The sequence below is a fragment of the Clostridium sp. JNZ X4-2 genome, from assembly GCF_054889485.1.
On sequence record NZ_CM142685.1, the window covers coordinates 3,343,585 to 3,401,255 of the forward strand.

The following is a 57,671-nucleotide window of genomic DNA, read 5'->3' on the forward strand; positions in this document are numbered from 1 at the left end:
ACCATGCAAATAAGTGCCACATTCTTTACAATACCTTATATGAAAGTTTATTCCTATATAACTTATATTGGTATTGTCATAAGCATAATTGACTATATTTCTAACAACTTCTTCCGATGGATAATCATCTATTTCAACATAACTTATGTGCCCTCCATTGCATAATTTATGATAAGGAGCTTCAATATCAATTTTATCCTTTATAGATATTGGGAAACCTACCGGGATATGATAGGAGTTAGTATAATACTCCTTATCTGTTACACCAGGTATTTCTCCAAATATTCTTTTATCCTGAGCTATGAACTTTCCACTTAGTCCTTCTGCAGGAGTTGCATAACAGCTCCAATTCAAATGAGTTTCTTCCGTAAGCTTATCCGCATAATTTCTAATATGAGCAATTACCTTTATCCCCAGTTTTCTTGAATTCTCATCTTGGCCATGATGTCTTCCGGTTAATGCAACCAGTGTTTCTGCAAGTCCAATAAACCCTATTGCCCATGTACCTTGTTTTAATATTGGCTCTATGGAGTCATCCTCCTCTAAATTTTCAGCTCCTTTCATAAGTTTTTGTCCAGCCACAAAAGGCAAGTCTTTAACCTTTAATCTTTTTAAAATATCATATCTGTGCATAAGGGACTGTCTTGAAAGTTCAAGCCTTTTATCAAGCAGTTCAAAAAATCTATCTGTACTCCCCTTGGAAATAATACCAACTCGAGGTAAATTAATAGTTACAGGTGCTATATTTCCCCTGCCCTTTACACCTGCCTCCCCATTTATGTTAGAGCAGACATAAGTCCGGCACCCCATGGTTGCAGGCATTATGCCTTTGTCATAATACTCCTTGTTAAAATCCGCATCCAAATTCATGAATGTGGGGTTCATCCTCTTTGAAGCCACCTGGCAGGCTATCTTAAATAGATAATAGTATGGATCCTCTTCATCTTTATTTACACCCTTTTTAACTCTGAATATTATATTGGGGAATATTGGCTGTTCACCTTTACCAAGACCTTTTTCATACTCCAGTAAAAATATTTCACATATCAAAGCTGCATCCGCTGATCTTGGCACACCTATATTTATGGAACTGAAAGGTACCTGTGATCCTGCCCTGGAATGCATGGTATTTAAATTGTAGATCATGCCCTGCATGGCTTGCTCTATACTTCTTCTCAATTTTTTATCTGAAATTTTCTCTATTTTATGTTCTTCCACTCCCACTGCTTTTAAATCACGGATTATTTCCTTTCTTGTAGGTTCAACAAAAACAGCCATGTCATTATCAAAATCCGGATGAGACTGCCCCCCAAACATATCATTTTGTGAGGACTGCAGAAGTATGCAGGAAAGTTCTGCAGCGGATTCTATTCTTCTAGGACTTCTTATATTCCCATACCCAGTATTAAATCCACCTAGAAGCATTTCTTTAGTTGGTATGTGAAGACAATTTATAGTTAGATTATAGGAATCTAAATCATGATAATATATATCTCCATTTTCGTGTGCCTTAGCCAAGTACTTCGGCATGGTGGCCAAATTATGCCACTTATTGGATTCGCTTGCTATCCGCAACAGCTTTGCGCTAAAATTATTACCAACATTGGATGACGATAGGTAAGTTGTTGATATTATCTCTGGCTTTTCCCCCGTCTCACACCGTACGTGCAACTTTCACTGCATACGGCGTTCCGGCGATATTAGCCTATATAGTTATTATAATTAGTTTAAATAGCAAAATTTTTATTAAGCGATTATTGGTTCTCTATTTTTAAGTAGTTTTCTTAACTCATTTATCTTTTCAAGCATTTTGAATGTTGGTTTAATGATGTCTACATATTTTTGTATAGTTTCTTCTTTTCTTGCATGTATAAGTTTGTGTACTTCTCTTGTTATCAAAATAAGATTTTGGTAATTATCTTTTCCACCTTGACTTCTTTGTATTTTATGGTGTACTTCAATGTTACCTATTTCTAATTTGTTTCCTGTTATAGCACATAAACCTTTTTGTCCACTATACAAAGATAATCTATTATCGTTGTATTCAACACTCAAACTTCTTACTGGGTTTTCCATTAGGTAGTGCAAAATATCTGCATCGACATGTTCTAATTTCTTATGAATTTCTTTTCTTCCTTCTATTGTATAATCACATATTTCCTGTTTAAAGGCATATGGAATTTTGAATTTTACTCCTAATATCGGGAATAAAGCACAACCATCAACATAATATGTTTTAAAGTTGTAATCTTCATAATACTTTTGAAACAATTTACTTTTTGTACCCTTAGTAGTAATGTTGTCTTTGAGTTTTGATTTAATATATCTACTTAAGTTGAAGGCTATGTCATGAAAATCTATATTAACTAATGTGGCTATTTTGTAATAGTTTTGAATTCCTAAGACGGTTGAGTTATATTTATTGACCTCATTCGCATTCGGATTCTTTAATACATAATTCACCTTTTCTTTTAGTTTCTTAATGATATTTATTCTTGCTTTGTTGCTTATTCTTGTTTGCACCATTAACTTTTTATGTTTCTGATGTACCTTCATTTTGAAACCTAAGAATTCTGTGTAGTTTTTCTTCAAGTTGGTTACTTTGGATTTTTCTGTGCTTATCTCTAAGTTTAGTCTTTCCTTTAGCCAACTCTTAGTAGCCACAAATACTTTTTGTGCTGTTTTTGCATCTTTGCACATTATTTTAAAGTCATCTGCATATCTGACTATGAACATAGGTTTAAGTTCAGTTTTCTTTAATGCACTATATCTTCCACCTCTTGATGTTAGAATTTCAGATGTCCTAACTGACCTCATTGTAAAATTGGTTTCCCATTGGTTGCTAATCCACCAATCAAGTTCATTTAGAACTATATTTGCGAGTAGTGGTGATAACATTCCTCCTTGTGGAGTACCTTTAGTTGGGATTCCTTCACCCTTAATTTCAGCTTTTAGCATTTTACTTATTATTGATATTAAATTTTTGTCTCTTATTCCCAAAGTCCAAATTTGCTTTAATAGTTTTGCATGGTTTACATTATCAAAGAAACCTTTAATGTCAACATCAACTGCATAATGAAAACCAGAATTATTAACTAATGAGTCCAACCTTTTTACAGCATGATGTGTATTTCTATTCGGTCTAAATCCATAACTATGTGGATGGAACTTAGCCTCGCAAATTGGTTCAAGAACTTGAAGTATGCTTTGCTGAATGATTCTATCGGATATAGATGGTATACCCAATGGTCTCATTTTTCCGTTTGCTTTCGGTATTAGCTTTCGTCTAACTGGCATAGGTTTGAAATTTGCTAACCTTCTTTTTATATCTGTTGTAAGTTTTTCAATGTCTTTCTCACCTAAGTCTATTATGTTAGCCGGGTCAGCTCCGGGTGTTTTACTACCTTTGTTCTTTTTAATATTTCTATATGCCAGTATGATATTCTTTTCAGAACATATGATTGGCATTAGATTGCTGAATACTTTACCTTCTTTACTTTTACTGTATAATTCATCAAATGTTTCTTGTAGGTTGTAGTATTCATTATTTCTTAGTTTAGCCTTCTTAATGTTTGTTTCTTTCTTTGCTATCATTAGTCAGTCTATCACTCCATTTATCATTTTGTGAATAGCCTTCTTTTAGTCTTAACAGAACCTAATTTTACTAATTATTTAACTTCTTAATACTAATAACGCTTAATGGCTATCCCTCCACTCCTTATTATCAGAGTTTCTTAGGTACTATGCCATCGCTCTCACTCACATTGAAAGAAAGTTATAATACTTACGTATTTTTCCCTTCTACCACTTCACAGAATTGTAGTTCTCCATGTTAGTGAGTTTTCCAAGTTCCACTTGCGTATATCTTTTATCATATATCCTTAGGTGCTTCCTCTGAGCCTGTCAACTGGATACTGCCTCTAACAGTATAAGGTATTTCATAACAACGATTCTTACTTTACCTCATTGACCACAAACTTAGTTGTGCCATACATTTCTGTATGTTCCGAGTATAGACTCGTACATTCGGAAGTTCGTCAGTTTGCTCTGTATCGCAAACAATTCTCACCATAGACATTTTATAGAAACCATAAGTATCGCAGACACATTCCACCTCTGGAACGGTTTCGAGTATAGACATAATTATCGTCTTAGTACAACATATAGTGTATATTTTTATAATTATTGTTTATATTTAATATTTGACATGCATATATCTATCTTTCGGTCTGCTGTCCTCAACTCTTCACCCTGCTACTAACCCCAATCTTGCTACAACAAGACCAGTGCATGAGGGAGTATTAGTTGTGCGTTTCAAGGCGTTACCCCATCATTCCACATCTCTACACAAGTAGTTCAACCTTTTTACAGGTTGGCTGTTATTTCGGTTCTAACAGCAACTTGTCGCACCATTGTCCCTGTCTGTCTGAACTCCTATTTTGTCGATGGCCTTCATAAGATCAGATTTTATCTCTCTTATGTTATTTCTCTCTTTTCTATAATTTGAATAAGATAATCCTATTTTCAAATATCCTCTTTTTATAAGTATCTCTTCAACTATATTTTGTATATCCTCCACATTTATTTCTTCCAAATCCAACTTTTCTATATGCTGGGCGACTTTCTGAGTCAAGTCAATAAATTCACTTTCCTTTAATTCACAGCCTATTTCGTCAGAAGCTCCTTTTATGGCATTAGTAATTTTAATAGAATCAAAATCAACTTTTCTTCCATCCCTTTTTACAACATGTAGCATACGTCATTCCTCCCACCTACTATATCTTGTATATCCACGTTGATTATTATACTATGCCGCATATAGAAAATCAATCTTAAAATTAAATTTTAAGAATAATAATCTAAATAATGATAAAGCTAATAAAAATTTAAACTTTAGGAGGAAATTTTTATGATTGGCAAAATAATAGATTTAAATATTACAGAGGCTCTTATAAGTTTTCAGGATGGCTCTACTGTTGATGTAGGTACTTCTCATTTGCCTTCCAACATTAAAATAGGGGATGCCATAAACATAGACCCTCACCCCACATATATGCTAAATGATAAATTTAAAAATATTTCTCCCCTGAATATATTATAATTTTATTTTCAAGCAATGATTTTTATCGTAATACTCTTATATTTAAAACCTATGTTCTTTCTTCAATTAGCTTTTTCTATAATATTTTTTAAGGTTCAGAATAAATCTCTATTTATTCTGAACCTTAAAAGTCTGTTTATCCTAAAGCTGCCATTGAGTTAATAACCAAGCTCTTCTAAGGTTTGGATAGGAAGAGTATTCCTTATTAGCAAGCTTAACCCGAACCTAAAAATCACTTGATATACTTCCTTATTCTACAGTAATGGCAGAAACCGGACAGCCTTCCTCTGCTTCCTTTGCTGAGTCCTCTAATTCTTCCGGCACCTTGCCCGTAATTGCAACTGCTTTCCCGTCATCATCCATGCTAAAAACATCAGGACATGTACTTGGACATAATCCACAACTTACACAAACATCTTTATCAACTACTGCTTTCATATTATTCTCCTGTTAAAATAACAGGAACTTCACCCCTTTCATTGTAATTTAATAATATAAATAAAATTATCTTTGATTTATATTATTGCCTAAAGACTGGATTATTATATGCAAATTGAAATTATTTCAATTTTATTATAAAATTATCCAATAAATTATTGTACTGAGAAGAATTAGCTATATAACCCTCTGCTTTTCCATCTTCCATGCTTTCTGTCAGTTCAGAATTTACAGGCATTTCCTCCAATAGCTTCAATCCCAGATATTGAGCTTGTTCCTTCGCAGACTTTTTACTAAATAGCCTTATTTTTTCTCCACAGCTATTACATTTAACATAAGACATATTTTCCACTACACCTATAATATTTATGTTCATTTTTTCTGCCATTATAACCACCTTTTTTACTATCATGGATACCATGTCCTGTGGTGTAGAAACTATAACCACTCCTTGCAGTGGAAATTCCTGCATTATAGTAAGAGCTATATCCCCTGTTCCCGGAGGCATATCTATAAGAAGATAATCCAATTCCCCCCAGTCCGTATCAGAATACATTTGTTTTAACACCCCTGCTATCATAGGTCCTCTCCAAATAACCGGCTGCTCTTCTTCCTCTGTTAAAAGATTTAAAGATATTACCTTTATGCCCAAAGAGGTTTCTACAGGTAAAAATTTTATTTCCTGGTTCTTATCAACTTGAATTATATCTGCTCTTTTATTGTTTATTCCAAAAAATCTAGGCATAGATGGACCTGTTATATCTCCATCAAGTACTCCTACTTTATAACCTTCAGACTTCAATTTTACCGCCAATATTCCCGTAACCGTTGATTTCCCCACTCCGCCCTTTCCGCTCATAATACCTATTATATGCTTTATATTGCCGTATTTGGGGAATACAAAATCACACCTATTTCCACTTCTGCCATTGCATTTAGATTTACTTGAACAATTATCACAACTACCCATATTTCTCCTCCTTCTACAAATCCAATTTATTCACTGGCTGTCTTATCTCAAAATATTACTCTAAAAATCCTTTGGCTGATTCTGGAATACGTTTATATCCCATCCACCACCACTATAGGTATCATATATATAATAAATTTTTTCACTTTCATTTTTCTTATCCCAAAATGTGATAGTTGCCTTATATAACGTAGATTTATACCCTTCAGTTTTTACTGTAACCCATATATCATATTTGTCCTTATCATTGTTACCTATACCAGCATTTTTAAACTTGTCATTGAGATCTGACTTGAACTCTTCTACTTCAGTGGATAATATAAATCTTTCGCCCTCTATATCATCTTTAAAATTTATTCCTATTTTTTTATTTCTGTCTTTATCTTTAAAGTACTCATTTAAAGTATTCATTATTGAACCATAATAAACTTGTTTAAAATTATTTGGAGGCATTCTTATATTCCAAAAATTATTGATTATATCACTATCTATTCTTTTTGATATAATATATGTCTGATCCTTACTGTAAAGGTTTCCCATGTCTTTTTTATCAAGACCTGCTATATAACTAAACTTATGAATTTTATTATTGCCTTCATCTATCTCAAATATATAATCCGGCTGTAAGGATGATTTTTTTGATACTTTTTTACCTGAAGACAGTATATCATACAAATCTTTAATTGCATTTTGATCAGTAACTACAAATTTAAATCCCTGATCTCTTATATTTTGAATAACTATTTTATCAACCTTTCCCTGTCTTATGTACTCAAAATCTGAATTTTTTAATCCAGCTTTAACTTTCAATTCATCTATCTTATTGCAGCCACATAATAAAATAGCTGCTATAAGTGTACTTAATATTAAAAATATGCTTAATCTTCCTTTAGTAAATTTCCTCAATTTTCTCACCTGCTGATAAAATATTGTCAATTTTTCAACACACAAATTCCTATCTGCGCTTCATTTGCAGTATGGAATTCAATTCCCCTCTATGCTAAAAAATCTATGAATATTATAACATACTTATAACAAAAAAATCCCCTTCCATGGTAATTAAACCTGAAAGGGATAAAATATAATATTTTACTATTTATACTCTAAAGTTTTTATAATAGTTTCAAATATAGTAGGCATGTTCTCTTTGAAATCCTTGTTCTTTACAAAAAAAGAAAATCTGCAAAATTGCTTTCCCTTTTCTAGAAAATATTCTATACCTCTGTAACTGTCTCCAATCTCTTTTGTAATGGTATACTCAACCAAATACCCATCACTGCCATTTATATTAATTTTTCTTATATTATAATCCTTATATAAGTTCTGCTTTTCAGATATACTTTTGCTGTTTTGCAGAAATACCTTTAAATCTCCATTTAAATTCCAAACCTGGACAAAACCATTTATTTTGCTGTCTGCACTTTTAAAATCACTATGGTATATTATTTCATCTCCAAATATATCCTGATTTCTACAAATCCAATTAGAGGGCAATTTATATTTTACTCTATTTTTTAATCCACTGTACTGAGTTAAAGATTTTATATCATTTTGCATTAAAGCTGTAAACTTTAATTTCATATCAAAGTTTTTTTCAAGTCCAAATAAAATTATCATAAGCCCTATTATAATTATTGTAACTCCAAGCTTTCTTCTATTTATCAATATCACTTTCATAAAAGACGCCATAGTATTATTTTCTTACAGGTATTATTACTGTGTTTGTTTTAAAATCATAAAACATCAGCCAATATCCTGTCTTATTTTTATCTTTTAAAGATATCCATGTAACAAACCCAGATTTACCACCATAAGGCTGATCTCTTTTATCCTTAGTGCCCAAAATCCCATATATTAAATATTTTACTTTACCCCTTTTATCACACTTATATCCCGTTAAATATTGGCAATGCTTTTTTATATATGGATAATACCCTATCATAGGATAATATATTAAGGCATATTTATTATAGTCGTTCATATTATACATGTCTTCCATGGAGTTTACAGGCACATTATACCACTTGCATCTTTTTAACTCTTTACTTATGTTTTTAGTTTCCTTAAATCCATTCATAAGATTGTTGAAAAAGTCTCCTTCAGGTCCCTTAGGGTAATCTGCCAACTCACTTATGTCTTTTTTATTTTTATATTTATGTCTATTTAATTCCGCCTTTTCATATGCCTCAGTAATGGAATCATCTACATATATAGAACTGGAATTATCCTCCTTTGGTATTTCATATTCCTCTGCATCTTCCATTTCAAGATCCTTTTTAATTTTTGATTCAAAAATATCCTCAATAACTTCCGTATTATCCTTCTCTGCTTTATTTTTCTCTGCTTTATCTTTCTCTTTATCATCCCTAGAAGTTTCTTTATCCATATCTTTTTCATCATCTGATTTTTCCAATACTTTCTTCTCTCCTGAATCTTCAACCTGTACTACATTACCTGACTTTTCTTCCTTTCCATCTAAATGTACTTCTTTTGTATCCTTTTCATCTTCTTTTACATTTTCCCTACTGGCCTTAACTCTTTCTATGCTTTCCTCATATTTATCAAATATACTCTTGTCCTCAACCTTTTCTGGTTTAACAGTCTTTATTTCTTCAGCATTCTTATTTTCCTTTTCTTTTAAGCTTTTACTTCTGTCCTCTAATATCCTGAAAGTTTTCCATTCAGGTATTTCTGTACTTGCAAATCCGCTCATTACAGACAGTATGTTATTATCCATCATTCTGACTATAGCAGCTCCTGATACCTTATCCATGGATATACCGCTGCCAGCCACATCATTCATAGGATATTCATAGCATACATCCGCTCTTCCATAATCATCTATGTTCATTTCACCTATTTTAATTATATTTTTTATATCCTTCTTATTACATATAAGTATCATATAATACGGTGTTTTTTCCTTTTTTAAATTTTGTACATAATATGATATTTTGCACTTTTCATTTTTCATCTCCAATTTTGCATATCCTGAAGCAATCTTATCAGAAGCTAAAGAGTATCCTTTTTCGTCTTCTTGTAATATTATAAAGTATCTACTATAACTCTTTTTTTGTGCCAACTTCCTATACCTCCATATATTATATTCATTATAATATATGAAGTAACTTCCAAAAAGTGAACAAATAGTTTTAACTTCTATATAAAAATCATGCTGCACTGTTTATAAATTAGCGGATATTTCATGTATGGAATCAGATAATTTACCAAACTCCTCCACAGACAATGTCTCTCCCCTTCTTTTAGGATCAATTCCAGCCATATTAAAGACTTCCTCCATATGTTCTTTAGGAATCTTTAATACCTTTAAGGCATTCCACAAAGTCTTTCTCCTCATATTAAAAGCACATCTTACAATTTTAAAAAACAGCTTTTCATCTTTAACTCCAACTCTTGGTTTACTCAATTTACTCAATTTTATAACTATGGAATCCACCTTAGGTCTTGGTATAAATGAAGAAGCTCCTACTTTTCTTATCAATTCAACATTACAATAATATTGAACAAGTATAGATAGTGCACCATATTCCTTACAATCAGGTCTGGCTGCAATTCTTTCCCCCACTTCTTTTTGTATCATTATGGTTAAGGTTTTAAAATTATAATGCTCATTTAATAGTTTTGCAATAATAGGTGTGGTTACATAATAGGGTAAATTTGCTACAATCTTTACACTGCTCTCATTATTTATTATTTCGGAAAAGTCCACCTTTAGTACATCTTTATGTATTAACTGAAGATTGGGAAACTCTTTTAGCTCCTCTTTTAAAATGGGAATTAAATTCATGTCAACTTCAATGGCATATACCATTTTTGCGGCCTTCAAAAGTTCCCTTGTTAAGTTTCCCACTCCCGGGCCTATTTCTACAACCAAATCCTCTTTACCTATTTCTGCACTATTTACTATATCCTCTAATACTGAATTATCCATTAAAAAATTTTGTCCCAGCCCTTTTGAAAACCTGAATCCATATTTTTTCACTATATCTTCCGTAGACAGATTACTCATATTATTTCACCCTGTTCATCCTTTTATTTATTTTATTAACAGCTATTTTAAATTCCTCTTTTGTTATTCCATAATTATTCAGCCTGAATAAAAATTGGGAGGTATTACAATACCCTATACCAAGCTCTTTTCCTAAAATATCTCTTTTGTCCCTAGAATTTGATTTTCCTGTAAGTCCAAAAAATATCATATCATTTATGTCAAATTCATATCTTTTTTCTTTCAACTGGCATTTTGCACTATTTAAAGCATTTATTATGGTTTCCGGAAGAGCATTTTCCACCCCTATATCTCCATTTTTTATTCCATCCTTTTGAGATATATATGCATGTTTTATTCCTTCAACTCGCTTTGATATAATTTTTCTTATTTTATCTCCTGCAAAATCCGGATCAGTCAACACTATAACTCCCTGCCTTTTCTGAGCTTCCCTTATTCTATCTATAACCTTTTTATTTATTCCAAATCCGCCTACAGCTATAAGCTCTGCGTCTACAGCTCTTTTAACAGCTGTTATATCATCTCGTCCTTCCACTACTATTACTTCTTTTATCATAAAGTTCCTCCTCGTAATAAATTGATCTAGTGAACATATATCAATAGATCTAAATCACTTATTTAAAGAAAAAATAGGAGCACATGCTCCTACCCAATTACGTAGACATTAACCCATTTTACGCCCCAATTAACAGCTTCTGATCCTGAATTGAAAAATAGATCTACCCTATTGCCCTTAATAGCTCCGCCTGTATCTTCAGCTATAGCATAGCCATAGCCTTCTACATAAAGTTTTGTACCAAGGGGTATTACTCTGGGATCAACTGCTATAGAGCTGTAATTTCCGCTGCTTCTCTTTGCAACGGTTCCTGAAGCAGTTATGCCAAATCCTGAATCCCCAGGCCTTTTACCTGTACTTTGATAATCTGCAGTATACGCAGTTGCTTTCATTTTAATGGATTGGGCATAATTAAGGCTTCCACCTCTAGAAGGAGTACTATGAGCTAACGTCCCCACAGCTACAACCTTTTGTACAGGTTCCCTCCTTACAATTTCACTTATTATTTTTCTGGAAACCTCTTTACCATCTTCATATATTATTCTGGTTATAGTCTCCTTTTCACCATTTTGTCCTTCTTGTAAAAGCTTTCTAGTACCATCTGCAATCTTTGAATCACTTTTTAAAACTGTTCCATATTCTATAGGTCTACTTTCCTTCATGTTTTTAACTTGAACCCTAGTCACTATTATCTTCATTCCTTTTTCAACAGAATGGTTTCTAGATGGATACACTTTATCCAAACTTGAAGTCTTAATATTTTCTTTTTTTAAGAAATCTCCAACATTATCTTCTACTGACTTTATATTTAATTTTTTACCATCAACTGTTACTTCAACTTCTACTGCTCTTTTAACTATTAATCTACCTTTATCTTCCACTCTCTTGTCCAGGCTAGGGGTTACTTTGTCCCTTGGTCCTATTTTAATTCCATTGCTTGTCAGAACCTTCCCATAAGTACTGTTGAATGTAACGACCTTTCTCTCTCTGCCATCTACTGAAATTATTACCGTTTTTTTTATACTAAACATTATTAAAGTCAAAATTACCAGACTTATAGATACAATAAACTCTATCTTAGGACCATTGGGAAAATATTTCTTTAAGCAAGTTTCAAACCTCTCCACCATAAAAATACCTCCTCCGGGCAAAAGTGACATATCCCATTATAAATGGGATCTAAATTTATGTCAAACATCGCCCTGTATAAAACTGTTCCTCAAAATATCAATGCATCCCTATGCATAAAACTTATAAATAAGATAATTATTTATGATTGCGGTATTATAAAAATAATTCAAATTTCAAAACAAGTCATTCAGTTTTTTATTTGGAATACAGTTTTTATTATTTTTAGGTGGCTTTAATATAAATTATGTTGCAAATATAAATTTGATTACTAAAATAAGCAAGTCAAAACAAGTACGTTGACATCCTCTTCCTATTTTACACTATTATTACAATTTCAGCAAGCGATTTATATTGGAAATTGTTATTTTGCTTATTGTACCTATATCCACTTCCTTTATTTCTGCTATTTTACTCATAATAGATTGAATATACTCAGATCTGTTTCTCTTGCCTCTAAAGGGAACTGGTGCCATATAAGGGCAGTCAGTTTCAACTAAAATCCTGTCAGCAGGCACTTCTCTTACTACATTTATCAGTCTTTTTACATTTTTAAAAGTCACTACTCCTGTAAATCCTATATAATATCCTAATTTCAAACATTCTCTTGCAAATTCAACACTTCCTGAAAAGCAATGAATCTCACCAATAACACCTTTAAATTGCTTTATTATATTTAAAGTATCCTCATGAGCTGATCTATCATGTATAATCACAGGCAAATTAAGCTCTTCCGCCAATTCCATCTGTTTTATAAATACAGCTTTTTGTATATCTCTAGAAGGATTTTCCTCATAATAATAATCAAGTCCTATTTCTCCTATGGCTCTCACTTTCTTATTTTGTGCCAGATTTCTCAATTCATTTAATGTATTGTTGTCAAATTTATCTGAATACTCAGGATGTATTCCCACGGCTGCATAGAATATATCATGCTTTTCCGCCAACTTGACGGAAGTTCTGGATCCTTCTATGGAAGAACCACAATTTAGTACTCCTACTACATTGTTTTTTTTCAAATCTTCTATTACTTCTTCTCTATCTTTATCAAACTGTTCATCATCATAATGTGCATGTGCATCAAAAATACTTATATTCATATTTATCATTCCCTCCCTTATGGTCTATAAATACATATTAATTACAGCAAAATACTACCAAAATTCAACTTTTGATAGCATTTTACCCTCTTAATTTTAATATATAATTGTATTTTAACTTATTGTACTGCCTGTAGGAAGCTCTCCTGATACTGATACTGTAAATAGCTTTCTATTGTCCTCTGAAGCTGCAGACAATATCATCCCCTGTGAAATTTCACCTTTTAATTTTATAGGCTTCAAATTCGCCACTATTACCACATATTTGCCAACAAGCTCTTCTGGCTTGTAGTATTTAGCTATCCCTGAAATTACCTGCCTTTTTTCCTTTCCTACATCCAGCTGAAACTTAAGTAATTTCTTTGAACCCTCTATAGGTTCACATTGCAATACTTTTGCCACTCTTAAATCCAGTTTTTCAAAATCATCTATGGCTATTTCCTCCTTGGAGGGTTTTGCTTTAGATCCCTTTGATGCCTTTTGCTGCTCCTTTAATTTATTTAATTCTTCTATTTTTTTATCTACATCTATTCTAGGAAACAAAACTTCTCCCTTATTTATTTTAGTTCCTGCTTTAGTTCCATCGAAGGAAGCTATACTATCCCAGGAGGTAAGGTCCGCATTAAGCTGTTTATACATCTTTTCACTGGTTTCAGGAAGATATGACGAAATACATACTGCTATTATTCTTAAAGATTCCGAAAGATTATAAAGCACCGTTCCCAGTCTTTTCTTTTTATTTGTATCCTTGGCTAATATCCAAGGTGTGGTTTTATCTATATACTTATTTGACTTATCTATAAGCTCCCATATATTATCCAATGCTTCTGGTATCCTCAACTCATTCATATTCTTCTCCACCTTTTTAGGCGTTTCCATAGCTGTATTTATAAATTCATTATCTAAATCTTCTCTTTCTGATGGTGCTGGCATTATTCCATCAAAATATTTTTCAATCATAGTACAGGTTCTTGATAATAAATTTCCCAGATCATTAGCTAAATCAGAATTTATTTTTTTTATAAATATTTCATTGTTAAATAACCCATCAGCACCAAATGGAATTTCCCTTAACAGATAATACCTGACAGCATCTGCGCCAAAATTATTTACCAAAACTACAGGATCCACAACATTTCCTTTGGACTTAGACATTTTCCCGCCATTTACCAAAAGCCATCCATGTCCAAATACCTTTTTAGGAATAGGTTCTCCCAAAGCCATAAGCATTATAGGCCAATAAATAGTATGGAACCTCAATATATCCTTGCCTACTAAATGTACGTCTGCCGGCCAATATTTCTTATATAATTCCTGATTTTCACTGCCATAACCCAATGCAGTTATATAATTTGCCAGTGCATCTATCCAAACATATATTACATGTTTTTTGTCAAAGGTTACAGGTATTCCCCAATCAAAAGATGTTCTTGAAACACAGAGATCTTGAAGACCTGGTCTTAAAAAATTATTCAGCATTTCATTTTTTCTGGATTCAGGCTGTATAAAATCCGGATGAGTTTCAATATAATCTATAAGTTTAGGTGCATATTTTGACATTTTAAAAAAATAAGCTTCTTCACTTGCCTTTTCTACAGGTCTTCCACAATCAGGGCACTTTCCATCCACCAATTGAGTTTCAGTCCAAAAAGATTCACAGGGAGTACAGTACCATCCTTCATAATTTCCCTTGTATATGTCTCCCTGATCATACAATTTTTTAAATATTTTTTGAACCGCCCTTACATGATAATCCTCTGTAGTTCTTATAAACTTATCATAACTTATATTCATGATTTTCCACAGTTCTTTAATTCCAGCCACTATTTCATCCACATACTCTTTAGGACTAACTCCTTTGGCTTCCGCCAATCTTTGAATCTTCTGTCCGTGTTCATCAGTGCCTGTTAAAAGCATGACATCGTATCCGGTAAGTCTTTTAAATCTGGCAAGGGTATCTGCTGCTACAGTAGTATAGGTGTTTCCTATATGAAGATTCGCAGATGGATAATAAATAGGTGTAGTAATATAATAAGTTTTTTTAGTCATAATTTTCTCTCCCTTTTCTCTTAATTTTATATAAATACAAAATATTATATAGTGAAATAAAATGTATTTGGGTCAGATATGCAGTTAAAAAAAGCCTCTATATGAAGAAAATATCTCCATATAGAGGCGAAATTTACGCTTTGCCACTCTATTTTATCTTTATTTCACAATAAAAACATCACTAGGTAACTCAATTTATATATCTGAAATTATTCATCACCTTGCAATATAACGGCTGCTGCCGTGTCATTCTATTATTATTTCAAATGACCTGCTCTGGAGCCATATTCATAAGTTGTTTCATCTTCGACTTTCACCAAATTCCTGTCCACTCTCTTTGCACAAATCAACTTACTACTCTTTCCTTCACGGCATTTAACAATATAATATGCCATATACTTTTAACTGTCAACATTTTTTGTTTCAAAATTCCTCATACTTTTTCTTTATGTCTTTTAAGTCTTCCCAAAACATAGGGTTTTTATTCTCGTCTCTAAGCACTGCAGAAGGATGAAAAGTAGCAGTCATATAAAATCCTTTCCTCTCAACCCATTTTCCCCTATCTCTTGTAATTCTCCAATCTTTTCCCAATATACAGTTCATTGCAGTAGCTCCAAGGCAGACTATTATTTTAGGTCTTACCAATGCCACTTGATTTCTCAAATAAGGAAGACAGGCTTCTTCCTCATGTTCATGAGGAGTTCTATTATTTTCTGGTCTGCACTTACAAATATTACATATGTAATAATCCTTTTCCCTATGCAGTTCCAGAGATTCAAGAACTCTTGTCAAAAGTTTACCGGCCCTTCCTACAAAAGGCAGCCCTGTTCTATCCTCGTCCGCCCCAGGCGCTTCTCCTATAAACATGATCTTTCCTTTAGGATTGCCATCTCCAAAAACCATATTTGTTCTATTATCACCTAAAGCACATTTATGACAATTTATACATTCTTCATATAGTTCTTTCCACTTCAGCAACTTAATTCTCACTCCAAACTATACCTAGTAATTATATTATATATTATACAACTAATATGATCTCATAGAAATACTTCATTAAAACATAATTCTAGTTATTACAACTGCTGCAATAATGGCTGCTATATCTGCCATTATTGCAGCCCAAAGGGTATGTCTTATTTTTTTTATGCCCACGGCTCCAAAATAAACTGTAAGAGTATAAAATATGGTTTCTGTAGAGCCCATAATTATAGAAGATACCCTGCCTATATAATTGTCAGGTCCAAATTTATTTAAGGTTTCAGCAAATATACCAAGAGCTCCGCTTCCTGAAAGTGGTTTTATAAGAACCAGGGGTACTACTTCCGGAGGAAGTCCTATAGTCTTAACTATGGGCTTTATAAGGGATATGAAATAATCTAAAGCTTTAGATTCCCTGAATACTCCCACTGCTATTATCATAGCCAGCAAATACGGAAATATCCTAATACATATGCCAATACCCTCTTTAGCCCCTTCTACAAAACATTCATAAACTTTAACTTTTTTGAATACTCCATATGTAATTATTGTAAATATAATTATAGGTATTATGGCTTTTATTATGTAATCCAAGTCATTCTCTCCCTTCTTTTTCTAAAACCTCAGTTAAAAATACTTTTCCATTATTTTGCAGCATATTACTCCAACTACTGCTGCCACAGTAGTTGCTATTATACCGGGTATTATTGTTTCCGCCGGATTCTTTGAGCCCACAGCTGCCCTTATAGAAATAACCGTAGTAGGTATAAACTGTATACAGGCTGCATTTAGCACTAAAAATAGAGCCATATCATCACTGGCCTCACCTTTTTTTTCGTTCAGTCTATCAAGTTCTTCCATGGCTTTTATACCAAATGGTGTAGCCGCATTAGATAAGCCCATCATATTAGCAGTTATATTCATGACTATTGCACCCATGGCCTTTTCATCTTTGGCTGCCTTTTTAAACAATATCTTTAAAATGGGCTTCATAATTTTAGCTATTTTATCTGTAAGTCCGCTTTTTTCTGCTATTTTCATAACCCCGCACCAAAGACACATTATTCCCACCAAGCTTATGGCAAGTTTTACTGTTGAATCAGAAGATGCAATAATAGACTTAGATACTTCTTCTCCTCTTCCTCCAAGTATTCCAAAACATATTCCAAAGGCTAAAATAAAAAACCATATAATATTAATCACAATAATTCACCCCTAATTTACAAATCAATACCATATTTTAATACTTTCTATACAATTAATATATGATATATACCCTGCATATAAGCCTATTTATTAGTACAAGTTTGTGACCCTGTATCTGGCATTTAAAAGTCTTTTGCTGCTATTGAAAATACCTCTTAGGAGTGTTACCATTTATACTATGATAATTTTTTTATTGGAGGTTAATAATGACCATTAAAGATATGATGAAATATATAGAAAGTGAATACTCAGTTATAAATGATACTCCCTGTGAAATATGTGGTGGAGACTACCTAGCTAAAGATTCAGATATAGCTGTAGTTAATGGAATTCCCTATGACATATGTGACTGCATTTGCTCGGAATGCGGCCATGAAAAGACATTTCAGTTTTGTGCTCCTTTCATAGAGGATGAGGATATAGCAGACACAGCAAATATAAAAAACATATTAAATTAATTCAGAATATCTTACTTAAATTTCCTTGTATCTGACTTATAAATCCAGGTTATTTTCTAGAAATAAAAGAACAGTATCGAAATAAATTTTTTTATTTCAACACTGTTCCACTTATTTTATATCCCAATACTATTCTTTAAACCTAGGTATTTCAAACTCCAAATTCAAGCTATTGTCTGATGCCATATTTTGAATTCCTTTAATTATATCTGATATTTGTTTAAAAGCCCAGGATACATCCGTGGCATACTGATGTTGTCCAGGTTCTTCAGGATTCCATCTCATGTTGTAAAGAGTATCTTGTCCAGCTTCAACACCATTTATATAATTACCTGATATCCACTTTGCTCCTCCTGAAATAGCAGCTTCTGGAGTTGTCCATCCGTTTTCATAAGCTGCTCTGGTACCACTTAAAACAGAACTATTATCCACTGCATTTATTCCAAAAAAATTATATACCGGAACATCATATAAATAAGTTCCATCATCATTTTTAGCTCCGCCATTTGCCAAAACCGAAGTCCCGTTTGCAGTCTCCAGCATAGCATGTGAAACAAGATAATATACATTTATATTATTAGCTTTGGCTGCATCCAGAAATGCTTGTCCTTTATCTTCCAGAATTCCTTTGCCAAGTAAAAGATTATTTAAACTATCTGCTGTGGCATCATCTGAGTATGTAAGTTTTAAAAATTGATATTTACCATAGCCGTCAAGAAAATTATTAGGGTTTGAATAGTATTTTATCAGATTTTTTGAAGCTGCATTGTTCATAACATCGGTTTCTACGAATACAGCTTTATCAGAAATATTCAATTGTGTATTAACCATATCATTCAATGACACATTATAGTTTATGTATTCATCATTTTCATTATCCACACTGTCCACACATCTGAAATAATCCACAGTATAATTGTCATAATCAGTGTTCACATCACTATGAGCTCCTTTAATTCCTGTTCTTTTTATATAGATTACAACTTTATATTTTTGTCCATTAGTACTTCCACTTAAGGTTTTGAGAGAGGATATTTTACCATTATTGTCAGGGCTGGTATATCCATCCGTCAGCTCTGTATAATCATCGGCTTTATCATACTGCCCATTTACAAAAATTCTGTATTGTACATCCGATGTACTGTCACTTTTCATATAAAACCCCTGTTTTTCAGATGACAAAAGAGGAGTAAATTCAAAATCATCAGAAACTATATTTGGAAGCTCTGAATAGCTTGTACCATCTGAATAACTGTTAGTTGTAGTAAATTCCATCTTTAAAGGATTTGATAATCTTTTCCCTGACATTGATTCAACATTTTGTCCTATTGTCACATAATATTTTTCACCAGGAGCATACCCAGATACTTCAGGACTTATCAAAACAGTACTTCCATTACTTCCTATGCTCACAGCCACAGGCACTTTATTATTTTTCGAATCCGTAACAGTTATATTTCCATCGTTAACTGTGCTTGGATCCAAATCAGTATTGAATTTAACAGTCCATTCTTTGTTTGTATCAATATTTATTCTAGGAGCTTCTATTTGTGAATCCGCAGATACCTTAAATTGAAAAATCATGAACATGCAAAATGCTGTCATAATAAAAGCTTTTATATTTCTCTTCAACAAAATTCCCCCATTCATATATTTATATTAAAATTCGTGTAAATTATTTTAAATATTTATAATGGCACCTCCCCTATTGACCTGTATTTTCATAATTTACATTTGTCAGACGTCTTTGAAATTCATCCATTCCATGGTTGGAACTTATATATACTCTGTCCAATGCATATAATCCTTCATCTTTATGAGCCCATCCTGCTACTGTAGTAAAAGCTAAATTATATCCAGCAGCTTTTGTAGCCCTTACAGTATCCTGATTCCATTCCCCATATGGATATGCAATATAATTAACCTTTTTATGTAACAATTTTTCCAAGAAATCTTTAGAGTTTTTTAATGTCTCCAGCTGTTTATCATAAGTTAACTTATCCAATTTATCATGATTTACTGTATGACTTTCAATGTCTATACCATAGTCCTGCATTTCTTTTAACTGGCTGGAGGTTAAAAAACCTTTTTCATTGTCTATAGTACTTGTAATTATAAATATGGTGGCCTTGAAACCAAATTCTTTTAATATGGGAAAAGCATTTTCATAATTATCCTTATAACCATCATCAAAGGTTATAACTACAGATTTATTGGGCACAGGCTTATTATAAACTAAAAAATCATAAAACTCATTCATAGTAAGGGTAGTGTACCCATTTTCTTTTAAATATTGCATTTCTTCTCTGAACTTTTCTTTTGGAACCCTTAATTCATTTCCCTTTTCATAATCTATTGAATGATAATATAAAATTGGAATAGATTTCGAATTGTATTTTAAATCTCCCCCTGTAAATTTTCTATCTTTAACTGTCTTCTGTTGATTATCATTCTTTTTTATATTTTCTTTTTTAGCGTCGTTAAATTTAAGACTTATTTTATTATCATCTTTTCCCTTGTAGATGGTATGAGAACTCTTGGCCCTATAAACACCATAAATGATAATTACAATCAAAAATATTAAAGATACCTTAATTAAAATTTTTATATTCTTATGTGCCATTTTATCATTTTCCTTACATATTATTGATTCTGTGGATTGTAATCATATTTTAGAATAAAACCTGCATATCTGATAATTCAATATTATATATATCCTACCATTTATTATAATATATATATATAATTAATAAAACAAAAATTTTAGTTATACACATTATCAACAGATTTTATGTTAATAACCTGTTATTATTTTATCTTCATCATATTATCTATAGTAAATTTATTATATTTCTTACATTTTATTATAAATTCCTTATTATATATACACATTATCCACAGTTTTGTGGACAACATGTGCATACTTTTAAAATTACAGTAACCAAATTAAAACAATTTCCATATAATATTAATACCCACACAATTACAAAGCTCACAGATTACAGTTAACATTTCCCAATACAAAGTAATATACCTTTTATCTCACAAAATTAAGGGGATTTATTATCCCCTTAATTTTTATACTGTTACTACAAAAGGCAAAAATTCATTGAAAAATATTCTTCACAATTTTCTTAACATTTCTTTACTTTTATGATATTATAATAATAAAGAAACTTTTTCATGAAAGGTGGGGCTATTCTATGAAAGATAACGTTATCAAAGTAAATTTTTCAAAAAATAACAAGAAAAAGAACATGTCATTTTTTTCTTCAGTAAAATTTTCTTTATCAAAATTATTTAGCTCTGCAAATAAAACCTCCAAAACAGATAAAGCAAAAGATAAGAACAATAAAAAAATAATCTATTATTCCAGGGATATATCTTAAGGTGCTAAATACATGCACCTTTTTATTATATGTGATAAAATATAATGAAGTTATTCTTAGATGAGATGGAGTTTACCCATAAAGAATATTTTTTCCACTACATTTTAGAGTATTCTATCCAGGGATGTAGCATTGCTTAATGACACCTTGAAGAAGTGGAACATTGACAATGACAGTCATGGAATAAAAATCTAGGAGGATTGATTATGAGAATTGGACTTGGCTATGATGTTCATAAATTAGTTTATAATAGACATCTCGTATTAGGAGGTGTACTCATCCCCTTTGACAAGGGACTGCTTGGTCACTCCGACGCTGACGTGCTCATTCATGCAATAATGGACAGCCTATTAGGTGCCTCGTGCCTAGGTGATATCGGTAAATTTTTTCCGGACAATGACAAAAGATACAAGAACATATCCAGCCTTAAATTATTATCCAAAGTATCAAATTTAATTAAAGACAATAAATATGCTATAGAAAACATAGATTCCACTATAATAGCTGAAAAACCCAAACTATCTCCCTACATAGAAGATATGAGAGCAAATATAGCCAGAACCCTGAATATAAATATATCCGCAATAAGTGTGAAGGCCACTACCGAAGAAGGACTTGGATTTACAGGAAAGGAAGAAGGTATAGCTGTTCAAAGCATATGTCTGTTAAATAAGATTATTTAATACATAATAAATAGGAACTTAAAGTTCCTATTTATCCTCATAACTGTTAACTATATTTTGAACTAACTTTTTAATTGCACTTGCTTGGCAGATTAAAGACATAACCACGAAAAATACCATTATTCTTTCTTCTTCCTTATCTTTAACCTTCAAGTTCATATCTTTCATTATATTCTGAAATCTTTTTTCATTAAAGTATTCCTTTTCCATTAAATCCTCAAGACTATTTTTTTGCAGATCAGAAAATATCTTATATGCATTTTCCCAGGATATTATATCATCCTCACCATTGTTTATTTCATTAAACGCCAGCGCAAATACCTTTTTTATTTCCTCCGTAGTCAATATGGGTCTCATATAGCTCAATAAAATAAGTTGAGTTAAATGAACTTTCGTGTATCCTCTTTTTTTACCATCCTCCGGTTTAGATATAACTTCATTTTTAATATAATTTTGCACTATGTTATTCGTATAGTTTTCTTCCTGGAATTTATCATTCAGATAATCTATAACTTGAGATAAAAACAAATCATACCTTGGCAAGTCTTCATATGGTATTATGGTATTAGTTGATATATTTTTTGCTATTTTATTTATATATTCCATTTCAAAATTGTGCTCATCCACTCTTTACAGCCTCCTAACTAACATGCTTATGTGCTAAATCAAAACTTTTATTTTAAACTTAATTCATATTAATATTATATGGCATATACATACTGTTTACAAACTAAACATTTATAAAAAATATAATAATATTATATTTTTACAGGTAAATCCTATTAGATGGTTTAAAATAAGTTAATTTACTACTTGTTATAAGTTATTAAATACTATATAATAAATAATATAAAAATAATCTGTTTTTAATGTCCACTAAATATCAGGTACTTATTAGGTTTAGCGAAACTTTTCTGCAAAGAATGGATTCAATACCAGACCTTAGAAGAAACAATCCAGGGGCACAGCAGTGTTTAATGACACTTTGAAAAAATGGGATATTAGCAATATGGCCTTTGGATAAATATTATGTTACCATATAAAAGAGATAAGGTTTTAAAGGAGGTGCCTAAAATCAAACGTAATAAAAAATATTTTATTATATCACTATTACTTACCTTTTTGTTTTTATCAATAGGTATTTTTAAAACCCAATCAACTAACTTGATTGCGAACAATAACTCCAATATAGTTTATGCCAGAAGTTCAAGTTTTAGTGGATTTAAATCCGGAAGTTTTATCTCACACAGCAGCAGCCCAAAATCTTCTGGAGGCAGTTTTAAATCAGGCAGCTTTTCTTCACCTAAATCCACCTTTCAAAAAGGGTCCAATGGTAACAGCTCTAGTGGAGATTTTAAATCAGGAAGTTTTTCCAATGCACCTAATTCTTCTTCAAAATCTAGCAATAGCAAAGCTAGCAGCAGCACTTCTCAACCTGAGGGAAATTATAACAGCGGCAGCAAGAGATCTTTTTTTCCCATACCAATTCCCATACCCTGGGGACATAACGCAGGGTATTACGGGAATAACAGTCTTTTATCAACCTTCTTTTGGGGGTTTGCTAAATTTGTAATACTAATACTAATATTAATATTTATCATTAACAGGATAAATAAATTTAAAAGGAAAAGATAATTTAAGGAGGATTTTTATGGGAGTATTAAAAAGAATATCTAATATTTTTAGAGCAAAGGTAAATGACACTCTAGATGAACTGGAACACCCTATTGAACTACTTGATCAAAAGCTGAGGGATATGGAGGACAGCTTAAACAAGGCTAAATTATCCTCAGCACAGATATTAGGCAATGTACACGAGATTGAAAAAAAGATGGAAGAATCAAAAAGAATATCTGCTGAATTTGATGGAAAAGTAAAACTTGCCCTAAACAAAGGAAATGAAGAATTAGCTAAAAAGGCTCTGACTAGGAAATTAGAGGCTGATAACAATTATAAGTCCCTTGAAGCAAGTTATAAGGATGCCTATGAAAAAGCTGAATCGGTAAAAGCCAAATTAAAAGAATTAGAAGAGGAAATCCGAAAAACCAGAGTATATAGAGATGAAGCTGCTGCAAGATTTAATAATGCTGAAGCCAGCAAAAAAATAAATGAAATAATGTCTAATGTGGATACAGGAAACAATAAAATAAACATGGATGATATTGAAAGAAAAATTCAAAAGAAAGAAGCTTTAGCTGAAGGACTTGGAGATTTAAAAGAAGAAGATACCTTGGAAAAAGAATTTGAAAAATTAGATGAAGTTGATATTGATGAAGAATTAAAAAAATATAAACAAAATTAGGTGATATCATGGATAAAGTCCACCAGTTTATAAAACTGGAGAAGGATAAATACGGAAAAATATTTGTAAATATAAGCTATGCAATAGATAATATTTCTCCCTTTTTAGATAAAAAAATTTTAGCTGCAAGAAAATATAATACTAAAATATCAACTTTGAAAAAATATATAGAATTAATAGAATCTGCTGAAAGTGAACTCAATACAAAAAAATTTTTGAAAAAGTTAAAGGGAGATAAGTATATTTCCTTATTGGAGTCTTATAAAAATGACCACTTAGAATCTCTGTCACAGCTTGAAAAATGTGCTGATTGTGAATGTCTAAGCTGTACTGCCGATTGTAAATTCGACAGCTGCCTGGGATGTAAAATTGACTCTAGAATTGTATATTGTGATAAGGTAAAAATAAATGTGACAAAACATAGTAATTTTTCAATTAATCTTGTTAATGATAGAACCGGGGAAAATAACAGGTATATTGTTCTTTCCACATTGCAGGATATAAAATTGGACAATAAATATATAATAATCCAAAATATATTGTCTAAAGAAAAATTTATACTATACTATTATCCTGGAATTTCTGAAGACAGCTATGGAGAAATTTCCAATGCCGAGGAATTTGATTTTATAGTTTCTACATTTCAAAGTGTAGACCAATAATTGTGCTGAAATCACAAATTTCTTTTATGCTTTTAAATACTTGTCCACAGAAGCCACCACTTTATACACATTTTCTGTGGATAAGTTATATATTGATATTGTTATACTTACAGAAGATTAAACATAAGTTATCCACACCGTGGATAACTTATGCTGTTAATATACATATAAATGTGTTCTAAAATGATTGTAATTTTAGATAATTAATTGCCTCTTCCCTGGTGCCTATTTTTCCTAAATACCTGAGTCTATGAATGTCTTCAAGGGCAACCTTTATATCAGAACCCTGTTTCCCCGAAAGCTTCACAATGTCTCTTCCGTTTAAAAGCTTATGTTCACTCATATCACAGTATAATTTATATTCCTTTAAAATACCTTCAATAAACATTTTAAATCTTACCTTTTCATTTTGTCTATCAAGATCCATTCTAGTAGCATAATTATCACAAAATGCAGTAGTGAGTATCTCAACTACATACCCGTCATATTTGTAAAAGAACTTATAAAAGGCCTTTTTATTATCCACAGCTTTATTTTTAAATAATCCCAATGGGTACATATGTCCTTTCACTATATTTTCTATATACTTTTCTGCTCTTTTTGGAAACCTCATATTATTACAAAAATTTCTGCATATATTTGCTCCCTTTATATCATGACCATGAAAACTTATTCTATTATTTTCTCTTTTATAAGCCTCATATTTGCCTATATCATGTAAAAAGCAAGCTAGGCTTAAGTATTCCTGTAGTTTAAACTCCCCTAACTTATGATTGAATATATTCAAATCCAAGCCCTCTAATTTCATCTTGCCACTTAAAATGTCTTTAAATATACCATAGGTGAGATTCATATGGGTAAATACATCCTCCCTATGATATTTACATTTTCCTATTGTTTTTAATTCATCTATATAGGGGATTATATTTTTTAATATTCCATAATTATCTAAGGTTTCAAAAGCTATTCCCATATGATCATTTTTTATTATAAGCATCAGTTCTCTAGAAACTCTTTCCACTGGTGAATCCATTATTGTAGAGCATATTTTTTCAATCTGTTTTTCCGTTTCCAGGTTAAAATGCATCCCGCAGCTTATATAAAATCTGATACCTCTCAATATTCTAACGGGATCCTCTTCCAGACTTTTATCAGTTACGCTTTTAAGTATCCTGCTTTTTAACGCTCTCCTTCCGTAAAACGGATCTATCACTTTATTATAGATAATTTTCATAGCTATGGCATTTACAGTATAATCTCTGGATTTTAAATCTTCCTCAATAGACTTTCCCTTCATAGATGATATGTCTATGGTATTTTCATCCAACATACATCTATATATACCTTCATCCTCCCTTATGGGGAAGAACCTGTATCCTTTTCTTTCAAGTTCTTTTATAACTTTACGAATATCCCCGTCAATTACAAAGTCTGCATCTTTGGGCTCTGACTTTATATTCATTAATTTATCCCTTATATATCCTCCTACTAGATAAACTTCTAATTCCATATCATTTACTGCTCTTTTTAAATCATAGATAAACTTTCTTACATAATTCAAATTAATCACCTGCTCCTATATCATTTTATCATATAAAATATTTTATTTTCATAAATAAATCACCAATAAAGACTATATAAATAAATTACCTCAATATATGTGCTGCCTTTATATTTAAATTACCGTGAAAGAATATATTCAACTAAACGTATATAATAATTTCGACATATAATATCTTATTACCCATTTAATTACTATTTTATTTATAAATCTTAGTTATGACTTTAGTTATAATAATTTTTGAAAATGAAGGCTTTCTATTTAATCTCATTACTAATTTTATGCATAAACCTTTATATTTAGCCTGTTTTTTATAATATATATTAAGAAAGCCTTCATTTTAATTATTATTGACTTTTGTATATTTTGGTAGTATATTAACTTTAGATGGAATTTCATAAGAAATTTGTAAAATATTTTATGAAAATGCATTGACTTTTAATGTAATTTTTGCTATTATTTAATTGTGGTTATGTCGAATTATGGAATTAAAGGAGGAGAACGCAAATGAAATCTACAGGTGTTGTTCGAAGAGTAGACGAGCTAGGAAGAATTGTAATTCCTATAGAATTAAGGAGAACTTTAGACATTGCTGAAAAGGATGCCTTGGAAATATATGTTGATGGCGAGCAAATCATACTAAAAAAATATGAACCAGCATGTATTTTCTGTGGCGATGCAAGAGATGTAGTAAATTACAGGGGTAAAAATATCTGTAAAAAATGTCTAAATGAATTAAGAGAAGGTAAATAATGTTCATCTAATGGTTGAAACTGCTTATATCATCAGCTTCATAAAGTGGTGTATAATAGGCAAACCATGAATAAGTTCTTATTAGATTCGTTATAAAGAACATTTCTTATTGGAAAGTTCCACTGAATCTAAAGATCACTTGATTAAAAAGACCGATATGAAAGTTTTGTATCGGTCTTTTTTGGTTATTTACTTTATAATAACATTCATATTTCCATATATAATCACAAATACAAAAAAAAGACATAGCTAAACCTTGTACAACAACTCAAATTTAACTATGTATGTATATTCTTATTTAAATATGTTTATATGTTTATTTTATTAATTACTTAACTCTTCTTCCACCGCTGAAGTCTGATCTATTATCTAAACTTGCTATTTTTACAACATCTCCAGTTTTAGGTGCATTTATAAAAGATCCTCCACCTACATATATTCCTACATGATATGCCGGTGAGCCAAAAAATACTAGGTCTCCAGGTTGAAGTTCACTTCTGGATACTGCTGTTCCAACATTTTGCTGCTCTTGTGAAGTCCTTGGGAGATTAATTCCAAAATGTGCATATACATATTGAACTAATCCTGAACAATCAAAACCTGATGGAGAAGTTCCTCCCCAAACATATGGAACACCTAAAAAATTAGAGGCATATGCTACTACTGCACTTGATGATACTGATGCATCACCGCCTCTTGAAACACTTTGACTAGATCCGGTAATTCTTGGTGCTGCATTTCTAATCTGCTGAACATTATTCGCTGCTGACGCAATTACTTTTGAAGTTTCCGTATCAGCTACTGCAAGTTCCTTTTCTTTGGCATCCAAAGATGTTATAAGAGCCGTCTGACTATCCTTATCGCTACTAAGCTTGGACAACTTTTTTTCATTGTCAGATTTTAATGCCAAAAGCTTATTATTATCATTATTCAATTTTTCCTTTTGATTAGATAATTCTTCTTTCTTATCTGACAAATCCGATATAACTCCTTTATCAAAACCCATCACTTTTGTTACGTTATCCAATCTAGATATAAAGTCATTTAAATTATCAGCATTTAATATTACTCCCAGATAACTATTCATACCATTTATGTACATAGCCTTTACTCTTTGATTAAATAATTCCTGCTGGCTTTTAATATCCTTTTCAGTTGATTCTATATTTGTCTGCGTGTTTTTTATATTATCAGAAACTTTGCTAATGTCTTTTTTGTTGTTGTCAATTTGCTGCATAACTTGTACTATTTGATCATTCAACTTTTCAACTTTAATTTCCAGACCTTGTTTTTGCTGTTTAACTTGAGCTAATGAACTGGAACTACTTGGTGCTGCAAAAACGCTTGTCCCTGTTGATAATGCCAATGTTAAAGCAATTGCAACAGATAAGGTTTTTCTATTCAATTTATCTACCTCCTAATATAATATTAAATTACCCCCTCCAAATCATAGATTTGGATTCCTAAATTAAATAAATTTAAAAAAATACTTTTAAAAGTATAATCTTAAATTTAAAAAATGGCATATGTTTATTATAGCATTAAACCATAGGACATCTCAACGCCTATGACAAATTTTCCTTGGAAATATTAGAATTTTTCAATAAAACCCGGGAATTTATTGATAATTTAATTATTTTTAGCTGATTCTATTGATAATATGAAAATGGAGTTCATTGTTATACTGGCATTATATTGAATTATTACAAACTAATTGAATGCCTATATATGTCGGATTTGGAAACATTTCTATCTTTAGCTACTTTTTTCACAGATTCCTTTTTACTTAATCCTTCATCCATATACATTTTTATATGTTCTTCTACAGATAATCTTATCCACTTTTCTCTTTTTTCCATTAAGAATTGTTCTTCACTTTTGCCCTCTACTATAACAACAAATTCTCCCTTTATATCTCTATTCTCATAGTAATTCGTTACCTCTTCCAAAGTGGATCTGAATATTTCCTCATGAATCTTAGTAAGTTCTCTGCAAATAGCTGTATGCCTATTGCCTAAAATGGTATTTAAGGTTTTCAAAGTATTTAACAATCTATGGGGAGCTTCATAAAATATCAACGTTTCTCTTCTCTCAGCTATATCCTCTAAAACACTCTTTTTACTTTTAATATCCCTGGGTAAAAAGCCAATAAAGATAAACCTTGAAGTATTCAGGCCAGAATAAACCAAAGCTGTAGTCACCGCAGTAGCTCCAGGAAGCACTTCAAAATCTATTCCGTATTCTATGCAATTACGTACCATAACACTTCCCGGATCCGATATGCCGGGGGTTCCAGCATCACTTATCAAAGCTATGTCATTTCCATCTTCCAGTTTTTTAATTAAATCTCTGCCTTTTTCATTCTCATTATATTTATGGTAACTTACAAGCGGTTTCTTTATATTAAAATGATTTAATAACTTCAAGCTCCGCCTTGTATCTTCAGCAGCTATTAAATCCACATCCCTAAGCACTTTTAATGCACGTAAAGTTATATCCTGCAAATTACCTATAGGGGTTGCCACTAAAAAAAGCTTTCCCATCACTTGTCACTTCCTTTTTACATTTTCCATATATTTTATTGATTTCATCTGTATAATTTCCGTCCAACTGATGCACATATACAGGCGTACCCCACTTTAAAAAATGCCCTCCATTATTTTGTCCTTCTATAAGCACCATATTTGGAGCTTTGTTTACGCTTGGATGAACCATTCTTACAAATTTGGGCTCAATTTTATACTGCCTCAAAGTACATATAATATCTGCAAATCTGTCCGGTCTATGAATCATATAAATTTTCCCGTTATCCTTCAAGACAGTTTTAGCGGCCTTTATGACATCTTCCAAATCACAGCAAATCTCATGTCTGGCAATAGCATCCTTACTTTTTAGATTTATAATTCCGGAATTTTTCAATTTATATGGAGGATTCACCGTGACCACATCAACCTTTGACATGGTTTTTAAATACTTAAGATCCCTCAAATCCTTATGAATAAATTCCACCTTTCCCTGCACATTATTTAATTGTGCAGATCTATTGGCCATATCTACCATATCACTCTGGATTTCTATTCCAGTTATTTTACCGGCAGAAGTTTTTCCCACCAGTATAAAAGGAATTATACCAGTACCACTGCATAAATCCATTACTTTTGTGTTTCTTTTTATAGTGGCAAAATTAGCAAGTAAAACTGCATCAACCCCAAATCTAAAAGCATCCTTTTTTTGAATTACATATAGTCCCTTTAATTGTAAATCATCTAAAGTCTCATCTTTTTCCAAAAAATCATTATTCATCTCAATACCCCGCTTTTAACTCACATAATGTTCAATTTACATAACCCCTAGATAAGTTCTTCTAAGGTGCGTTATAAAAATCACTTCTCAAATGATTAACCTCTACCATACCTGAAGATCCCCTGCTATCTATAATTATGGTTTAAATATAAGCCTTTGTCAATTAAGCTGAGCTCCATGTTTAATAAATGCATGCTAAAATGGCACTTACAGTATAAATACAAAAAATCCCCAGATAAACATTCCAGGGAATAGTAAACTTTGTTTTATTTTGCTAACTGCCCTTTTGTAGCCTTCTGATTCTGAGAAGACCCGGCATCTGAACTATTATCTTCAACTGCATTAAATTTACTGTTCAATATGATTATATCCACTCTTCTATTTTTAGCTTTTCCTGCCTCACTGGAGTTATCTGCAATAGGCCTGTATTCACCATATCCAATTGCTGAAAGCTTTTGTGGCTGAATCCCAGCTCTAGCTACAAAAAATTCAGTAACATTAGACGCTCTATCACAGGACAATTTCCAATTAGAAGAATACTCACTATTACTAATAGGAACATTATCTGTATGTCCCTCTATTCTAATATAATTTCCCAGCTGATTTAAAATCTTGCCCATTTCCATAAGCTCCTGCTGAAACTCAGGTCTTATATCTGCCTTACCTGTGTCAAATAATAACGTATCGTTCATACTTACCACAAGTCCTCTTTCATCTACAGTAGTAGACACATCTTTACTCATGCCATTATCCTTTAGGTATTTATCTAACTGTACCTTTAACTCCGATAATTTTTTTTCTTCATCTTCAGTTGAATCTGGAGTATCTATTTTCTGCACATCTTCTTTAATACTAGGACTATTTTCCTGACCTATTATAGTCTTTCCACCACCCATAGCTACACTAAGAGATTCAGAAAGCTGCTTGTATTTACTCTGATCCACCTGACTCATAGAATACATAACAATAAAGAATATCATAAGAAGTGTTATAAGGTCAGAATAAGTCAGCATCCACCTTAATCCATCCGGTTTTTTCTCTGGTTTTTTCTTCATATCTCAGCCTTCCCATCCATTGACTCATATCTTTGCAATTCGTTTTTATCCAAAAAACTTTTTAATTTTTCCGCTATTGTATTTGGATTTATTCCCTCTTGAATATAAAGTATTCCCTCAATAATAAGAGTCTTTTCCTTTACCTCCCTTTCATCAGCCTGTTTTAATCTATTTCCTATAGGCAGCCATAAAAAATTTGCGGATCCAATACCATATAAGGTGGCTAAAAATGCTACTGCTATTTTAGGCCCCAATGTAGAACTATCCTCCAAGTTTCCCAGAACATGAACCAGTCCCATAACCGTACCTACAATACCCATGGTAGGTGCATATCCTCCCGCGCTCTCAAATACATCTGCACCCTCTCTGTGCCTTTCAGATGTAGATTCAAGCTCTAATTCCAATATACTTCTCACAGCTTGGGGATCCACTCCATCCACTACAAGCTGGAGGCCTTTTTTTATAAAAGGATCCAAATTAGGATCATTTGATATTTCTGTTTCCAAGCTCAAAAGTCCATTCTTTCTTGTCTTATAGGATACATCTTTAAAATATGAAATTAAATTTGGTAAATCTGTCTTTCTGGGACTAAAAAGAACCTTGAAAATTTTAGGAATTCTTTTTAATACATCCATTGGAAATGATAGTCCTGTAGCACCTATTGTTCCTCCAAAAACTATTATTGCCGCTGTTGCACCTATAAGTCCACCTGCTTGTCCTCCTTCAAGGATGTAACCAAGTACTGCAGAAGTTATCCCAAAAAACAAAAATACAATAACAGATATATCCATTTTCTCTCCTCCATCTAGTTAATTTGATTCCCGTTTTAGTTTGCATTTGTCATGTATATATAAATATTCGTATAAAATTTTCGACTCTTTAATGCTAATATAATATTATCCTGGATATAAAACCGTTTTAGTTGTGTTAATTTTTTAACATAACTAAACATAGCAGTTCATCTCCAGACCCATTAAGTTACTTGTCCAATTTAAAAAGACTACCATAACTCCGGGTAGTCTTTTTAATATTAATCTTCTTGAACTGGTGCTCCTACTGGACAAACGTTTGCACAGTTTCCACACTCTATACAGGTATCTGCATCTATTACAAATTGAGTATCTCCCTGACTTATAGCATCAACTGGGCATTCTGAAGCACATGATCCACAACTTACACAAGCATCTGTAATTTTATATGCCATTTACGTAACACCTCCTTATGATCTCACATATTATTTATCCTATCCCTTGATATTTTATCATATTTACCTGTACTTTTAAAGACAATTTTAAAATACCGTATACCCCATATCTTCAAGACATTCAATTATTTCATCTTTTGTTACAAAATAATTATCATATATTATACTTACTTCATTCTTTTCTTTATTTATCTGGAAAGCAATTATTCCTTCATTATTACAAATACTACACCTTATTTTATTAATATCCTCAGCAGTACGCATATCAAAAATTTTAAATACAGATTTCATATGCTACCTCCCTAATCTTCCTTAAACAGCTGTTTGATTACATTCGGATCTTCGTTTTCTGCATCAATCTCTATTTCATCCTCATTTATACTGCCTTCAAATCCTCCAGAAATTACTTCCATTTTATCTATAGGTATTTCCTTTAATACATCTTCGCCGTCTTCACTTTTTATTTTTACCTTAACACTTTCTTTAACTACAGAATTACTCATAACTTCCCCATTTCCATAGACCGTACTCACAATAGACCCTCTCTTAGGCAGCCTTTGCCTTATTTTTTCATAAGTGTCCTGCTCATAATTTAAACAACACATAAGTCTTCCGCATATTCCCGATATTTTAGTAGGGTTTAAAGATAAGTTCTGTTCTTTTGCCATCTTTATAGAAACAGGTACAAAATCCCCCAAAAAGGTAGCACAACACATAGTCCTGCCACAAGGTCCCAACCCACCTATCATCTTGGCTTCATCTCTCACCCCTATCTGTCTAAGTTCTATTCTGGTTCTAAATATTGAGGCAAGATCTTTTACCAATTCCCTAAAATCAACTCTGCCATCTGCAGTAAAATAAAATATTACTTTATTATTGTCAAATGTATATTCCACATCTATAAGTTTCATTTTCAACTTATGCTGCTGTATTTTCTCTATACATATTTCAAAAGCCTCTTTTTCTTTTCTTTTGTTCTCATCATGCTTTTTTACATCTTCTTCTGTAGCTATTCTTAAAACATTTTTAAGCGGTGGAACTATATCACTTTCATCTATATTCTTGGGTTTTATAACACAGTTACCAAATTCTATCCCCCTGGCCGTTTCCACTATTACACTATTTCCCTCTTGTATATTTAAATTATCCGGTGAAAAATAATATATTTTACCTGCTTTTTTAAAACGTACACCTACTACCATTACCATATCTCATTTATACCTCCTGCATTTTCACCAACATAGAGTCAAAAACTAAAGCCGGGCTCACATTCCTCTCTAGTTTTTCCCTAGTATCCTTAACAATATTAATGATATCATTTAATTTATTAAATGAAAACATCTCTCCTATAATCTTTATATCTTCAAATTTATCCGTATTTATAATTAATTCTTCACTACCTGTTTCCTTGTATATAAGTACATCACGTATATATGATAAAACACAGGTAAGTACTTCCGGCCATTGATCTTTCATGTTAAGTAGATAAGTGGAAATTTTAAATGAAGAATTTAAGTCGCTATCATTCAATCCTCTAAGCAAACTTATAACAGTATTTCTCATTTCGCTCAGAAAAGAATCCGAAATAAACTTTTCAGCTCTTCCTGGTATTCCATCACTAAAGGCTAAAACAGACCTTACCTGTTCTTTAGGTAAATCTGGAAACCTATTTTTTAAAAATACAAACATCTCTCTCTGACTTAACCTGTTGAACTTATATATCTGACATCTTGATTTTATTGTGTCCAAAATACCATCTAACTTTTCACATAAAAGTACCATAAAGCTTCCCGAGGGTGGTTCCTCTATGGTTTTCAGCAGTGCATTCTGAGCCGCTTCCGTCATCTTATCAGAATTATATAATATTATTACCTTTTTATCACATTCATAAGGTTTTTTATTTGTTTCTTCAATTATATTTTTTACTTCTTCTATTCCAATAGATTTCTTACCTTTAGATACCTTAAATTCAACTATATCCACATATTGTTTAAATTCACTTTTGCCCAACACCTTCATGGCCATTTCTTTGGCAATCATGCTTTTACCTATGCCATTTTCCCCCACTAAAATATGGGCATGTGAGAATCTATTTAACTTTATGGAATTCGCTATCTGGAGCTTTATACCCTGATGGCCTATTATTTTATAAAAGCCCACTAAATATTCCTCCTATTAAACCCTTACAAATTTATCTACATCTACTACGAATATATTAGCCCCTCCAACTTCCACCTCAACAGGATATGGCATATATACACCCGTAGAACTAGCAACAGATGAAGGAGTTGTTATTACCTGCTTTCTAGTTTTACACACTTCCTCTATATGATTTATTACTTCTCCTACATTTTTTTCTTCAACACCTATCATTAAAGTGGTATTGCCTGCTTTTAAAAAACCTCCTGTAGTTGCAAGTTTAGTAACCCCAAATCCAGCTTCTGTAAGATTCTCCAATAAATCACCAGCATCATCATCTTGAACAATAGCTATAATTAATTTCATAAGGGTATCACTCCTTCTCACTTATTTTTATTTAAAGTCATTTATTCTTAAATTAATATAATAATTATAACATAATTTTTTATTACCTTATATAACTTCAGAACATGAACTACCTTAATTTTAGTATATTCCTAATCTTCTCATATATTTGATTTCAGTACCTTTTTTACCGTAAAATATATATCTCCATGAATTTCATACCTGCTTTTTATCTTTTTATCCTGCACACAGGATACTTTATTCCAGTTATATTTATGTGCGATATACAATGCATTTTCATATGACTTAACCAAATACGGATAATCACTTTCATGTATATCTTTTTGAGAATTTCCTGTAAATTTATTTTTCCTGTCAATTACAAGCTGCCTGCTGTATTCAGGGGACATATCCAAAAATATTACACAATCCGGTACTGGAAGGCCAAATATGTTGAATTCAAAATCCCACAGCCACTCTAAAAACTTATTTTTTTCTTTAATATCATCAATTTTGGAAGCCTGATGTATCATATTAGCTGTAGTATACCTATCCGCCAATATTATTCCACCTTGTTCATAGAATTCTTTCCAATCCATCTTATAGGATGCAAATCTATCCACTCCGTAAAAAGTAGAAGCTACATAGGCATTCACATCTTCAGGATCCTTTCCAAAGTCCCCATTCAAATACATCTTTACCAATGCTGAAGATTGACTGGAATAATTGGGATATTCCACTTTCCTTACATTATATTTTTCACTTAGAAGCCTCTCATAAAGCATTTTTGTCTGTGTAGCTTTACCACTTCCATCACATCCTTCTATAACTATAAGTTTTCCTTTTAATGATCTCATTTGATTTCCCCCAATATATTTTTTATGCCATAGCTAACATTAATTAACATCTGCACTTTTTTAAATTGAAAATATTATAATGCACGACTCTGGATAAATTCTTCCCCTAAAGGATAACCTATTCTAAGTACTAAAGACACTAAGAATACTGTTAATAAGGTGTGGTGTAAAAAACATTCCACATAAATAAAATCCATCCCACCTAAAAATCACTTGATAACTTTTATCTTATTATCTTTTACTCCCATTAAATCCACTCCACTTTTGGAATAATATCCAATAGTCTCTAGAATATCTTTATTTATTAATTCTCCTATTAACAATATGGGCACTCCCGGAGGATAAGGTATAATATTTACCCCGCTTACTTTCCCCAGGGAATCCTGCAAATCTACAATCTGTTTTTCTGCATTTGCAGCTTCATAGGGCATCATTTTAATTTCAGGTATTTCGTACTCGATTATATTTGATCTCTTATATTCAAGACGTTTCAAATTACAATTTCTCAATGTATTATATAATGCTTCATATTCCTCCTGATTATTAAAAGGTGAAAAAATAAGTATTACATTAGAGCCATCACTCATTTCACATTGTATTCCTGATTTTCTCAAATACTTTAATAACAAATCGCCGCTGTAATTTTTATCTAAGTTTATAATATATCTGGTTAAATCTATATTCCAAGCACTTGCCACCATATTTTTCTCTCTAATACGACTCCTATTAAATTTTACTATATCCTCTTTACCAATTATGCTCAATCCACTTATAGAATTTATTCTATTCCTATAATACTGATTTCTTTTAATAAGTTCCCCATAATCCCCATATCCATATTTCTCTAAATAAAATCTGGCATAGTCCATAGAACAAAGTGCTATATAAGAGGGGCTGGTGCTTGAAAACACATCAAAATAAAAATCTGCTTTATCAATATCCCTGTCATTATTAACATGTAAATATGCACTTTGAGTTAAACTTGATAAAGTTTTATGAGCACTTGTAACTATCATATCCGCTCCAAGCTTTACTGCACTTTCCGGCAAATCTGGATGAACTCCAAAATGAGATCCATGAGCACAATCTACCAATACCTTCATATTATATTTTTTAGCCTCTTGCATTATAAATTTCAAATTACTACATATGCCATAATAATTAGGATATGTAACTACAATGCCCTTTGCATCTGTATTTTCTTTTAAAACTTGTAAAAAATGCTCCAAATCTATAGAAATAGGAGCATTTAATCTTTTACTTATAATATTTTTTAAATATACAGGTTTTAACTTCCTCATAATTATACTATTAAATATAGAATTATGGCAATTTCTCTCTACCAAAATCTTATCGCCCTCATTAAAACTGCTAAATAGCATTATCATATTCCCAGAGGTGCTGCCATTAACTAAGAAATAAGATTTTTTGCTTCCGTAAAAATCTCTAAGATGCTTGCTTGCATCTAATATTATACCCTTTTGATTATGAAGATTGTCTACCCCATCTACTTCTGTAATATCAAATTTCAAAATGTTATTTACAAATTTCCTTCCTATGGAAGTATTATAAAACCCCTTTCCATTCTTATGCCCGGGCATACAAAATAATATATTATTTTCCTCAATATATTTTAAGACTCCTTCTAAAAGTGGTAATTCTGGCAATTCATTGTCTCTCCTCTTATTATATAATGTACTATAGTCTTTTTTATTTTCTTTCTATAGTATTCGTAAAAATCCAAATTATTTTCCAAATTTATTAATCTCTCTTCACAGCGGGGGCAAATTCCCCTGCCATATATTATTATACCATTACTTAAAGGCTTTCCACATATGATACAATATTTTTTTTTCATCCATATCCTCCTAGCAAGTCCTATTTATGAATTAGTAAAGTAACTTTTGCTATTTACATTCTTACCTTTTAATGTATATAATATTCAATTCTTATTGTTTCTTTTTTTTCTTTATAATATATAATATTCAATTTCACCTCTAAATTTGTTTTGTCCACATAAATAAATTAAATTTTTATTATTTTATTATTATGGATTATTATGATAATGTATTCAAAATTATATTTTATAAGTTATAATATAAATAGTCTTAATAATAGATTAATCCATTTACTCAAGCTAATTTTTACAAGGAGGATGTCATATGATTTCAATTTACAAAACCATGGATATATCAAACAAGCTGCAATCCCTGGACACTATAGAACATGGCTGCTGGATTAACATTGTAGCACCTTCAGACGAAGACTTACTTTTAATATCAAAAAAATCCGGTGTTTCTTTAGATTTTTTGAAAGCTGCTCTTGATGAAGAAGAAACATCTCGTATAGACAGTGAGGATGATAATCTTCTGGTAATAGTTGATATACCTTTTACAGAAATGGAGGTTAACTCCTTAACATACGATTCATATCCTCTGGCAATTATCCATACTGAATCTAACTTAATAACAGTATGTTTGAAAAACAGCAAAATTCTTACAGACTTTATAGATGGGAAAGTCAAATCCTTTTATACCTTTAAACGTTCCAGATTTATCTTGCAAATACTTTATAGAATAGCAAGTTATTATTTACTTTATTTAAGGCAGATAGATAAAAAAAGTGTTATGATAGAAAAAAAGCTTCATAAGTCTATGAAAAATAAAGAATTTGTCCAACTTTTATCATTGGAAAAATCCCTGGTTTACTTTTCCACATCTTTAAAAGCAAATGAAATAACTCTGGAAAAAATGCTAAAATTAGAAATTTTAAAAAAGTATCCTGAGGATCAGGATATTTTGGAGGATGTCATTATTGAAAATAAGCAGGCAATAGAAATGACAAATATCTACAGCAATGTTTTAACTGGTACCATGGATGCGTTCGCCTCTCTCATATCCAACAATTTAAATATAGTGATGAAGTTTTTAGCTTCTATAACCATAGTTATGGCTATTCCCAATATAATATTTGGTTCTTTTGGAATGAATGTACCCGGCATACCTTTTGCTCAATATAAAAATGCCTTTTGGGCTATATATGCAATAACAGCTTTAATTTGTGTGATCTGTATAATATTTTTAAAAAAAAGAGATTTATTTTAATTTTAGGATGTGATAATTTGCTTGGAAAAAGGTTAAGAAAGGGAGATACCATAGGTCTTATATCTCCTTCAGGTGCCCAAAAACCTGAAAAAACAAAAAAAAGCATTGAACTTTTAAACGGCCTTGGTTTTAAAATAAAAGAAGGGAAACACATATATGATAAATGGGGATATCTGGCAGGAAAAGATATTGATAGAGTCAAGGATCTAATGGATATGTTTCTGGATCAGGAAGTAGACATGATATTGTGCACACGAGGCGGCTATGGTACCATGCGGCTTCTAGATCTCATAGATTTTAATGTCATAGAGAAAAATCCTAAGATATTCGCAGGTTTTAGTGATATAACCACCTTGTTAAATAGCATATTCCAGAGATGTGATATTACTACTTTCCATTCCCCCATGTGCAATACTGATTTTGATGATTTTACATTAAAAAGTTTTTTGGATACTTTAATGTCAGGTTACACTCCTCTTACCATAGAAAATCCTGAAAATATACCTACAAATTATTTCAATGGAGAATATGCCAGTGGGAAATTAATAGGTGGTAACCTTTCATTAATATGCAGCCTACTTGGTACACCTTATGCTGTAAATACCAAAGATAAAATATTATTTATAGAGGACATAGGTGAAGAGCCTTATAGAATTGACAGAATGCTTACTCAACTTACATTAAGCGGGGATCTGCAAAAATGCAGGGGTTTTATTATGGGTCAATTTAAAAATTGCCAGCTTCCACATTATGAACGCAGTTTAACTTTAGATGAAATATTAGAAGATAGAATATTGAGTTTAAAAAAACCTACTTTAATTAATTTTCAATCCGGGCACTCATATCCAAGGATAACTCTCCCAATTGGTGCCAATGTAGAAGTAAATTTTAAAGAGGGTAAAATTCACTTATTGGAACCTGTGGTAGAATAATTAAAATAGCTTAATATATAAATAAACAGGAGAGCTGAGCATAATTAAGCTTTCCTGTTTATTTTGCAGTTAAATCCATTAATATTCCACCTTCACGCTATTTATTCAACTATCAACAACAGATTCTGCTTCCAATCATCCATCTTTTCTTATAGGTTAGTTCCATCCTCACAGCTTTATCAGATGCACATAAAGCCTCTTAAAAAAATAGTTTTTTATAAAATAATTTTGTTAAAGAGGTTCAACCTTGCAGTTTGATAAGGAAATACTGAAGGGATATATTGACACAATTGTATTAAGTATTTTACCAAATGGTGATATGTACGGATATGAAATTGCTAAAAGGATAAAAGAAAAATCAAAAGAAAAGTTTGAAATGAAGGAAGCTACCCTATATGTATCTTTAAAACGTTTAGAAAAAAAGAACTACCTGGAAGGCTACTGGAATGATGATAAAGGTAGCGGCGGTGGGAGAAGAAGATACTATACAATCACTGAGAAAGGCATAAATTATTTCTCAGTCAGGGTAAAAGAATGGAGGTTTTTAAAATCATTATTAAATAATTTTATGGAGGTTATTTATGATTGATAAAATTGAAGGATATATTGATAGTATTTACAAAAATGTTTATCAAGGCAGGAGCTGTTATTTTTATTATAGGCTGTTTATTTCAAATCATCAGTATGTTCTACAACAATGAATTACTTAATTATTTTAGCAGAGAGTTAAGTAAAAATGGATTTAAAAATATTTCATATTTGCTATTCATGATTTCTCTGGCTATTTGGAATATATCTTTCTATTATTATTATTTTGCTAAAAAATTCGAATTAGTATTGATGGCTTTTCTGTTTTGCGATTTTGTCATATGTGTACCCTTTCTGTTTATATGGGCTTATCTTCCACATCATAAAATGAGAGGCCTTACTTTTATATTAGGAATTACTTTTATAATAATACTACACTTTTTTATTTCTTCCATGGTTAATGGCTCTTTAATATCCTTTGCAACTTTAACTAATTTAATTTTATCTAAAATGTCATATATAATTATGAAAAATAAATATACAAAGGAAAAAATAGCCTGCTCACTAAAACAGACTACTTTCTTATTATATGGAGGCGCCACCCAGATTTGAACTGGGGGTGAAGGTTTTGCAGACCTCTGCCTTACCACTTGGCTATAGCGCCACATTTTAACACTCAACGAGATTTATTATATCATTATATGTAAGCCCTGTCAATCCAATTTTATTAATGATCAAACAAGCTTATTAAGCTTATTAACAAAATTCAATTTAGTATACCGATATATAAAAAAGTATGTGCTATAATATTATATGAGGTGATATTATGAGTTATGAAAATTTAAAATCTGCTATAGATGCTAGTAATAACATTGTATTCTTAGGAGGTGCAGGAGTTTCTACAGAATCACAAATACCTGATTTTAGATCTGAAGCAGGTATATATAAAACTAAAAACAATTTTTCATATCCTCCTGAAATAATGTTAAGTCATACATTTTTTATGTCTCATACTGAAGATTTTTTTGAATTTTATCGAAAAAAAATGATATACAAAGATGCAAAACCCAATGATGCTCATTATGCTCTGGCAGAATTAGAAAAGATGGGAAAATTGAAAGCCGTAGTAACTCAAAATATAGATGGCCTTCATCAAATGGCAGGTTCAAAGAATGTTTTAGAATTACATGGTTCAATACATCGAAATCACTGCACCAAATGCAATAAATTTTTTAATTTGGATTATGTAATAAATAGTTCTGATATGATACCTAAATGTGACAAATGCAATGGAATAATAAAACCTGATGTAGTGTTATATGAAGAAAGTCTAGATATGAGTATATTAAATAAATCTACTGAATACATAAGACAGGCAGATATTCTAATCGTAGGCGGAACATCTTTGGTAGTATACCCTGCTGCAGGATTAATTAATTATTTTAAGGGCAAATATCTTGTTCTTATAAATAAATCATCTACTCCTTATGACAATAAAGCAGATATAGTAATACATGATAAAATAGGAACAGTTCTGAAAAGCGTACTATCAAGTGATTCCTAGATGCGGTTGAATTTACTTATAGGAAATACTTTTCTTCCCTATCTAAGATTAATAGGCATATTTGCCTGCTGCTAAATATGCCTGTTAATCCTAAATAGGTTCATTTAAAGTTGAAAATAGAATATTATTTAATCTCTACTTTATATTTATTTTTCAAATTCTTAGTGAATTGATCATATTTAAATGCCTGTCTCTCTTGTAGCAATCCTCTTTTAATCGCATCTTTAACTTCGTCAAAAGTTTTTATTGAGACTTCTTCCTTTTCTTCAACCTTTATGAGATGATATCCAAATTGAGTTTTTACAGGCTCACTTATTATTCCTATTTCCAGCTGAAAAGCTGTATTTTCAAATTCAGGCACCATTTGTCCCCTTGTGAATTTTCCAAGGCTACCTCCCTGAGCTTTTGACGGACATGATGAATATTTTTTAGCAGCATCCTCAAAAGATAATCCATTCTTTATTTCTTCTAATACCTCATTAGCCTTTTCAATAGAATCTACCAATATATGTTTTGCAGTTATACTTTCAGGATTTTTATACATACTTCTATTAGCCTTATAATAATCTTTAACTTCATCATCTGTGACTTTAACATCTTCCATAATCTTAGCCACTGCCTCTTGAGTTAATATTTCCTTTTTAGCTGCTTCCAATTTAGCCAGATAATTTTTATTCTTTTCCATTTGTTCATCTTTAGCATAATTATAGATGAGTTCAAAAGATATAATTTCATTCAGTAATTGTTTTCTTCCATTTTCAGTATTTAAATACTGCTGTCTTTCCGAAGGAAATCTTTTTATGGTATTTTGTAAATCATCTTCAATTATTTCTACACCATTGACAATTGCCAGCACATCTTTTTGCATATATTTTCTCCTTAATATTATTATACTTTATTACTAATTATGACATAATTTTTATGTTTTTTCCATATAAAAATTAAAAGTTCCAGATAAACTCTGAAACTTTTGGTGGCCAGACCAGGAATCGAACCAGGGACACGAGGATTTTCAGTCCTCTGCTCTACCGACTGAGCTATCTGGCCATATAACATATATATCTGGCGGCGACCTGCTCTCCCACAGGGCCTCCCCTGCAGTACCATGGGCACTGTGAAGCTTAACCTTCCTGTTCGAAATGGTAAGGGGTGTTACCTTCACGTTATTACCACCAGATGCTGATTTGTCAAAATCTTCGATTTTGGTAACGAATCAGTACTCCTCAGCTTTAGCTGAGTGAGTTTCATTATATAGCTTTATTCTTCAAACTTCTATCTCTGTTCTATGAACTTTGATATATTGTCCTCTGAAAATTGCACAGTAAATATTTATCCATATTGTTTTTGGTCAAGCCCTCGACCTATTAGTATCAGTCAGCTTAACATGTTGCCACGCTTACACCTCTGACCTATCACCTTGTGTTCTTCAAGGGGTCTTACCAGCTTTCGCTGTGGGAAATCTTGTCTTGAGGGGGGCTTCACACTTAGATGCTTTCAGTGTTTATCCCTTCCCGACTTAGCTACCCAGCTGTGCTCCTGGCGGAACAACTGGTTCACCAGAGGTCAGTCCATCCCGGTCCTCTCGTACTAAGGACAGCTCCTCTCAAATTTCCTGCGCCCGCGACGGATAGGGACCGAACTGTCTCACGACGTTCTGAACCCAGCTCGCGTGCCGCTTTAATGGGCGAACAGCCCAACCCTTGGGACCTACTTCAGCCCCAGGATGCGACGAGCCGACATCGAGGTGCCAAACCTCCCCGTCGATGTGAACTCTTGGGGGAGATCAGCCTGTTATCCCCGAGGTAGCTTTTATCCGTTGAGCGATGGCCCTCCCACGAGGTACCACCGGATCACTAAGACCGACTTTCGTCCCTGCTCCACCTGTATGTGTCGCAGTCAGGCTCCCTTATGCCTTTGCACTCTCCGAAGAATTTCCAACCCTTCTGAGGAAACCTTTGTACGCCTCCGTTACTCTTTTGGAGGCGACCGCCCCAGTCAAACTGCCCACCTAACATTGTCCCGTTGCCAGTTTCATGGCACCCGGTTAGAATTCCAGTACTGTCAGGGTGGTATCCCAACATCGACTCCAAAATGGCTGACGCCACTCCTTCCATGTCTCCCACCTATCCTGTACAGACAATACCGAAATTCAGTGATAAGCTACAGTAAAGCTCTACGGGGTCTTTCCGTCCAATCGCGGGTAGCAAGCATCTTCACTTGCATTTCAATTTCGCCGGATTTGTTGTCGAGACAGTGCTCAAATCATTACGCCATTCGTGCGGGTCGGAACTTACCCGACAAGGAATTTCGCTACCTTAGGACCGTTATAGTTACGGCCGCCGTTTACTGGGGCTTAAGTTCTTACCTTCGCATTGCTGCTTAGTATTCCCCTTAACCTTCCAGCACCGGGCAGGCGTCAGCTCCTATACTTCAGCTTTCGCTTTAGCAGAAACCTGTGTTTTTGATAAACAGTTGCTTGAGCCTTTTCTCTGCGGCCTCTTTCGAGGCACTCCTTCTCCCTAAGTTACGGAGTCAATTTGCCGAGTTCCTTAACAACAATTCTTCCGATGGTCTTAGGATTCTCTCCTCACCTACCTGTGTCGGTTTGCGGTACGGGCACACATAAATTCCATAGAGACTTTTCTTGGCAGTGTGATATCAGATACTTCTCCTTTCGGATTCCCCTTCACAGCTCGCAATTGAATACATGGTTTTCCCTCTGTATTCTCACTCACTGCTTAGACATACCTCCAACAGTATGCACATCCTATCCTCCTGCGTCATCCCTTCTGGTCTTTTTCATCTATATGCGGTATCGGAATTTCAACCGATTGTCCATCACCTACGCCTTTCGGCCTCGGCTTAGGTCCCGACTTACCCTGAGTGGACGAACCTTCCTCAGGAAACCTTAGGTTTTCGACCAATAAGATTCTCACTTATTTCTCGCTACTTATGCCAGCATTCTCTCTCCTGTCCTGTCCACCGCTCCTTCCGGTACGGCTTCTCCCTGGACAGCATGCTCCTCTACCGCTCTTTCAAGCCCACAGCTTCGGTGGTAAGTTTTAGCCCCGGACATCTTCGGCGCATGACCTCTTGACTAGTGAGCTATTACGCACTCTTTAAATGAATGGCTGCTTCTGAGCCAACATCCTAGTTGTCTTAGAGATCACACTTCCTTTTCCACTTAACTTACACTTCGGGACCTTAGCTGGTGGTCTGGGCTTTTTCCCTTTTGACCACGGATCTTATCATTCGCAGTCTGACTGCTGAGATTCAAGTTTATGGCATTCGGAGTTTGATAAGGTTCAGTAACTGTTGTCAGCCCCTACCCCATTCAGTGCTCTACCTCCATTACTCACTCTCAACGCTAGCCCTAAAGCTATTTCGAGGAGAACCAGCTATCTCCGGGTTCGATTGGAATTTCTCCGCTATCCACAGCTCATCCCATGGTTTTTCAACACCATTGTGGTTCGGTCCTCCACGAAATTTTACTTCCGCTTCAACCTGGCCATGGATAGGTCACCCGGTTTCGGGTCTACAACATACAACTTCCCGCCCTCTTCAGACTCGGTTTCCCTCCGGCTCCATACCTTAAGTACTTAACCTTGCTGCATATCGTAACTCGCTGGCTCGTTCTACAAAAAGCACGCCGTCGTACTTTATCGTACTTCGACTATTTGTGGACACACGGTTTCAGATTCTATTTCACTCCCCTCCCGGGGTTCTTTTCACCTTTCCCTCACGGTACTTCTTCTCTATCGGTCACCAGGTAGTATTTAGCCTTGGGAGGTGGTCCTCCCTGCTTCCCACAAGGTTTCTCGTGTCTCGTGGTACTCTGGTTCAGGTCTCGCAGTTCTTCCTTTTCACTTACAGGGCTGTTACCTTCTGCGGCTCAACTTTCCAGTTGTATTCAATTAAGTCTTCCCTGCTTTTATGACCTGACCTCAACCCCAGAAACAAGTTTCTGGTTTGGGCTCTTTCCCTTTCGCTCGCCGCTACTTGGAAAATCGATGTTTCTTTCTCTTCCTCCGGGTACTTAGATGTTTCAGTTCCCCGGGTCTGCCTCTGCATATCTATTTATTCAACATGCAGTACCCAGCGTTGTCTGGGTGGGTTTCCCCATTTGGATATCTCTGGTTCACTGGCTATTTGCGCCTACCCAGAGCTTTTCGCAGCTTATCGCGTCCTTCTTAGGCTCCTGGTGCCAAGGCATCCTCCATGCGCCCTTTGTAGCTTGACCTTTAGTTTTAAAATTGCCATTAACTTCGTCCAGCTGCGTCAAATACCTCACTCCGGTACTCATTTACACTAGTAAACTCCGTTCCTCCTTCGGTATTTTCCTTGCTGTACTCGTTACTATCAATTTTCTTAAAAATTACTATCAGCTTCACAATACTGCGTTAAAACCTTCCCTTCGGTGCTCATTTACATTAGTAAACTCTGCTCCTCACTCAGGTTTTTCCTTGTGTTGTCCGCTGCTATTAATTTTAATTACATTGGTTCTCAGTTATAACTTACGTCATAACTTACAAATAAGTATAAACTAGTTATACTTATATACTACAAAGGTTATTTCTAACCTTAGCTTTGTTTCTAAAATTGATATTAGCTTCACATTTCTGCTCGTTACTATCAATTCTTTTATTTCTTATTTACTGTGCAATTTTCAAAGGACAAATTTTTTTTCAATTCACAGTGTATAATTTACACTGCACAATTGAATTAAAGAATTCAATTGTCAATTGTCAATTCTTAATTGTCAACTGACTTATGATCCTTCAAAATTAAACAGAATAAAGCGGATTACCTTACATAGATTAAACCATTAAAAATCGCTATTAACTTCGCATTTCTTCGTCAAGTCTTTCACTGTGGTGCTCACTTACACTAGTAAGCTCTGCTCCTCGCTCAAGCCTTTCCTTGATCTGCTCATTACTACCAATTTTTTTAAGACAATCATTACAATCATCTTTCGACTCCCTAGAAAGGAGGTGATCCAGCCGCAGGTTCTCCTACGGCTACCTTGTTACGACTTCACCCCAATCACTAACCCCACCTTCGGCCGCGTCCTCTTTCGTTAGACTACGGACTTCGGGTGTTGCCAGCTCTCATGGTGTGACGGGCGGTGTGTACAAGGCCCGGGAACGTATTCACCGCGACATGCTGATTCGCGATTACTAGCAACTCCAGCTTCATGCAGGCGGGTTTCAGCCTGCAATCCGAACTGAGAGTAGTTTTTGAGGTTTGCTCCACCTTGCGGTCTTGCGTCTCGTTGTTCCTACCCATTGTAGCACGTGTGTTGCCCTGGACATAAGGGGCATGATGATTTGACGTCATCCCCACCTTCCTCCGCGTTAACCGCGGCAGTCTTGTTAGAGTGCTCATCTTACTGTTAGCAACTAACAACAGGGGTTGCGCTCGTTGCAGGACTTAACCTAACATCTCACGACACGAGCTGACGACAACCATGCACCACCTGTCTCCCTGCCCCGAAGGGCTTCTCTTATCTCTAAGATATTCAGGGGATGTCAAGTCCAGGTAAGGTTCTTCGCGTTGCTTCGAATTAAACCACATGCTCCGCTGCTTGTGCGGGCCCCCGTCAATTCCTTTGAGTTTTAATCTTGCGATCGTACTTCCCAGGCGGAGTACTTATTGTGTTTACTGCGGCACAGAAGGGGTCGATACCTCCTACACCTAGTACTCATCGTTTACGGCGTGGACTACCAGGGTATCTAATCCTGTTTGCTACCCACGCTTTCGTGCCTCAGCGTCAGTTACAGTCCAGAGAACCGCCTTCGCCACTGGTGTTCTTCCTAATCTCTACGCATTTCACCGCTACACTAGGAATTCCGTTCTCCTCTCCTGCACTCCAGACACCCAGTTTGAAATGCACTGCCCGGGTTAAGCCCGGGTATTTCACATCTCACTTAAATGTCCGCCTGCGCACCCTTTACGCCCAGTAATTCCGGACAACGCTTGCCACCTACGTATTACCGCGGCTGCTGGCACGTAGTTAGCCGTGGCTTCCTCATCTGGTACCGTCATTATCGTCCCAGATGACAGAGCTTTACAATCCGAAAACCTTCTTCACTCACGCGGCGTTGCTGCATCAGGCTTTCGCCCATTGTGCAATATTCCCCACTGCTGCCTCCCGTAGGAGTCTGGACCGTCTCTCAGTTCCAATGTGGCCGATCACCCTCTCAGGTCGGCTACGCATCGTTGCCTTGGTAGGCCGTTGCCCTACCAACTAGCTAATGCGCCGCGGGTCCATCTCAAAGCGGATTACTCCTTTAAAGTACCATCCATGTGAATCATACTTGTTATGCGGTATTAATCTCCCTTTCGGGAGGCTATCCCCCTCTTTGAGGCAGGTTACCCACGTGTTACTCACCCGTCCGCCGCTAATCCACTCCCGAAGGAGCTTCATCGCTCGACTTGCATGTGTTAAGCACGCCGCCAGCGTTCGTCCTGAGCCAGGATCAAACTCTTAATTTAAAAGTTTATATGGCTCTGTTTAAAATTGCCATTAACTTCGTCCAGCTGCGTCAAATGCTTCATTCCGGTGCTCATTTACGTAAGTAAACTCTGCTCCTCATTCAGCCTTTTCCTTGCTGTACTCGTTACTGCCAATTTCAGGCTTATTGCCTCTTTAGAAAATTAATACTAACTTCGCATTTCTTCGTCAAACCCGACCCTGCGGTGCTCATTTGCTTAAGTAAACTCCGCTCCTGGTTCAAGGTTTTCCTGGAACTGCTCGTTATTATTAATTTTAGATACATTACGCTAAGTATGTATAACATCATAAATGATGCTTTACTACTGAACATAACATACAAAATATTACGAAATTACTTTCTTTGCTGCTGCTGCAGCTCAAAAGAATTGCTGGTTTATTCTTATATAAGTTTTCCTTATATTTTATTCTGTTTAATTTTCAAGGATCATCTTCAATTACCTGCCATCTCTTTAGACAGCTTTTATAGTATATCATCTGTATTTCTCTTTGTCAACATGTTTTTTTAAATTCTTTAAGTTTTTTTAAACTTGAAATTTTATAAAACATCCAAGATATCTGCCTGTCAAGCGTATATCTATTTGCGACAACATTTGATATTCTATCATATTTTGTCCTATTTTCCTTAAAATATACATTCATTAGACTAATTTATCTCTTATTTACCACTTATAATATATCTTTTTCTCCAATATCCGCATACTGACACACCGGGTTATGTTGATTTTATCAAGTTCATCATTACACATTTTATAAGACACTCACACATTAATCTCTTTCAAAAAACAGTATGCCATATCACATTCAGATTTGAATCCAAAATGCTCTAAAGCTTTCTGGAGGGAATATAAAGTATAACTCACTATATCTTCTCTTGCATTTTCTCCCATATGTCCTATTCTAATTACCTTCCCTTCTAGATATCCAAAAGAACCCGCTATTAAAACATTAAAATTGTCTATCATATATTTCCTCAGCTGTTTTTCGTCTATGCCCTCTGGAATTTCAATAACACTTACAGTATTGGAATACCCTTTTTTTATATACAAGTTTAATCCCGCTTTTTCAATAGCCTTTCTTACACTCCTGCCAATTTTATCATGTCTCTTCAAAACGTCCTCATCCCCCAAAACATTATCCACTGCTGTTTTTAATGCAGCTATATCACTTATAGGAGGGGTATATGGAAACCACTTATTTTCATAATACTTCTCCCAAATTAATAAATTGCAATAAAAAGATTTTATAGGACTCTTTCTATTTTTCATTGCAAGAAAAGCATCCTGACTAATACTGAGCAGAGAAAGTCCCGGAGGAGCCGAAATACACTTCTGGGATGCTCCCACCACTATATCTATATTCCAATTATCAACTTCCAAATTTTCTCCTGCCATGGCAGACACACTATCCACTAAAGTTAATATTCCTTTTTCTTTAAGCATAGGACATATTTTTGATATATTATTCAATACCCCTGAAGGAGTATCACAGTGAACAACTGTGGCATATTTAAAATTGCTATCCTTATCTAAAAATCTTCTTAAATCTTCTACATTTATTTCTCTTTTCCTATCTCCTTTAAAAAATACAACTTCCCCGTCATACAATTTTACTAAATCTGCAAATCCTTCTCCAAATATTCCATTGTCAATTACAAGCACCCTATCTCCCTTTTCTGTAAGGGAGGCACATGCAGCTTCCAATCCAAGCATACCTTCACCGCACAATATTCTAACCTGGTTTTTAGTTTTTAAAAGTTTAGCTATATTTTCACAAGTTTCCTTATAAAAATCATAGAATTGAATATCTAAATCAGGATTTGTACATCTCATACTTCTGGTTAATCTTACGTTTTCCCTAACCTCTGTAGGCCCTGGTGTCATTATATATGGAACTTTCAACAAAATCACTCCCTTATTAATTTTACTAGAATTATATCATCTGTATTTTTATTTACAAAATGTATGAGTACAATTATTTAACCAGCATATAATTTATTTTATTGGAGAAATATATATTTATGCAATTATATCGAAAATAATAGAAACTTCTGCTTACATGTCAGCTCTGTGCTAAAATATAAGAAAATATAATTAATCTTGGTCAGAAAGGAAACCTCTTATGAATAATATTGAAGAAACACTTACAAGAAAAATTAAAGAGATATGTGAAAGCTACAATGGTAGTCCAACAAGTGGATATATTTCAGGAGACGGTCCTATTCCCTGTGATATATTATTTATAGGCGAAGCTCCCGGAAAAACAGAAGTACAACAGGGAAAACCTTTTGTCGGCATGGCTGGCAGAACCTTTGAAAAGTATTTGAATTTAATTGGTTTGAAAAGGGAAATGATTAGAATAACAAATACCTGTTTTTTCAGGCCTATTAAAATAAATGAGGGCAAAAATGGCAGGGAAACTATAAGCAACAGGACTCCAAAAGCTTCTGAAATACAACTCTTCAAGCATATATTAAATGAGGAAATTGAATTGGTGAATCCTAAAATAATTATAACTTTGGGAAATACACCTCTAAAAAGATTCACTGAATTTAATTCTATAGGCCAATGCCACGGAGATGTTTATTTTAATGAAAATCTTAAAAGATACATATTCCCTATGTACCACCCCTCTGCCTTAACTTATAACAGAAATGAAAATTTTCAATCCATATACAAAAAGGACTGGGAAAAATTAAAGGATGCTCTAGATAATTTTTAGAGCTCCTTAATTGCTTTTTTTTTTGTGAATACAATAACATATTAAAAAACCTGTAATTCCTCCCATGGTATCTATTATCACATCTCTTATCCTCCCCGTTCTCCCTGGTACAAATAATTGATGAATTTCATCTGAACAAGAATATAAAAAAACCACTGCAATTAAAAAAACAGCTAATTTTTTAAATTTGAAATTTTCCTTCACCGCATTGAATAACAATACTGCCAATATAAAATATTCCAAAAAATGAGAAACCTTTCTCACTATGAAATTAGCTAAATTTCCAAACACATTATTTAAATTTAAACCCAAAACCTGAAATATATATATGACAAATTCACTTTTTCTATTTGATACAATTGCCTTCTGACTGGAAAAAACAAATATGCCCACCATCCATAGTACTACTAAAATCCATTTAAACTTTTTCATATCATATTTAAAACCTTTCTCTACCCTTCATAATAATATACTCAATTTCTATATGAGCTCGTTAAAACTTCCCAATTGATTTAATACTTTTATAGTATTTTCTATATCGTTAATAGAAACCATTTCTGAAGTAGAATACTTATATCTGCAGGGTATTGCAATCTCCCCGGTTCTTATGCCAATCCTTTCCTTGTGAACTAATTCTCCCTCAGATTTATCTGTACTTATACTATATTGGAGCTTTACCTCAACTTTTCTCGCTGCATTTTCTAATATATCTTTTATATCCTTATGCATTATAAGGGAATTATCCATAATCTTCAGTACAGGACCTTCCCCTATATTTACATTAGTATTTACTTTCTCTGCATTTTTCGCATCTTCAGTACCTATAACTATACAATAATCAGGATTTATACTATTTGCCGCAATTCTCGCCCCTATACCTCCAACTTCACCCTGAGAAGCAAATACAAAATCAATTTCAGCTCCTTCCACTTTGATTTCCTCTATAAGTTTTAAAAGTACATAGCACCCTACTTTATTATGTAAAAGAGGACTTATAACATTATTATCACCTACATTTAAATATGGACCTACAAGAGATGCCATATCACCTTCATTTACTTTCTTAGATGCCTCTTCTTTTTCTTTTACTCCTATATCAACAAACATACCCTTGGAAGAGGTATATATTTTACCCAATGTACCATTGTCAAATCTTATAAAGCTGTGTGATATATCCTTTTTATTAAAATTGCCTATATTATTCACTCTGATCATTCCATCATCATCTATATGATTCACTATAAATCCCACCGAATCCATATGGGAACATAACATAATTTTATTTTCACCAGATCCTAATTTCACTATTACATTTCCTATATTATCTTCATGTACTTCCTGACTGATCTTATTTAAATGATCCTTTATTACCTGTTTCACCTCATCCTCTTTGCCGCTGATTCCAAAAGAATTAATTAATTTTACCAAAAGTTTATCCAAAGTCCTCACCTCTCTATATTTTAAATAACCTATACTATAATTCTTCCAAATAGCTCTTTAGCAGAACCAAAATATTTTCGTAATCAATTTTGCTGCACACAGAAATATTAGAATTCATATATCTACAAGGTATTAGTACTGCCGCAATTTTACAGCTACCAACTGTAAGACGAACTGCCTTAAGTTCCCCTTCCCCCTTGGTATCTCCAACTTTTTGATAGGGTATGCCCACACTAACTGCTTTATTTCTAATAGATTCTACAATATCCTTGTCAAATATGGATTCTCCTCCCTTAAAGGGTATGGCAGGACCGCCTGTTAATTGAATAGTTCTTAAATATCCCGGTACTTCCAATCCATCCGTACTGTTTACAGCATCTAAAATTATGACTATATCAGGATCAATATTGTAAGCTGCTGCATAAACTCCTCTTTGCCCTATATTTCCCTGCACACTAAATACACCATATAGATCACATTTATAATCCTCTTTTAATAATTCCATGAGTATGGAACAACCCATTCTATCATCTAGTGCCCTTCCCTTTAAAAGGTTATCTCCAAAGTAAAAAAAATTATTATCAAATACTGCAGAGTCTCCTAATGAAATAATCTTTTTACATTCTTCCTTAGAGGAAACCCCTATATCTATACACATATTCTCACAGGATAGACTTTTATTAACTTCCTCTTTGCTTTGAAGATGTATTGGCTTTATTCCTATAACTCCCGGCACCTTTTTATGTCCAATCAAAATGGTTTTGCATGGCAGTGAATTTTTATTCAGAGTACCTAAAGTTGAAAATCTCATAGTACCGTCTTCATTGTAAGCCGTTATTATAAGACCTAATTCATCCATATGAGAAACTACCATTATTTTGGGGGAATTGTTTCCACCCTTTTTATGAACTACTATATTCCCCATTCTATCCTGATTTACATTTTCAGTGAACACTTTTAATTCGCTCATTATAAGCTTTCCTGTCTCTTTCTCATAACCCGATGGCCCCATGGAATTGCAGAGCTTTTCTAAGAACAAAATAATCCCTCCAATTCATTTTCATTTAATTCCTGAATAAACCGTGCTAAAAGCTTTCCCGTATTCCTGATATCCCTTAAATTCACCATCTCCACAGAAGTATGCATGTATTTTATGGGAATGGATATTAAAAGGGTGGGTATTCCTCCAACAGCAGTCTGAATATCCCAGGCATCTGTTCCTGTATTTCCCGGTTCCACTTCAACCTGATAGGGAATATTATACCTATCCGCTGTTTTTATTATTCTATTTCTGAGCTTATGATGCACATTAGGTCCTATGCATATAACAGGTCCTTCTCCTAATTTATTCTCCCTGTCACTATCTCCAAATTTTCCACCGTCAAAAGTCACATCAATTGCAATACCTATGTCCGGTTTAATTTCATAGCTTGCCATCTTAGCTCCCCTATGACCCACTTCCTCCTGGCAGGAGCATACAAAATAAACATCCAGATCTGAATTAACATTTTTCAATTCATCTGCACATACATATATAGCTGCAATGCTTGCCCTATTGTCTACGGATTTACAACATACATTATCATTTAAAAGCTCAATCATATCTCTCTTCAAGGTGATGTAATCCCCTATTTTGACTAAATCATTCAATTTTTCTGAACTATATCCAGTTTCTATATATAATTTTTCCATTCTGACTCCGTTATTATCTTTATCATTATACGTAGGCTTCAATGCTATAATTCCCCCTACATCTTCTTTCCCGTGAATAATAACTTCCTGAGATACAAGGCTTTTAGGATCTATTCCCAAGGCTTTAAACTTTATAAACCCTTCATCTGAAATTTCATTAACCATTAAAAACACTTCATCAGCATGGGCCATTATCATTATTTTATTAGAAGTTTTACCTTTTTTATGTATATAAATATTATTTAATTTACTCATGGTTATATGTCCAAATTCCTTAAAATTATCTTCTATAATAGAATACAGCCAATCTTCTCTTCCACTGGGTGCATGAGCTTCACAAATCATTTTTAGAAAATCCAAGTCCTTCATTTTCTTACCTCCAGCCAAATATATTGATAGTTTAATTATAGCATACTATTTTACTTCTTCCTTCCATTAAAACTACATCATGCCATACTCCATTACTCATTTTAGCTACTCTCTCTTTTATACCAATTTCTCTAAATCCACATTTTTTATGCATTGCTATACTGGCTATGTTTTCTCTTATAATAGCAGAATGTGAACTTACCCCACCCACAAGGGGATGGGGCTTCCTGCTTCTTCGACCTCGCAACCTACTATCTCCACAGGCTTAATTCCGATAGTTCCTACCGTATTTATCTACAGGCTTACGCCACTGATATTTTTAGTTCTTTCAATCCTTGCTTTAGAATATTTTTACTTGCATTGGTATCCCTATCGTGTTTGCTATCGCATTTAGGACATATCCATTCCCTTATGTTTAAGTCCTTTACTTCTGCATTTTGATAGCCACATACCGAACATAATTGACTTGAAGGGTAGAAAGTATCTATTTTATGTACAGTTCTACCATACCATTCAGCCTTATATTCAAGTAGTCTTGTGAACTCCGACCAACTGCAATCACCTATTCTTTGTGCTAACTTTTCATCCTTCATCATGTTTTTTACATTCAAATCTTCAAGAATTATAATTTGATTTTCTTTTATAAGTTTCAAAGATTCCTTATGCAAAAAATCTGCTCTTTGATTGGCAATTTTCTCATGGATTTTTGCAAGTTTAACCCTTGCTTTATGATAATTCTTACTTCCTTTAGTTTTACTGCTTAATCTTCTTTGAACCTTAATCAAATTCTCATAAGACTTTTGAAGATATTTAGGATTTTCTATAGTTTCCTCATTGGACATAGCACAAAATGACTTTATACCTACATCAATGCCTATTGCATTAGAATTTTGAGGTAGTTTTTCACTTTCAATATTGGTGCAACAAATGGAAACAAAGCACTTATTCGAAGGGGTTCTACTTACCGTAACATTAAGTATTTTACCTTGAATTTCTCTATGTTTTTTAAACTCTATCCAACCAATTTTAGGTAGTTTAATTTTATTGCCTTCAATTTTGATGTTATCATTAACCATTTGAGTTCTATAACTTTGATTATGATTATGTTTACTCTTGAATTTAGGGAAGCCACTACCCTTAAAGAAATTCTTATATGCTTTATCCAAATCTCTCAAACTCTGTTGAAGTGATATTGCGTCTATTTCTTTAAGCCATTCATGTTGACTTTTAAGGCTTTTCATATCGTTGGCACACTCAACATAAGACATGGATTTCCCTTCACTTTTGTATAAGTCTATCTTCTTTTCAAGATAGTGATTATATACAAATCTACAAGAGCCAAAAGTCTTACTTAATATTATTTCTTGTTCTTTAGTTGGTACTAATCTAAACTTGAAAGCCTTTTCCACAATATCACTTCGTTTCTCATATAGTTCATGTAGTTATTATACAACATCATTGAAGCAGCGTCAACTATATGGTATAGTTTATATGAGGTGATAGCATGGCAAGAAAAAGCATTAATACAACTTTAGATGTTAATTTATATTCTAAAATTCAAATCCTTGCTCTTAAAGTAAGTGCTGAAAAACAAACTAAAATCAATGCTAATGACTTAATTGAGGAAGGAATGAAACTTATAATTGACAAGTACGAAGGTACTGAAAACAAAGCATAGCATTTACAATATTAATTACCACATTGTCTTTTGTCCTAAATATCGTCATAGCATTTTTAAGAATACTTTAGAGCAAGAACTCAAAAAAGTTTTTCAAATGATTTGCTTCAACTATGGTTATGAGTTATTAGAAATGGGAATAATGCCTGACCATTGTCATTTATTTATTTCTACACCTCCAACCATTGCACCAGTAGACATTGTTAAGACTTTGAAAAGTGTATCTGCACTGTATATTTTTAGAACCTTTCCAAATCTGAAACGACAAAGGTTTTGGGGTAGTGGATTATGGAGCAAAGGTTATTAGGTTGGTACAGCAGGTTCGGTATCGACTGAAACAATTCAAAGGTACATTCAAAATCAGAAGTTAGTGTAATGTTAAGTTAAGGGAGTATTGAACTCCCCTAACTTAAAGCCCTTACATCCTCGACCACAAGGGTACGAGGTTTTACAGGCTAATTTATAAAGTCCAAATACCGTTTTTTTCAGATCTTTTTATTAAATTTATCAAAAGAGCTGTTCCTACACCTTGTCTTTTATATTTTTCACCAACATAAATACTAACCTCTACAACTCCTTTGTAACAATCCCTGCTGGAAGTGAGACTTAATGCTGTCCAACCTAATGTATCATTTACCCACCGTGCAACTAACCTGCATATATTAAGATGACCTTTATCCCAACTTTCCCAAGCAGGTGCTTCAGTTTGAAATGTTGCTATACCTATTTCCAATCAGATGATCTCATTTCTTCGATATTATATTTCATTTTCTGTCCTCTTTATCATCAATTTAGTTTGTAGAACTCTGCCTTTACAAATCAAAGTATTTATATATTTTAAATATATCACAAACTTTTT

56 protein-coding genes, 2 tRNA genes, 3 rRNA genes and 3 pseudogenes (1 of these 64 running past the window's edge) are annotated in these 57,671 nt (G+C 33.2%); 16 read left to right on the forward strand and 48 right to left on the reverse strand.

Annotation, left to right across the window (positions count from 1 at the left end):
- The 3 genes and pseudogenes from ACYUJ6_RS16070 to ACYUJ6_RS16080 form a co-directional block, all read right to left on the reverse strand.
- Positions 1–1,611: pseudogene (locus ACYUJ6_RS16070) on the reverse strand (anaerobic ribonucleoside triphosphate reductase) (its annotated part extends 153 nt beyond the left edge of the window); the annotation flags it as partial.
- Positions 1,612–1,746: 135 nt separating this feature from the next.
- Complete coding sequence (gene ltrA, locus ACYUJ6_RS16075; RefSeq protein ID WP_461843704.1) at positions 1,747–3,594, reverse strand: group II intron reverse transcriptase/maturase; 1,848 nt, start codon at positions 3,592–3,594, stop codon at positions 1,747–1,749.
- An 817-nt stretch (positions 3,595–4,411) separates the two neighbouring features.
- Positions 4,412–4,756: pseudogene (locus ACYUJ6_RS16080) on the reverse strand (ATP cone domain-containing protein); the annotation flags it as partial.
- Between the two features lie 153 nt (positions 4,757–4,909).
- On the opposite strand from ACYUJ6_RS16080, the gene ACYUJ6_RS16085 reads away from it, so the two are divergent.
- Entirely contained in the window at positions 4,910–5,101 is a 192-nt protein-coding gene (locus ACYUJ6_RS16085) for a hypothetical protein (RefSeq protein WP_461843705.1), read from the forward strand.
- A 249-nt stretch (positions 5,102–5,350) separates the two neighbouring features.
- Here ACYUJ6_RS16085 and ACYUJ6_RS16090 read toward each other — a convergent pair whose 3' ends face one another.
- The 14 genes from ACYUJ6_RS16090 to ACYUJ6_RS16155 form a co-directional block, all read right to left on the reverse strand.
- Positions 5,351–5,539, reverse strand: coding sequence for a ferredoxin (locus ACYUJ6_RS16090; protein ID WP_369703266.1), 189 nt, complete (start codon positions 5,537–5,539; stop codon positions 5,351–5,353).
- A gap of 121 nt (positions 5,540–5,660) precedes the next feature.
- Complete coding sequence (locus tag ACYUJ6_RS16095; RefSeq protein ID WP_461843706.1) at positions 5,661–6,509, reverse strand: Mrp/NBP35 family ATP-binding protein; 849 nt, start codon at positions 6,507–6,509, stop codon at positions 5,661–5,663.
- A 60-nt stretch (positions 6,510–6,569) separates the two neighbouring features.
- A complete protein-coding gene (locus tag ACYUJ6_RS16100) occupies positions 6,570–7,415 on the reverse strand; it encodes a hypothetical protein (protein WP_461843707.1) in 846 nt (281 codons plus the stop codon).
- Positions 7,416–7,601: 186 nt separating this feature from the next.
- A complete protein-coding gene (locus ACYUJ6_RS16105) occupies positions 7,602–8,186 on the reverse strand; it encodes a PsbP-related protein (protein WP_461843708.1) in 585 nt (194 codons plus the stop codon).
- Positions 8,187–8,202: 16 nt separating this feature from the next.
- Positions 8,203–9,591, reverse strand: a complete 1,389-nt coding sequence (locus ACYUJ6_RS16110; RefSeq protein ID WP_461843709.1) for a DUF7922 domain-containing protein — start codon at positions 9,589–9,591, stop codon at positions 8,203–8,205.
- A gap of 102 nt (positions 9,592–9,693) precedes the next feature.
- Entirely contained in the window at positions 9,694–10,539 is an 846-nt protein-coding gene (gene rsmA, locus ACYUJ6_RS16115) for a 16S rRNA (adenine(1518)-N(6)/adenine(1519)-N(6))-dimethyltransferase RsmA (protein ID WP_461843710.1), read from the reverse strand.
- 1 nt (position 10,540) lies between these two features.
- Positions 10,541–11,095, reverse strand: coding sequence for a ribonuclease M5 (gene rnmV / locus ACYUJ6_RS16120; RefSeq protein ID WP_461843711.1), 555 nt, complete (start codon positions 11,093–11,095; stop codon positions 10,541–10,543).
- An 89-nt stretch (positions 11,096–11,184) separates the two neighbouring features.
- Complete coding sequence (locus ACYUJ6_RS16125; protein ID WP_461843712.1) at positions 11,185–12,225, reverse strand: 3D domain-containing protein; 1,041 nt, start codon at positions 12,223–12,225, stop codon at positions 11,185–11,187.
- A gap of 327 nt (positions 12,226–12,552) precedes the next feature.
- Positions 12,553–13,323 (reverse strand): TatD family hydrolase, encoded by a 771-nt coding sequence (locus tag ACYUJ6_RS16130; protein ID WP_461843713.1) that lies wholly within the window; start codon positions 13,321–13,323, stop codon positions 12,553–12,555.
- Positions 13,324–13,437: 114 nt separating this feature from the next.
- Entirely contained in the window at positions 13,438–15,372 is a 1,935-nt protein-coding gene (gene metG / locus ACYUJ6_RS16135; RefSeq protein ID WP_461843714.1) for a methionine--tRNA ligase, read from the reverse strand.
- Between the two features lie 257 nt (positions 15,373–15,629).
- On the reverse strand, positions 15,630–15,767 hold the full coding sequence (locus ACYUJ6_RS16140; protein ID WP_461843715.1) for a hypothetical protein: 138 nt from the start codon (positions 15,765–15,767) through the stop codon (positions 15,630–15,632).
- 28 nt (positions 15,768–15,795) lie between these two features.
- On the reverse strand, positions 15,796–16,350 hold the full coding sequence (locus ACYUJ6_RS16145) for a uracil-DNA glycosylase (protein WP_461843716.1): 555 nt from the start codon (positions 16,348–16,350) through the stop codon (positions 15,796–15,798).
- Between the two features lie 78 nt (positions 16,351–16,428).
- Positions 16,429–16,947 carry a spore maturation protein gene (locus ACYUJ6_RS16150; RefSeq protein WP_461843717.1) on the reverse strand — a complete coding sequence of 173 codons (519 nt, stop codon included), beginning with the start codon at positions 16,945–16,947 and terminating at the stop codon, positions 16,429–16,431.
- 33 nt (positions 16,948–16,980) lie between these two features.
- On the reverse strand, positions 16,981–17,556 hold the full coding sequence (locus tag ACYUJ6_RS16155; protein WP_461843718.1) for a nucleoside recognition domain-containing protein: 576 nt from the start codon (positions 17,554–17,556) through the stop codon (positions 16,981–16,983).
- A gap of 209 nt (positions 17,557–17,765) precedes the next feature.
- On the opposite strand from ACYUJ6_RS16155, the gene ACYUJ6_RS16160 reads away from it, so the two are divergent.
- Positions 17,766–18,017 (forward strand): metal-binding protein, encoded by a 252-nt coding sequence (locus ACYUJ6_RS16160; RefSeq protein WP_461843719.1) that lies wholly within the window; start codon positions 17,766–17,768, stop codon positions 18,015–18,017.
- 129 nt (positions 18,018–18,146) lie between these two features.
- Here ACYUJ6_RS16160 and ACYUJ6_RS16165 read toward each other — a convergent pair whose 3' ends face one another.
- The gene (locus ACYUJ6_RS16165) at positions 18,147–19,649 is read right to left on the reverse strand and encodes an Ig-like domain-containing protein (RefSeq protein ID WP_461843720.1); all 1,503 of its coding nucleotides are present in this window, start codon (positions 19,647–19,649) and stop codon (positions 18,147–18,149) included.
- A 73-nt stretch (positions 19,650–19,722) separates the two neighbouring features.
- Positions 19,723–20,640 (reverse strand): polysaccharide deacetylase family protein, encoded by a 918-nt coding sequence (locus ACYUJ6_RS16170; RefSeq protein ID WP_461843721.1) that lies wholly within the window; start codon positions 20,638–20,640, stop codon positions 19,723–19,725.
- A gap of 580 nt (positions 20,641–21,220) precedes the next feature.
- Here ACYUJ6_RS16170 and ACYUJ6_RS16175 point away from each other — a divergent pair.
- Both ACYUJ6_RS16175 and ispF read left to right on the forward strand, forming a co-directional pair.
- Positions 21,221–21,406 (forward strand): hypothetical protein, encoded by a 186-nt coding sequence (locus ACYUJ6_RS16175; protein ID WP_461843722.1) that lies wholly within the window; start codon positions 21,221–21,223, stop codon positions 21,404–21,406.
- Positions 21,407–21,612: 206 nt separating this feature from the next.
- Positions 21,613–22,089 carry a 2-C-methyl-D-erythritol 2,4-cyclodiphosphate synthase gene (gene ispF / locus ACYUJ6_RS16180; protein WP_461843724.1) on the forward strand — a complete coding sequence of 159 codons (477 nt, stop codon included), beginning with the start codon at positions 21,613–21,615 and terminating at the stop codon, positions 22,087–22,089.
- Between the two features lie 27 nt (positions 22,090–22,116).
- Here ispF and ACYUJ6_RS16185 read toward each other — a convergent pair whose 3' ends face one another.
- The gene (locus ACYUJ6_RS16185) at positions 22,117–22,695 is read right to left on the reverse strand and encodes a DUF1836 domain-containing protein (protein ID WP_461845528.1); all 579 of its coding nucleotides are present in this window, start codon (positions 22,693–22,695) and stop codon (positions 22,117–22,119) included.
- Between the two features lie 610 nt (positions 22,696–23,305).
- Between ACYUJ6_RS16185 and ACYUJ6_RS16190 the strand changes: the two genes are divergently transcribed.
- The 3 genes from ACYUJ6_RS16190 to ACYUJ6_RS16200 all read left to right on the forward strand — a co-directional run bounded on the left by ACYUJ6_RS16190 (position 23,306) and on the right by ACYUJ6_RS16200 (position 25,053).
- Entirely contained in the window at positions 23,306–23,662 is a 357-nt protein-coding gene (locus ACYUJ6_RS16190) for a hypothetical protein (RefSeq protein WP_461843725.1), read from the forward strand.
- 78 nt (positions 23,663–23,740) lie between these two features.
- Entirely contained in the window at positions 23,741–24,391 is a 651-nt protein-coding gene (locus tag ACYUJ6_RS16195; protein WP_461843726.1) for a PspA/IM30 family protein, read from the forward strand.
- A gap of 8 nt (positions 24,392–24,399) precedes the next feature.
- Positions 24,400–25,053 (forward strand): DUF1292 domain-containing protein, encoded by a 654-nt coding sequence (locus ACYUJ6_RS16200; RefSeq protein WP_461843727.1) that lies wholly within the window; start codon positions 24,400–24,402, stop codon positions 25,051–25,053.
- Positions 25,054–25,231: 178 nt separating this feature from the next.
- Here ACYUJ6_RS16200 and ACYUJ6_RS16205 read toward each other — a convergent pair whose 3' ends face one another.
- Positions 25,232–26,623 (reverse strand): HDIG domain-containing metalloprotein, encoded by a 1,392-nt coding sequence (locus ACYUJ6_RS16205; RefSeq protein ID WP_461843728.1) that lies wholly within the window; start codon positions 26,621–26,623, stop codon positions 25,232–25,234.
- A gap of 498 nt (positions 26,624–27,121) precedes the next feature.
- On the opposite strand from ACYUJ6_RS16205, the gene ACYUJ6_RS16210 reads away from it, so the two are divergent.
- The gene (locus tag ACYUJ6_RS16210; protein WP_150358710.1) at positions 27,122–27,367 is read left to right on the forward strand and encodes an AbrB/MazE/SpoVT family DNA-binding domain-containing protein; all 246 of its coding nucleotides are present in this window, start codon (positions 27,122–27,124) and stop codon (positions 27,365–27,367) included.
- 328 nt (positions 27,368–27,695) lie between these two features.
- On the opposite strand, the gene ACYUJ6_RS16215 is transcribed toward ACYUJ6_RS16210, so the two are convergent.
- The 13 genes from ACYUJ6_RS16215 to ACYUJ6_RS16275 all read right to left on the reverse strand — a co-directional run bounded on the left by ACYUJ6_RS16215 (position 27,696) and on the right by ACYUJ6_RS16275 (position 38,128).
- On the reverse strand, positions 27,696–28,772 hold the full coding sequence (locus ACYUJ6_RS16215; RefSeq protein ID WP_461843729.1) for a C40 family peptidase: 1,077 nt from the start codon (positions 28,770–28,772) through the stop codon (positions 27,696–27,698).
- A 298-nt stretch (positions 28,773–29,070) separates the two neighbouring features.
- Positions 29,071–29,910, reverse strand: a complete 840-nt coding sequence (gene rsmI / locus ACYUJ6_RS16220) for a 16S rRNA (cytidine(1402)-2'-O)-methyltransferase (RefSeq protein ID WP_461843730.1) — start codon at positions 29,908–29,910, stop codon at positions 29,071–29,073.
- Positions 29,873–30,670, reverse strand: a complete 798-nt coding sequence (locus ACYUJ6_RS16225) for a tRNA1(Val) (adenine(37)-N6)-methyltransferase (RefSeq protein WP_461843731.1) — start codon at positions 30,668–30,670, stop codon at positions 29,873–29,875. The genes rsmI and ACYUJ6_RS16225 overlap by 38 nt, the downstream gene beginning before the upstream one ends.
- 266 nt (positions 30,671–30,936) lie before the next feature.
- Positions 30,937–31,725, reverse strand: coding sequence for an OmpA/MotB family protein (locus tag ACYUJ6_RS16230; RefSeq protein ID WP_461843732.1), 789 nt, complete (start codon positions 31,723–31,725; stop codon positions 30,937–30,939).
- On the reverse strand, positions 31,722–32,516 hold the full coding sequence (locus tag ACYUJ6_RS16235; protein WP_461843733.1) for a flagellar motor protein: 795 nt from the start codon (positions 32,514–32,516) through the stop codon (positions 31,722–31,724). Before ACYUJ6_RS16235 ends, ACYUJ6_RS16230 begins: the two co-directional genes overlap by 4 nt.
- 239 nt (positions 32,517–32,755) lie before the next feature.
- Positions 32,756–32,929 (reverse strand): DUF362 domain-containing protein, encoded by a 174-nt coding sequence (locus ACYUJ6_RS16240; protein ID WP_106010910.1) that lies wholly within the window; start codon positions 32,927–32,929, stop codon positions 32,756–32,758.
- 87 nt (positions 32,930–33,016) lie between these two features.
- Positions 33,017–33,220 carry a ferredoxin gene (locus ACYUJ6_RS16245; RefSeq protein WP_461843734.1) on the reverse strand — a complete coding sequence of 68 codons (204 nt, stop codon included), beginning with the start codon at positions 33,218–33,220 and terminating at the stop codon, positions 33,017–33,019.
- 11 nt (positions 33,221–33,231) lie between these two features.
- A complete protein-coding gene (locus ACYUJ6_RS16250; protein WP_461843735.1) occupies positions 33,232–34,137 on the reverse strand; it encodes a PSP1 domain-containing protein in 906 nt (301 codons plus the stop codon).
- Positions 34,138–34,144: 7 nt separating this feature from the next.
- Positions 34,145–35,089 (reverse strand): DNA polymerase III subunit delta', encoded by a 945-nt coding sequence (locus ACYUJ6_RS16255; protein ID WP_461843736.1) that lies wholly within the window; start codon positions 35,087–35,089, stop codon positions 34,145–34,147.
- A gap of 15 nt (positions 35,090–35,104) precedes the next feature.
- The gene (locus tag ACYUJ6_RS16260; RefSeq protein WP_461843737.1) at positions 35,105–35,434 is read right to left on the reverse strand and encodes a cyclic-di-AMP receptor; all 330 of its coding nucleotides are present in this window, start codon (positions 35,432–35,434) and stop codon (positions 35,105–35,107) included.
- A 140-nt stretch (positions 35,435–35,574) separates the two neighbouring features.
- A complete protein-coding gene (locus ACYUJ6_RS16265) occupies positions 35,575–36,270 on the reverse strand; it encodes a dTMP kinase (protein ID WP_461843738.1) in 696 nt (231 codons plus the stop codon).
- Positions 36,271–36,479: 209 nt separating this feature from the next.
- The gene (locus tag ACYUJ6_RS16270; protein WP_461843739.1) at positions 36,480–37,937 is read right to left on the reverse strand and encodes an aminotransferase class I/II-fold pyridoxal phosphate-dependent enzyme; all 1,458 of its coding nucleotides are present in this window, start codon (positions 37,935–37,937) and stop codon (positions 36,480–36,482) included.
- The gene (locus tag ACYUJ6_RS16275) at positions 37,916–38,128 is read right to left on the reverse strand and encodes a sigma factor G inhibitor Gin (RefSeq protein WP_461843740.1); all 213 of its coding nucleotides are present in this window, start codon (positions 38,126–38,128) and stop codon (positions 37,916–37,918) included. The genes ACYUJ6_RS16270 and ACYUJ6_RS16275 overlap by 22 nt, the downstream gene beginning before the upstream one ends.
- A gap of 304 nt (positions 38,129–38,432) precedes the next feature.
- On the opposite strand from ACYUJ6_RS16275, the gene ACYUJ6_RS16280 reads away from it, so the two are divergent.
- The 4 genes from ACYUJ6_RS16280 (at position 38,433) to ACYUJ6_RS16295 (ending at position 41,446) form a co-directional block, all read left to right on the forward strand.
- Positions 38,433–39,374, forward strand: coding sequence for a magnesium transporter CorA family protein (locus ACYUJ6_RS16280; RefSeq protein ID WP_461843741.1), 942 nt, complete (start codon positions 38,433–38,435; stop codon positions 39,372–39,374).
- A gap of 17 nt (positions 39,375–39,391) precedes the next feature.
- Positions 39,392–40,306, forward strand: coding sequence for a S66 peptidase family protein (locus ACYUJ6_RS16285; RefSeq protein ID WP_461843742.1), 915 nt, complete (start codon positions 39,392–39,394; stop codon positions 40,304–40,306).
- A 247-nt stretch (positions 40,307–40,553) separates the two neighbouring features.
- Complete coding sequence (locus ACYUJ6_RS16290; protein ID WP_461843743.1) at positions 40,554–40,895, forward strand: PadR family transcriptional regulator; 342 nt, start codon at positions 40,554–40,556, stop codon at positions 40,893–40,895.
- Entirely contained in the window at positions 40,892–41,446 is a 555-nt protein-coding gene (locus tag ACYUJ6_RS16295) for a hypothetical protein (RefSeq protein WP_461843744.1), read from the forward strand. The genes ACYUJ6_RS16290 and ACYUJ6_RS16295 overlap by 4 nt, the downstream gene beginning before the upstream one ends.
- Here ACYUJ6_RS16295 and ACYUJ6_RS16300 read toward each other — a convergent pair.
- Positions 41,425–41,498, reverse strand: a tRNA-Cys gene (locus ACYUJ6_RS16300). The two genes, ACYUJ6_RS16295 and ACYUJ6_RS16300, sit on opposite strands and share 22 nt — an antisense overlap.
- Before the next feature lie 162 nt (positions 41,499–41,660).
- Between ACYUJ6_RS16300 and ACYUJ6_RS16305 the strand changes: the two genes are divergently transcribed.
- Entirely contained in the window at positions 41,661–42,398 is a 738-nt protein-coding gene (locus tag ACYUJ6_RS16305) for an NAD-dependent protein deacylase (protein ID WP_461843745.1), read from the forward strand.
- Positions 42,399–42,522: 124 nt separating this feature from the next.
- Here the strand turns inward: ACYUJ6_RS16305 and ACYUJ6_RS16310 are convergent, their stop codons facing one another.
- From ACYUJ6_RS16310 to ACYUJ6_RS16335, 6 genes are all read right to left on the reverse strand, one after another.
- Positions 42,523–43,266 carry a peptidylprolyl isomerase gene (locus ACYUJ6_RS16310; RefSeq protein WP_461843746.1) on the reverse strand — a complete coding sequence of 248 codons (744 nt, stop codon included), beginning with the start codon at positions 43,264–43,266 and terminating at the stop codon, positions 42,523–42,525.
- A 103-nt stretch (positions 43,267–43,369) separates the two neighbouring features.
- Positions 43,370–43,445, reverse strand: a tRNA-Phe gene (locus ACYUJ6_RS16315).
- 13 nt (positions 43,446–43,458) lie between these two features.
- A 5S ribosomal RNA gene (gene rrf / locus ACYUJ6_RS16320) occupies positions 43,459–43,575 on the reverse strand.
- Between the two features lie 167 nt (positions 43,576–43,742).
- Positions 43,743–46,638 (reverse strand): 23S ribosomal RNA (locus tag ACYUJ6_RS16325).
- 744 nt (positions 46,639–47,382) lie between these two features.
- Positions 47,383–48,893: ribosomal RNA gene (locus ACYUJ6_RS16330) — 16S ribosomal RNA — on the reverse strand.
- Together the 16S, 23S and 5S rRNA genes with 1 tRNA gene alongside form the textbook arrangement of a ribosomal RNA operon.
- A 780-nt stretch (positions 48,894–49,673) precedes the next feature.
- The gene (locus ACYUJ6_RS16335; RefSeq protein ID WP_461843747.1) at positions 49,674–50,813 is read right to left on the reverse strand and encodes a pyridoxal-phosphate-dependent aminotransferase family protein; all 1,140 of its coding nucleotides are present in this window, start codon (positions 50,811–50,813) and stop codon (positions 49,674–49,676) included.
- 220 nt (positions 50,814–51,033) lie between these two features.
- Here ACYUJ6_RS16335 and ACYUJ6_RS16340 point away from each other — a divergent pair, with 220 nt between their 5' ends.
- The gene (locus tag ACYUJ6_RS16340) at positions 51,034–51,633 is read left to right on the forward strand and encodes a uracil-DNA glycosylase (protein ID WP_461843748.1); all 600 of its coding nucleotides are present in this window, start codon (positions 51,034–51,036) and stop codon (positions 51,631–51,633) included.
- 6 nt (positions 51,634–51,639) lie between these two features.
- On the opposite strand, the gene ACYUJ6_RS16345 is transcribed toward ACYUJ6_RS16340, so the two are convergent.
- The 6 genes and pseudogenes from ACYUJ6_RS16345 to tnpB form a co-directional block, all read right to left on the reverse strand.
- Positions 51,640–52,065: a VanZ family protein gene (locus ACYUJ6_RS16345; RefSeq protein ID WP_461843749.1), complete on the reverse strand. Its 426-nt coding sequence runs from the start codon at positions 52,063–52,065 to the stop codon at positions 51,640–51,642.
- 48 nt (positions 52,066–52,113) lie between these two features.
- The gene (locus ACYUJ6_RS16350) at positions 52,114–53,082 is read right to left on the reverse strand and encodes a zinc-binding metallopeptidase family protein (protein WP_461843750.1); all 969 of its coding nucleotides are present in this window, start codon (positions 53,080–53,082) and stop codon (positions 52,114–52,116) included.
- A gap of 25 nt (positions 53,083–53,107) precedes the next feature.
- The gene (locus tag ACYUJ6_RS16355) at positions 53,108–54,112 is read right to left on the reverse strand and encodes a M42 family metallopeptidase (RefSeq protein WP_461843751.1); all 1,005 of its coding nucleotides are present in this window, start codon (positions 54,110–54,112) and stop codon (positions 53,108–53,110) included.
- Complete coding sequence (locus tag ACYUJ6_RS16360; protein ID WP_461843752.1) at positions 54,103–55,134, reverse strand: M20/M25/M40 family metallo-hydrolase; 1,032 nt, start codon at positions 55,132–55,134, stop codon at positions 54,103–54,105. Before ACYUJ6_RS16360 ends, ACYUJ6_RS16355 begins: the two co-directional genes overlap by 10 nt.
- 31 nt (positions 55,135–55,165) lie before the next feature.
- A pseudogene (locus ACYUJ6_RS16365) lies at positions 55,166–55,324 on the reverse strand (GNAT family N-acetyltransferase); the annotation flags it as partial.
- A gap of 112 nt (positions 55,325–55,436) precedes the next feature.
- Entirely contained in the window at positions 55,437–56,543 is a 1,107-nt protein-coding gene (gene tnpB, locus ACYUJ6_RS16370) for an IS200/IS605 family element RNA-guided endonuclease TnpB (protein WP_461842395.1), read from the reverse strand.
- A 95-nt stretch (positions 56,544–56,638) separates the two neighbouring features.
- On the opposite strand from tnpB, the gene ACYUJ6_RS16375 reads away from it, so the two are divergent.
- Together ACYUJ6_RS16375 and tnpA are read left to right on the forward strand one after the other, a co-directional pair.
- On the forward strand, positions 56,639–56,812 hold the full coding sequence (locus ACYUJ6_RS16375; RefSeq protein ID WP_461843753.1) for a hypothetical protein: 174 nt from the start codon (positions 56,639–56,641) through the stop codon (positions 56,810–56,812).
- Complete coding sequence (gene tnpA / locus ACYUJ6_RS16380) at positions 56,778–57,119, forward strand: IS200/IS605 family transposase (RefSeq protein ID WP_242977743.1); 342 nt, start codon at positions 56,778–56,780, stop codon at positions 57,117–57,119. Before ACYUJ6_RS16375 ends, tnpA begins: the two co-directional genes overlap by 35 nt.
- Positions 57,120–57,272: 153 nt before the next feature.
- On the opposite strand, the gene ACYUJ6_RS16385 is transcribed toward tnpA, so the two are convergent.
- Positions 57,273–57,545, reverse strand: coding sequence for a GNAT family N-acetyltransferase (locus ACYUJ6_RS16385; protein ID WP_461843754.1), 273 nt, complete (start codon positions 57,543–57,545; stop codon positions 57,273–57,275).
- Between the last annotated feature and the right edge of the window lie 126 nt (positions 57,546–57,671).

Bases quoted from the DNA above. Each gene is read 5' to 3' on its own strand.
- ACYUJ6_RS16185 (WP_461845528.1), bottom strand. From the start codon at position 22,695: ATGGAATATATAAATAAAATAGCAAAAAATATATCAACTAATACCATA.
- ACYUJ6_RS16095 (WP_461843706.1), bottom strand. From the start codon at position 6,509: ATGGGTAGTTGTGATAATTGTTCAAGTAAATCTAAATGCAATGGCAGA.
- ACYUJ6_RS16125 (WP_461843712.1), bottom strand. From the start codon at position 12,225: ATGGTGGAGAGGTTTGAAACTTGCTTAAAGAAATATTTTCCCAATGGT.
- ACYUJ6_RS16340 (WP_461843748.1), top strand. From the start codon at position 51,034: ATGAATAATATTGAAGAAACACTTACAAGAAAAATTAAAGAGATATGT.
- ACYUJ6_RS16170 (WP_461843721.1), bottom strand. From the start codon at position 20,640: ATGGCACATAAGAATATAAAAATTTTAATTAAGGTATCTTTAATATTT.
- ACYUJ6_RS16260 (WP_461843737.1), bottom strand. From the start codon at position 35,434: ATGAAATTAATTATAGCTATTGTTCAAGATGATGATGCTGGTGATTTA.
- ACYUJ6_RS16250 (WP_461843735.1), bottom strand. From the start codon at position 34,137: ATGGTAATGGTAGTAGGTGTACGTTTTAAAAAAGCAGGTAAAATATAT.
- ACYUJ6_RS16310 (WP_461843746.1), bottom strand. From the start codon at position 43,266: ATGCAAAAAGATGTGCTGGCAATTGTCAATGGTGTAGAAATAATTGAA.
- ACYUJ6_RS16085 (WP_461843705.1), top strand. From the start codon at position 4,910: ATGATTGGCAAAATAATAGATTTAAATATTACAGAGGCTCTTATAAGT.
- ACYUJ6_RS16245 (WP_461843734.1), bottom strand. From the start codon at position 33,220: ATGAAATCTGTATTTAAAATTTTTGATATGCGTACTGCTGAGGATATT.
- ACYUJ6_RS16090 (WP_369703266.1), bottom strand. From the start codon at position 5,539: ATGAAAGCAGTAGTTGATAAAGATGTTTGTGTAAGTTGTGGATTATGT.
- ACYUJ6_RS16345 (WP_461843749.1), bottom strand. From the start codon at position 52,065: ATGAAAAAGTTTAAATGGATTTTAGTAGTACTATGGATGGTGGGCATA.
- rnmV (WP_461843711.1), bottom strand. From the start codon at position 11,095: ATGATAAAAGAAGTAATAGTAGTGGAAGGACGAGATGATATAACAGCT.
- ACYUJ6_RS16105 (WP_461843708.1), bottom strand. From the start codon at position 8,186: ATGAAAGTGATATTGATAAATAGAAGAAAGCTTGGAGTTACAATAATT.
- ACYUJ6_RS16225 (WP_461843731.1), bottom strand. From the start codon at position 30,670: ATGAATAATGATTTTTTGGAAAAAGATGAGACTTTAGATGATTTACAA.
- ispF (WP_461843724.1), top strand. From the start codon at position 21,613: ATGAGAATTGGACTTGGCTATGATGTTCATAAATTAGTTTATAATAGA.
- ltrA (WP_461843704.1), bottom strand. From the start codon at position 3,594: ATGATAGCAAAGAAAGAAACAAACATTAAGAAGGCTAAACTAAGAAAT.
- ACYUJ6_RS16195 (WP_461843726.1), top strand. From the start codon at position 23,741: ATGGGAGTATTAAAAAGAATATCTAATATTTTTAGAGCAAAGGTAAAT.
- ACYUJ6_RS16130 (WP_461843713.1), bottom strand. From the start codon at position 13,323: ATGAATATAAGTATTTTTGATGCACATGCACATTATGATGATGAACAG.
- ACYUJ6_RS16175 (WP_461843722.1), top strand. From the start codon at position 21,221: ATGAAAGATAACGTTATCAAAGTAAATTTTTCAAAAAATAACAAGAAA.
- ACYUJ6_RS16360 (WP_461843752.1), bottom strand. From the start codon at position 55,134: ATGAAGGACTTGGATTTTCTAAAAATGATTTGTGAAGCTCATGCACCC.
- ACYUJ6_RS16140 (WP_461843715.1), bottom strand. From the start codon at position 15,767: ATGGCATATTATATTGTTAAATGCCGTGAAGGAAAGAGTAGTAAGTTG.
- metG (WP_461843714.1), bottom strand. From the start codon at position 15,372: ATGACTAAAAAAACTTATTATATTACTACACCTATTTATTATCCATCT.
- ACYUJ6_RS16275 (WP_461843740.1), bottom strand. From the start codon at position 38,128: ATGAAAAAAAAATATTGTATCATATGTGGAAAGCCTTTAAGTAATGGT.
- ACYUJ6_RS16240 (WP_106010910.1), bottom strand. From the start codon at position 32,929: ATGGCATATAAAATTACAGATGCTTGTGTAAGTTGTGGATCATGTGCT.
- ACYUJ6_RS16230 (WP_461843732.1), bottom strand. From the start codon at position 31,725: ATGAAGAAAAAACCAGAGAAAAAACCGGATGGATTAAGGTGGATGCTG.
- ACYUJ6_RS16265 (WP_461843738.1), bottom strand. From the start codon at position 36,270: ATGAGATCATTAAAAGGAAAACTTATAGTTATAGAAGGATGTGATGGA.
- ACYUJ6_RS16200 (WP_461843727.1), top strand. From the start codon at position 24,400: ATGGATAAAGTCCACCAGTTTATAAAACTGGAGAAGGATAAATACGGA.
- ACYUJ6_RS16210 (WP_150358710.1), top strand. From the start codon at position 27,122: ATGAAATCTACAGGTGTTGTTCGAAGAGTAGACGAGCTAGGAAGAATT.
- rsmI (WP_461843730.1), bottom strand. From the start codon at position 29,910: ATGGGAAAGCTTTTTTTAGTGGCAACCCCTATAGGTAATTTGCAGGAT.
- rsmA (WP_461843710.1), bottom strand. From the start codon at position 10,539: ATGAGTAATCTGTCTACGGAAGATATAGTGAAAAAATATGGATTCAGG.
- ACYUJ6_RS16160 (WP_461843719.1), top strand. From the start codon at position 17,766: ATGACCATTAAAGATATGATGAAATATATAGAAAGTGAATACTCAGTT.
- ACYUJ6_RS16280 (WP_461843741.1), top strand. From the start codon at position 38,433: ATGATTTCAATTTACAAAACCATGGATATATCAAACAAGCTGCAATCC.
- ACYUJ6_RS16235 (WP_461843733.1), bottom strand. From the start codon at position 32,516: ATGGATATATCTGTTATTGTATTTTTGTTTTTTGGGATAACTTCTGCA.
- ACYUJ6_RS16375 (WP_461843753.1), top strand. From the start codon at position 56,639: ATGGCAAGAAAAAGCATTAATACAACTTTAGATGTTAATTTATATTCT.
- ACYUJ6_RS16305 (WP_461843745.1), top strand. From the start codon at position 41,661: ATGAGTTATGAAAATTTAAAATCTGCTATAGATGCTAGTAATAACATT.